This window comes from Solibacillus sp. FSL K6-1126 (assembly GCF_038003445.1).
Lineage (GTDB): Bacteria > Bacillota > Bacilli > Bacillales_A > Planococcaceae > Solibacillus > Solibacillus silvestris.
This window is the reverse complement of record NZ_JBBOPD010000001.1, coordinates 3,054,664-3,112,334: the sequence shown is the minus strand read 5'-3', so window position 1 is coordinate 3,112,334 and position 57,671 is coordinate 3,054,664. Positions and strand designations below refer to the sequence as shown.

The following is a 57,671-nucleotide window of genomic DNA, read 5'->3' as shown; positions in this document are numbered from 1 at the left end:
TGATATGAAGGGACTGACAACAAAACCTTTCTCAGGTAATGAGACAAAAAGAAGAAACAGAGGGCCGATTGTGGCGCTTAGTATATTAAGTATATCTTTAATCGTCTGCTGGTTAAGCTACTCCCAATGGAGCGCGACCATTTCTTCTTATACACAAGGATTAGGAATGAGCCTGTCTGAATACAGTTTACTCTGGACAATCAACGGCTTTATGATCGTTGCTGTTCAGCCGATTATCCGTCCGCTTGTTACACGTTGGGAAAACAAAATAAAGCATCAGCTGGTGCTTGGGCTGATATTGATGTCGCTATCTTATATCGTCGTTTATTTTGCCCAGGACTTTAAGATGTTTGCTGCAGCGATGGTCATTTTGACATTTGGGGAAGTGTTCTTCACACCGGTCATTCCGATGATTGCCAATAAACTGGCACCTCATGGACAAGAAGGTTTTTATCAAGGGCTCGTCAATAGTGCATCGACAATTGGGCGGATGATTGGGCCTGTGTTTGGCGGGTTAATGGTAGATTTATATGGCATGCAAATATTAATGCTTATATTATCGGTACTAATTATCGTTGCCATTATTCCATGTCTGCTCTTTGATCGTACGCTAGGAAAAGAACAAACATAAAACAGTTACTTGTGCTTTTGTGTTGAATTCGTTAAAATGAATGAAATAATAATATTGACTGTGATGAGGAATAGTAAATGGACACACTTTATAGAGAGCTGGCGGCAGGTGGAAGCCGGTAAGTGTCAAGTTGAACTCGCCTCGGAGTTTGCTTTAGTGAAGTAATAGTAGCTAATGGCCGTGTATTCGCGTTAAGAAATGAAGCTGAGTGCTGCGTCACTAATTTGGGTGGTACCGCGGGAGTAAAAAATATCTCTCGTCCCTTCTTATCATAAGATGGGACGGGATTTTTTTATTTTTTAAATATTCTGTTAAATCATTGATGATACGCCTAAAATACATAAACCACAGCAAGAATATATTTAAAGGAGGAATTATTGTGAGTTTTAATCATCAGCAAATTGAGAAAAAGTGGCAAACGTTTTGGGATGTCAATAAAACATTCAAAACTGAAAATGAAATGGATAAGCCAAAGTTTTATGCATTGGATATGTTCCCTTACCCATCAGGTGCGGGTCTGCACGTAGGACACCCTGAAGGTTATACAGCGACAGATATTTTGTCTCGTTTTAAACGTATGCAAGGCTACAATGTCCTTCATCCAATGGGTTGGGATGCATTCGGTTTACCTGCAGAGCAATATGCACTTGATACAGGGAATGACCCAGCTGAATTTACAGCTAAAAACATCGCGACATTCAAACGTCAAATTAACGAGCTAGGCTTCTCTTATGACTGGGATCGTGAAATTAACACAACTGACCCGTCTTATTATAAATGGACGCAATGGATTTTCACTAAGTTAGTGGAAATGGATTTAGCGTATGTAGATGAAGTGGCAGTAAACTGGTGTGAAGCATTAGGTACGGTTCTTGCTAACGAGGAAGTAATCGACGGAGTTTCTGAGCGTGGCGGTCACCCGGTAGTACGTCGTCCGATGCGACAATGGGTACTGCGTATTACAAAATATGCAGACCGTTTAGTCGATGATTTAGTTGATGTTGACTGGCCTGAATCAATTAAGGAAATGCAACGTAACTGGATCGGCCGTTCTGAAGGCGCACAAGTGAAATTCACTGTTGCTGGCACAGACAAAAACTTCGAAGTATTTACAACACGTCCGGATACATTATTTGGCGCGACATACTGTGTATTAGCACCAGAGCATAAATTAGTAGCTGACATTACTACTGCAGAGCAAAAAGAAGCAGTAGAGGCATACTTGGAAAAAGTATCATTAAAATCTGATTTAGAACGTACAGACTTAGCAAAAGAAAAAACAGGTGTATTCACAGGTGCTTATGCAGTGAACCCGATCAACGGCAAACAAGTGCCGATCTGGATTGCGGATTATGTATTGGCAACATACGGAACTGGTGCAATTATGGCTGTTCCTGCACATGATGAGCGTGACTATGAATTTGCAAAAGAGTTCAATTTAGAAATCATTCCAGTTCTTGAAGGCGGAGACATTGAGAATGAAGCATTCACTGGTGACGGTGCGCATATTAACTCGGACTTCTTAAACGGATTAAATAAAGCAGACGGTATTGCGAAGGCAATTGAATGGTTAGTGGAAAATGGTGTAGGGGAAAAGAAAATTACTTACCGTTTACGCGACTGGTTATTCAGCCGTCAACGCTACTGGGGAGAACCAATTCCAGTAATTCACTGGGAAGATGGCACAATGACTACGATTCCTGTAGAGGAACTGCCATTGGAATTACCGAAAACAACAAATATCCGTCCTTCAGGTACTGGTGAATCACCACTTGCAAATATTGAAGAATGGGTGAATGTAGTTGATCCAGTAACAGGCAAAAAAGGACGCCGTGAAACGAATACAATGCCACAATGGGCCGGTTCATCATGGTACTTCCTGCGCTATATCGATCCGAAAAATGATCAGGCGCTTGCAGATCCGGAACTATTAAAACATTGGCTACCAGTCGATATTTATATCGGTGGCGCAGAGCACGCGGTACTTCACTTACTATACGCACGCTTCTGGCATAAAGTGCTTTATGATTTAGGACTTGTTCATACGAAGGAACCGTTCCAAAAGTTATTTAACCAAGGGATGATTCTAGGTGAAGGCAATGAAAAAATGTCTAAATCTAAAGGCAATGTTGTAAACCCTGATGACATTATCGTTTCACATGGTGCTGATACATTACGTTTATACGAAATGTTCATGGGTCCACTGGAAGCTTCTGTAGCATGGAGCACGAACGGTCTTGACGGGGCACGTCGTTTCCTAGATCGTATTTGGCGTCTATTCGTCACAGATGAAGGAAAGCTTGCTGCAAAAGTTCAAGATTCTGCTGACACAACATTGGAAAAAGTGTATCACCAAACTGTGAAAAAAGTGACGGAAGACTACGAAGGCATTCGCTTCAACACAGCAATTTCACAAATGATGGTATTCATTAATGATTGCTACAAAGCGGAAGTTATTCCAACAGAATATGCAAAAGGCTTCGTGAAACTTTTATCGCCAATCGCACCGCATATTGCTGAAGAGCTTTGGTCAATTTTAGGACATGAAGATACAATTACGTATGCAACATGGCCAACATTCGATGAGTCAAAACTAGTAGACGATGAAATCGAAGTTGTTGTACAAGTTTTAGGTAAAGTACGTGCAAAAGTAACGGTTGCAAAAGATATTACTAAGGAAGATTTAGAAAAAGTTGCTTTAGCAGACAGCAAAGTACAAGAATTTATCGAAGGGAAAACAGTTGTGAAAGTAATTGTCATCCCAGGTAAATTAGTTAATATCGTTGTTAAATAATTAATCAAATAAAATTAATGCACGGTGTTTTCATTTGGAAAACCACCGTGTATTTTTATTTAGATTTCATATGAAAAGCAAAAATAACTATGTTGCGTAACCGATTTCTATGTAATACTAGAATAGTAAATGGTCACATTTAATGAATAGTAGAAAGAAGTGTAACAACATGGCACAAGCATCACATTCAGTACAAATCCCAGTTAGCCAGGAACAAGTATGGGCTTTCGTAAGTAAAATCGAAAAATGGGCTGTATTAGTTCCGGCGTACAAAGAACATAAAGAACTGGATGCCCAAACATCACATTGGACATTCGAAGGAAACTTTAAAGGTTTAAAGAAAAAAGTTGAAATCGAAATTAAAATTATCGAAATGAATGAGCCTTCTAACATCAGATTTGAAATAACTGGGCTATCGGATAATATTAAAGGCGGCGGCGAATTTACAGCTGAGCCGAAAGATGGCGGTACATATATGACAGGTGTGGTAGAAGTAACTGCTGGAGGTCTTTCTGGAGCAGTATTGAATCCGGCTATTAAAGTATTATTGCCGAAAGTTACGACTCGCTTAACAGAAAAAATCGCTCGCCATATCCAGGCATAAGACTATCAATAACTCACTGGAAAAAATTTTTCCCAGTGGGTTTTTTTATGTGAAATAAGGGGGTATAGCTTTAATGGACAGGCCCTCCCTAGATTTCCAGCAAATCCATGATAAATATCATATGGAAAGCATGACAAGTTCTTCTATAACAAACAGACACAATTTTTTATAATTGAATAATGAAAGAGGTGGCTTTATGACACAAATCATGATGGAACAAAGTGGATATAGTACAAAAGAAGAATTTTGGAACGGGCTGACACACGGGATTGCCGCATTGCTGACGATTCCCGCAACATTGCTGTTAGTGAACAAAGCCCAGCATCAAGGCACAACATTAGAGCTCGTAAGCTATATTATTTTTGGTATTTCAATGTTCTGCCTGTATTTCGCTTCAACGATGTATCATTCATGGCCAAAACATAAAACATTTCTGAAAAAGCTCGATCACAGCTCCATTTTTTTATTGATTGCAGGTACGTATACACCAATCGTATTAGTCGCAATTGGCGGCAAATTGGGATGGACAATTTTTGCGGTTCAATGGATTTTAGCGACAATCGGTATTGTACTGAAACAATTCTTTGTTTACCGTTTTAAATTACTATCGCTGTTCGTTTACATCGGGATGGGCTGGCTCATTATTTTTGTAGCCAAGCCGTTATTCGCACATATTGGCATCGCCGGTTTTGCCACATTATTAATGGGTGGACTGTCCTATACGGTCGGCACGTACTTTTACAAAAATGACCGCATTCCATACAACCATGCGATTTGGCACTTATTTGTTATGGGCGGCAGTGTCGCGATGTTCTTCGCAATTTACTTATATGTATAAACAAAAGAGTCAATCCTGTTATAGTGAGGATTGACTCTTTTCTAGATGCTCGCTGTAAATTTTTCGATTAAATCTTGCAAGTAATCGTCATATTGTTCTTCGTTGCGTTTTTTCATTTCTTCCAAAACCTGATTTAAAAATGTTTTGTTGTCCATGAACTGATCCGGCAACGTTTCATATAGTAGCTGATGATGGTAATTTTCCTGATCCAAATAAAGCTCAAAATAATAGCCGAGCTTTTCGTCTTCATTGAACATATGCATCATGCAATCTACTTCATAGCATTGCATAATAAAATCATGTTTAAAGCCAATTTGGACGGTAAATGCAATATGCCCGCCTTCACCATCTAATTTAAATGAATCCATATCAGAAATCATTTGGTTTTTTTGCATGAGCCAGTACAGTTCGTTTGCCTGACGGTTGGTCGTAAAGCTTGTAATCCCTTTCGGCGCATTTTCAATGAAGAAATGCTTTGCCAGTTTTGCTTGCACCGCCTCTTCAATTGATGAGGAAGAAGCAATTTTATCAAGCTGCTGACATACAATTAGCAATAGTGCCGGACTTTTTTGCAAATACTCAATAATCTTTTTTAATTGCATCGGGCAAACATTTGGTATATTGACCAAATCGACAGCCAAAGACATGCCAACACCTTGTTTATTTAAGCCAAGTATCAAATATAATGGAACACTTTTCGCATAGGAGTTATTTTTTTCAACATAGCAAAAAACACGAATGGAAAAGGTAAATTCATCTTTATTACGATTGCTTATTTTTGTGCAGGTTAAATGAGTTTGCATGAGCTCATCAGATGCTAAATAAAGCATAGTTTGGTTTTTTTGAGAATTATTATTCATCGTGCTGTATCCTCCTGAGTGTACATACCTCTTATGATACTAGGGAATGATGAGCAGTTCTAGTATTTTTACGATTAAAAACAGAAACGTTACTGTTGCCCCGCACTCATACCGGCAATTCGTCCTGTAACGAGAGCAGAAGTAATATTGTAACCCCCCGTATAACCGTGAATATCTAAAATCTCACCACAGAAATAAAGTCCCTGTTTTTTCTTGGAGGCCATTGTTTTTGGTTCAATTTCTTTTACCGAAACCCCGCCTCCTGTAACAAATGCCTTTTCAATTGGTTGGGTACCGTGAACGTCCATCGTAAACGCGACAAGTTCGCGTGCAAAATTGCGAATCTTCTCCTGAGATAATTCTATGCCTGTTAACTGTGCGTCAATACCTGCACGCTCCATTAAAAATAATAGCCAGCGTTCTGGAACGAGTGATTTCCATAAGTTTTTTACCGCTTTTTTCGGTTCTTCCTTGATTGTTTTATTTAACATTTGGAAGCATGTTTCTTCGTTGTACTGCGGTAATGATTGAATACGAACTTGTACTGGCGCGCTCCCTGTTTTCAACTGCTCTTTTACAATAAACTGACTGCAGCGTAAAATGGCAGGACCGCTTAAGCCAAAGTGTGTAAACAGCATATCCATCTGATGTGTTACAAGAACTTTTCCTTTTTTGTTTAAAACGGAAACAGCGGCATCACGTAATGCCAACCCTTGTAGCTCACGTGATTGGATAAAGGGTTCCTTTGATGTAACGGGAACTTCTGTCGGGTAAAGTGTAGTAACCGTGTGGCCAGCCCGTTCTGCCCATGGATAACCATCACCAGTAGAGCCGGTTTGAGGAACAGCTTTACCACCGACTGCGACAACAACAGCATTTGTACGGATTTCTTCGCCGCTTTCCAAACGTACACCATATATTTTTTGATCGTCCATCAACAATTTATTAACTGCCGTGTGCAAACGGACTTCTACTTTTAATCGCTTCATTTCATTGACAAGTGCATCAACAACATCTTGTGCGCGGTTGGATACTGGGAACATACGCCCGTGATCCTCTTCTTTTAATGCCACGCCAAGCCCTTCAAAAAATGCAATAATATCTTCATTATTATAAACGGTAAAGGGGCTATATAAAAAGCGCCCATTGCCGGGAATATGTTTAATGATTTCTTCCGCTGATAGTCGATTTGTTACATTACATCGTCCACCGCCAGAAATGGCCAGTTTCTTTCCTAGTTTTGAGCCTTTTTCAAGCAGGAGCACTTTTTTGTTTTGCTCGGCTGCGGCAATTGCTGCCATCAATCCTGATGGACCGCCTCCTATTACAATTACATCATACATAGATAATTTCTCACTTTCTTTTGCAATAATTTTTTCGTTCAACGGATTTTTCTCTTACTTATTATACACGAAGTGAAGAAACTATTTGAGTAAATGGACTTTCACATGTAAACTTGTAAAAGGAATTGTACGGGAACTTTTTAATGAGAACACCGTCACAAGAAGGAAGTTAAATAATGTAAATAAATAACTTGCCTTACGAAATCGTATTGTAAGTGAATTGTTATACTAAAAGAGAATTTCATATAGAACGGTAGGTTATTTCATGTCTTCATTAATGAAAGGAACAGCCATATTAACAATTGGATTGTTTCTATCAAAGCTTTTAGGGTTAGTTTATATTTTCCCGTTTTACGCCATTGTAGGTGAAGATAATATTGCTTTATATAATTACGCCTACATCCCCTATAATATTATGTTAAGTATTGCCATTGCGGGACTGCCGATTGCAGTATCAAAATTCGTATCGAAATATAATGCGCTCGGGGATTTTGATGCCGGTCGCAGATTAGTAAAAACAGGTGCATTACTGATGACGCTTACAGGAATTGTAGCGTTTATTTTAATGAATCTGCTTGCAACACCGCTAGCAAATATTGTGATTGATAGTGAAGAACAGACATTTACTGTGGAGCAAGTTGCGAATGTCATCAAGTGGGTAAGTTATGCACTGATTGTTGTGCCGTTTATGAGTTTAGTCCGTGGTTACTTGCAAGGATACGGACATTATTTGCCGACATCTGTTTCTCAGCTGGTCGAGCAAATAGTGCGTATCGTCTTTTTATTAGGCGGGGCATTCATCGTTGTCAAAGTTATGGACGGTGATGAGATTACAGCAATTAATTTCTCGGTATTTGCCGCATTTATTGGAGCACTTGGCGGACTTTTGACATTGTTTTATTTCTGGAAAAAGCTGCGCCCCGAGATTAAAGCAGTTCAGGTTGTCGCGCCGAAAGAACAGAGACTTCCTTATTCGGATATGTATAAAGAGATATTTAAATATTCGATCCCTGTCGTTTTCGTTGGGTTGGGAGGCTCATTATTCCAGCTTGTCGATCTGCTGACATTTAACCGTGCGATGATTGCCAGTGGGATATCAGGAGAAATTAGCGATGCATACTTTACAATGCTTAACTTGTTGACACAAAAAATTGTCATGATTCCAGTCGTTTTGGCGACAGGCTTTTCGATGGCCATCATTCCGACGGTCACGAAATTTTATACGGAAGGCAATTTACGGCAAGTACATAGTTCGATGGATAAAACCTATCAGGTGCTGCTGTTTATTACCGTACCGGCAGCGATCGGAATTTCAATTTTAGCGGAGGATTTATATCACTTCTTCTATTCCTACAGCGAAATGGGCACACAAGTATTAAGCCACTATGCACCAATTGCGATTTTCTTTGCATTATTTACAGTAACAGCCGCCATGTTACAAGGGGTCAATTACCAAAAATGGGTTATCTTCAGTTTACTTGTCGGCTTGCTTACGAAGACGATACTAAATACACCGCTTATTCATCTTATGTCGGTTGATGGTGCGATTTTAGCGACAGCACTTGGCTATGGAGCGACAATCGCAATCAATATTTTTGTTATTAAAAAAGTGACAAATTACAATGCGACAGTAGTTTTACGCCGTATTTTGTTAATTGTTATTTTGACAATTGTCATGGCGTTAGCAGTATGGATCACACATATTGTTTTAACAGCGATTGCTCCGGCTTCTACGAAAGTATTAGCGCTTCTATATGCAATCATTTGTGCAGGGGTTGGTGCCATTATTTATGGCGCGATTTCTTATCGACTAGGGTTAGCCCAATTATTATTAGGTGAAAAGTTTACAAAAATTGCACGTAAATTAAGATTAGTAAAATAAAAATGAGGACGTCGTAACGAAGGCGTCCCCTTTTTTCATGGAGGACTATATGCGTTTAGACAAATTACTGGCTAATATGGGCTACGGCTCGCGAAAAGAAGTGAAACTATTATTAAAGCAAAAAGCTGTAACAGTGGACGGTGTTACAGTGAAAGACTCAGCAATGCATGTCAATCCTGAAAAACAAAATGTTTCTGTATTTGGCGAGCGTGTGGAATATGTAGAGTTTATTTATTTAATGATGAATAAACCACCGGGTGTCATTTCAGCAACAGAAGACCGCTACGATCAAACGGTCATTGATTTACTGGATCCAGAGTATCAGCACTTTGAGCCATTCCCTGTGGGACGTTTAGATAAAGATACGGAAGGGCTGCTGCTCATTACAAATGACGGCAATTTAGCACATAATCTGCTTTCTCCTAAAAAGCATGTTCCGAAATGGTATTACGCCAAAATTGACGGAGTAGTAACGGAAGCCGATATCGAAGCCTTCGCACAAGGTGTAACATTGGAAGATGGTTATCATACAAAGCCTGGAGAATTAAAAATATTAGTGTCCGGCGAGCAATCGGAAATTGAGCTGATGATCCAAGAAGGGAAATTCCATCAAGTGAAGCGCATGTTTGAGGCGGTAGGCAAGAAGGTTACGTATTTAAAGCGTCTGTCAATGGGAACATTGAAGCTTGATGAAGAGTTGGCATTAGGTGAATACCGCGAGCTGACAGAACAGGAACTTGAGCTGTTAGCGACAAAATAATAAACAAAGGAAAAGCGAATGCCCCGACGAAAAGGCATTCGCTTCTTTTAGTTCTTGTGTCAAGAACTAAGTGAACGCTTGCTGACTCAGCAATGTTCATAATATTTCATGTGTAACTGATCGACACCTTACGTTATGTTGGGACAATTAGTCCTTTCTCACAAAATAAGAATCAGCCGCTTTCAAAATTCTAAGATGTCATTTTTACTTTTTTCTTCGTCGTTGTCCATTTACCCCGACTTGGACTCATTACCAAGTCATTGAAGGCTAACACATTCAAATCTCTTTGAATGGTGCGAGGAGTGATGTTAAACTCTTCGACTAAATCCTGTGTAGTCACTTCTCCTTTATTGAGGATAAACATATACACGTCTTTAATACGATTAAGCATTCTATCAGTAGTTGGCTTCATTTCTAAAAACCACTCCTTCGATCTTAAATTCTCATGGCATAAGACTAGCGGACGACAAAATATGTGCGGAGTGCACTTAGGCTTTAGTAGTTTGCCTTAGACATCCCCTTTTCTGAAAGTTTGGTCAGAATTGATGTTCTGACACATACATTATAGCGGAAAACCAAACAGATTTCCAGAAATGAGAGACGAAAAACACTATTTTTACAGAAAATTCATATATTTAATATTCCTAGAAATAGAGGATGCCGATTAAAGTCAAATGATTATTGTAATTTTAACAAGAAGGAGTACAATAACAATATTATAAAAATGAGGTGTAGTGATGGATTGGTTACAACTGGCTCAGGAAAGAAAAGAAGAGCTTATAAAAGAATTGCAGCAATTGATTCAAATAGAAAGTGTAAAAGATGAAAATAATTTTTCTGATATAATGCCTTTCGGTGCTGGTCCGAAAGCAGCATTGGAATTTATGCTTCAAAAAGGTGTGGAGCAAGGGATGACTACAAAAAACGTGGATCATATGGCCGGCCATATTGAAATGGGCCAAGGTGAAGAACTTGTCGGTGTGCTTTGCCATGTAGATGTTGTACCTGCCGGAGATGTCGCTAGTTGGACATATCCTCCGTTTGAAGGGCAAGTGGCAGACGGTAAATTATTTGGTCGTGGTGCGATTGATGACAAAGGTCCAACAATGGCGGCTTGGCTGGCGATGAAACTGATTCACGATGCGAAAATCCCTTTGAAAAAACGAGTACGAATGATAATTGGTACAGATGAAGAAAGCGGTTTCCAATGCGTGACGTGCTACTTCGAAAAAGAAGAAATGCCGACAATTGGTTTTGCACCTGATGCAGACTTTCCGCTAATCAACGCTGAGAAAGGTATTGCCCATTTAACGTTTTCCAGTAAAGAAAAACGATCAAGCGATGAGCAATTACTGTCATTCTATGCAGGTAACCGAACAAATATGGTGCCGGATGAAGCAACTGCTACTTTAAAATATGCCGAAAAGAGCACAAATGAGAATTTTCTGAAATATTTAAAAGAAAATGACGTTGAAGGTACTTTCACTAAAAACGATAATGGGATTATAATTGTTTTGAAAGGTAAATCAGCCCATGCAATGGAACCGGAAAAAGGACGAAATGCAGCGGTTTATTTAGCGAAGTTTTTACAAAATGTTGTGACGACAAATCAGAGTAAGTCGTTTGTCGATTTTATTGTCCGTGTTTTTGACAACGATCATTACGGAACAGCATTGGACTTCCAATTTGAAGATGCGATGTCAGGACCGACAACATTAAATCCGGGAATCGTAACTTTTGATGAGCGCGGTTCGTCAATTGAAGTAAGTATGCGCTATTCCGTGACATATCCGTTTGAAGAAAAAATAACGAAAGTACAGGCATTATTACAGCATGAAGCTTTTACGTTAGATGTAGTGAGCAATTCAATCCCGCATTATGTAAGCGAGGAAGATGAATTGATACAAACATTGCTCCAAGTTTATCGCAAATACAGCAATGATTTCTCGAAGCCTCTTTCAACAGGCGGAGGGACATATGCGCGCGTTATGAAAAAAGGGGTCGCATTCGGTATGCTGTTCCCTGGTGAACAGGATGTTGCCCATCAGGCAGATGAATTTGTTGATATTGAAAACTTGATAAAAGCGACTGCCATTTATGCAGAAGCAATTGTAAATTTAGCAACTAACTAATTAAAAGGTGGTATTTGAGATGAGCTTTAGTTTATGGAATGATCAAATTGTAAAAAATGAAGAAGTGCTGGTAGACAAGGAAGACCGCGGTTACCAATTCGGTGACGGTGTGTATGAAGTCGTGAAAGTATATAACGGGGAACTTTTCACAGCAACTGAACATATTGACCGTTTTTATGACAGTGCTGAAAAAATCCGTATTACGATTCCTTATACGAAAGATAAATTACACCAATTACTGCATCAACTGGTTGAGGCGAACAACATTGACACAGGTCATGTTTACTTCCAAATTACTCGTGGTGCCGGCCCTCGTAACCACATTTTCCCTGGTGATGATGTGAAACCGGTAATAACAGGGAATGCAAAAGAAAATCCACGCCCATTGGAAAACTTTGAAAAGGGTGTAAAGGCAACATTTGTGGAAGATATTCGCTGGCTGCGTTGTGATATTAAATCATTAAACTTGCTTGGCGCGGTTCTTGCAAAACAAGAAGCATATGAAAAAGGCTGCTATGAAGCGATTTTACACCGTGAAGAGATTGTTACAGAAGGTTCATCTTCAAACATTTACGGTATTAAAGATGGTGTGCTGTACACACACCCGGCCAATAACCTGATTTTAAACGGGATTACACGTCAAGTAATTATTAAATGTGCAGCGGAAATCGGACTTACTGTTAACCAACAGGCAATGACGAAAGAACAGCTGCTTGCAATGGAAGAAGTAATCGTTTCTTCAACGACATCAGAAGTAACACCAGTTATTGAAATTGACGGTACTGTGATCGGCAACGGCACACCGGGTGAATGGACACGTAAATTACAAGCACAATTCGAAACAAAAATTCCAAAAGGGATTAAAGCTTAATCTGGTACGATGTATTCTTTTAGAAAGCTAAAATTTAATTTTTAACAAGTTGATTGGAATGGAGGGGAGGCGACTCCAGCGGGAATAGCGCGAGCCTGAGACTACAGGCTCAGGCCGTGCCCGCGGAAAGCGTCCGACCCGGAATGGAAATCAACTCCGATGGTTTGGGAAAGAATTATAATTACACAATTTAATAAAATAGCGCCTTGCTTATCGGCAAGGCGCTATTTTTTTTTGGAGATAACCTGTAAAATGTAATGTAATAAAGAATAGGAATGAACTTAGGGAGTAGATAAAATGGCTCAGTTAATAAAACTTCAAGATTATATTTCACGATATGAAATTGACTTGGCACGCTATCCGACGCAGTTTATTCGCTTAAAACAAAATCAGTGGGAGCGGATAAAGTATCAATGGCAGACTGGAGAAACAATCGAGCGTTGGGAACATATAGAGGAAGAGGTGCAGGAAGAGAAGAAAAAGTCGCTTTTCCAAAAACTTTTCCCTTTTAAAAAAGATGTACCGGAAGTAGAACAAGAAGATATCGAAAAAGTGACCATTTCCAATGAGTGGGCAGCAGAGGGAGATTCGCATCAAGAAGAGGATACAACGCTAAATTTTGAACCGAATCTAGTCTACACACCAAAAACGTTGGAGGAACTAAAAAAAATGTTCATCGATCAGTTTTTTCATTTCCAAATGAAATGGGCGAGTTCGACATTACGTGAAAAATCTTATGTAGATCCAAAATTTATGCGCGATACATTATTGCGTTCCATGCTTCAAACATTACCGGACAATTACTTAGTATTCTATTATCCGATTTTACGAGTGAAAAAAGCGCCGATTGAGTTGGATATTATTATTATGACACCGACAGAATGTCTGTGCATTACGGTTTTGGAACAGGAAAGTCAGGCGGTCTATATCGCAAATAGCGAACGCTTCTGGTTAAAGAAGGACGGGAAAAATGAAAAAAAAGTGTTAAGCCCTTTAATTCAGTTAAACCGGATGGAAAAAGTTGTCGAACAGATTTTTCATCAGAACAATATTGAACTGCCGATCCGTAAAGTGTTGTTAACACGAAACGGCTATATTGATTATCCTGGAACAATGTATGGTATATCATTTGTGGATAAACGGAAATTTCCGGAATGGATGGCACAATTAAAGCATTCTGTTTCACCGATGAAGCATATGCAAATACGAGGTGCACAAGCCATTTTAAATACAGTTCAAACAACATCTTTTCATCGGGATATTTGGAATACGGAAAATAAGGAAGATTGATGAATGGAAGTACATTTTATAATTAATCCTTATGCAGGAAACGGGCAGGGGATTAAGCGTTGGCGTCAGTTTGAACAACAGTTGGCAATCCCGTATCAAAGCCATTTGACAAAATACGAAGGACATACACTGCTGCTGGCCAATGAACTTGCCGGACGAGCGACAAAGGAAAACCCGGTCTGTCTTATTGCTATTGGCGGGGATGGGACGATTCACGAAGTGCTGAATGGCGCAATACATTTTAAAAATGTTTATTTAGGGGCAGTTTCAGCAGGATCGGGTAATGATTTTGCCAGGGGATATCAAGCATTCAAAACGAGCAAACAGGTCGAGCAATTTATAAATACAGTAAATAGCTCCTCTCATGATTGTGGAGTAGTGAGACAAGGCGGAACAACTAAATACTTCATTAATAATTTTGGTGTTGGATTTGATGCATTAGTCGCGGGTATCGCTAACAGGTCCTCGCTGAAAAGGTCGCTTAATAAATGGAAACTGGGAAAGCTGAGCTATCCTTATTACGTCATTCATGCGCTTTTTACATATAAACCGTTTAAGCTCACCATTTCCTGTGAAGGGAAAATTAAGCAATATCAAAATGTATGGTTTGTAACGGCCAGCAACCAGCCTTATTTTGGCGGGGGGATGAAGTTGTCTCCTAATTCTATTACATCCGATGGCCAGTTCGAATTGACAGTCGTCTCCAATTTGTCGAAATGGAAATTATTATTCCTTTTTGGGACTGTATTTTTAGGAAAGCATACTTTGTTGAAGGAAGTCGAGCAGTTTGCAGCAATGGAAGCAAAGTTGCTTTTTGATGAACCAGTCATGGCACATGCAGACGGTGAAACACAAAAACTAGTAACCGGTCAAAACAAAATTCAAATAACCGTTCAGAAAAAAGCATGGAATTTAGCAAAATAAAAGCAAAAGATGCTATTTTCCGTTATAATATGAGGCAGCTACACAATAGAAAAGAGGATAAGTAAGTGAGATTAAAGCATAAACCATGGGCAGCGGAATATATTCAACAACATCCTGATGTAATTATTCCAAACCCGGAAGATTATAAAGGCAAGTGGACTGAAGCATTCGGCAACGACAACCCGATTCATATCGAAGTTGGTACGGGTAAAGGGCAATTCGTTTTAGGGATGGCACTGCAAAATCCGGAGATTAACTATATCGGTATTGAATTATTTGATAGTGTGATCGTTTGTGCCCTTGAAAAAATTGAAGCAGCGAACAAACCATCCAATTTACGTTTATTAAAAGTTGATGGTGCGAAGCTGGAAGAGTTTTTCGGAAAAGGGGATGTGGACCGTGTATATCTGAACTTCTCGGATCCATGGCCAAAAGTGCGCCATGCAAAACGTCGCCTAACACACGAAGGATTCCTTAAAATTTATGAGAACATTTTAGTTGATAACGGTGAAATCCATTTTAAAACGGATAACCGTGGTCTTTTTGAATATTCACTTGTAAGTATGAACGAATATGGTATGGCATTAAACTATGTATCGCTGGACTTACATGCCAATATGCCGGAAGATAATATTATGACAGAATACGAGGAGAAATTCTCGAAGCTCGGTCAGCCAATATATCGACTAGAATGCCAATACAAGACGAAATAATTAACGATTTAGGGGGATGGAGAAATGGATCGATTTGAATTTCACAACATGACACTGACATGGTTACATGGGGGTGTCACAGCACTGGATGGCGGGGCTATGTTTGGGGTAGTGCCAAAAGCACTGTGGTCTCGTAAATATCCGGTAAATGAACTGAACCAGATTGAATTAGCATGTGAACCAATCTTAATTCAATACGAGGGGAAAAATTATTTAATCGATTCGGGTGTAGGTGCCGGTAAATTAAATGAAAAGCAGCTTCGCAATTTCGGCGTTTCCGAAGAATCAACAATTGAAAAAAGCTTAGCTGAAGCTGGATTAAAGCCAAGCGATATTGATGCAATTTTAATGACACATCTTCACTTTGATCACGCTGGCGGTTTAACGAAGTGGGAAGGGGACAAGCTTGTTCCGGTTTTCCCGAATGCAGTTATTCACACGACACAAATTGAATGGGATGAGATGCGCAATCCGAATATTCGTTCAAAAAATACGTATTGGAAAGAAAACTGGGAGCCTGTACAGCATTTAGTTTCAACATATGAAGGGGAGCTGGAAGTAGCTCCAGGCTTAAAAATGATCCATACGGGTGGTCATAGTGAAGGTCATGCGATTGTTCGCTTGGAGCAAAATGGGGAAGTAGCGCTACATATGGCGGATATTATGCCGACACATGCCCACCAAAATCCGCTTTGGGTATTGGCGTATGATGATTACCCGATGACAAGCGTATTTGCGAAAGAAAAGTTGATGAAAGAAGCACTTGAAAATGGCTACCGCTTTATTTTCTATCATGATGCGTATTACCGCATGATTCAATGGGATACAACAGGCAAAGAAGTAAAAGACAGCCTCGAACGTTCGAAACCGGCATTGATTAAGTAAAAACGAAAGCACCTGCATAGTTTACGAAGCAGGTGCTTTTCTTATCGATTGTGTACTTTTAGCATACTTGTGTTCACAATGATTAAAGGTAAAGAAAATACTTTGATGTAAAGCAGAAAAAATGCGATGACAAAATCACGTCATCGCATCCTTAACATTATATTTGTTTAATATCTACAATGGCACCGGAACGGGCATCTGCTGCGAACTCGTAGTTCTCAAGCTCGCCGTTAATTGTACGAGAAATACCTCCACGATAGACCGGTGTTTCTGTAAAGCCATTACTGAAGTTTTCAGTTTTCATGTAAATCCAAGAACCATCAATTGGTGCATGCTTTTTAAATTCATCTTTAATGTTGGCTAAAATATGATCTGGATTCGCAAATGGTGCGACACGATTGCTCATTTCTTTAACAATGACAGCTGCTGCTATCCCTGTTACAACCCCTATTGTAAAGTCTTTTAAATTCATTTCAAAATACCTCCTCAAAATAGTGACTACCTATACTTTATCATATTCTGAAAATAGAGTAAAAATAATAGAAGGTTCGAAAGTCGAAATATTACTTGCAATTTGTGGTATAATGAAGGTAAATCTACATTTAGAGGTGTTGCAGAATGAATCAAGATACACTTGCTCTTTTTAAAACATTAACAGAATTGCCTGGTGCACCAGGGAATGAACGTGCAGTACGAAATTTTATGCGCTCGGAATTAGCGAAATATTCTGATGAAGTTATTCAGGATAATTTAGGCGGCGTATTCGGCGTGCGTAAAGCTAAAGATGAACAAGCGCCAAAAATTTTAGTCGCTGGCCATATGGATGAAGTCGCGTTTATGGTTACTTCCATTACTGAAAACGGCATGATCCGTTTCCAAACACTTGGCGGCTGGTGGAACCAGGTAATGCTGGCACAACGCGTTACAGTTTATACGAAAGATTGTGAAATTCCGGGTGTTATTGCATCAATTCCGCCACACTTACTGACTGATGCGGAACGTTCGAAACCGATGGATATAAAAAATATGCTGATCGATATCGGAGCGGATTCAAAAGAAGATGCCAAGAATTTAGGTGTACGACCAGGTCAATCCATTATTCCGGTATGTCCTTTCACACCGATGGCCAACCCGAAAAAAATTATGGCGAAAGCCTGGGATAACCGTTACGGCTGTGGATTAGCAATCGAACTTTTAAAAGAGATTCATGGTCAGGAAGTGAAGAGCCATATTTATTCCGGAGCAAATGTTATGGAAGAGGTCGGTTTACGCGGAGCAGCGGTTTCATCGAATATGATTAAGCCTGATCTGTTTTTTGCATTGGATGCTTCCCCGGCGAACGATACATCGGGTGATAAAAATGAATTCGGTCAACTAGGTAAAGGGACATTACTCCGAATCCTGGACCGTTCAATGGTTACACACCGAGGTATGCGTGAATTTGTGCTGGACACAGCAGAATCAAACAATATTCCTTACCAATATTTCGTTTCTCAAGGTGGCACAGATGCAGGACGTGTGCACACACAAAATGACGGAATTCCATCGGCAGTAATCGGGGTTTGCTCACGATATATTCACACTTCTGCTTCGATTATTCATGTAGATGACTATGCAGCGGCGAAAGAACTGCTAGTGAAATTAATCCAAAGTGCAGACCGTTCTACAATCGAATCTATTCGCGCAAACGTATAAAAAAAGTCAATATTATATTATAATACAAGGATGCGAACTTATCGCATTCTTGTTTTTTAGTTGCGGAAATAGGTTTAACGTGACTTACATAAAAATCGGTAAACCAGTTTTTATTGGTATAGACCGTTTAAAAAATGAACAGCTTGGAGATGAAATAATGAAAGTAGCAGTCGGATCGAAAAATAAAGCAAAATTAGGTGCCGTTGAAGCAATTGTTAAACAGTATTTCCCGGAAGCGGCAATAGAAAATATGGATGTACCTTCTGATGTGTCGATTCAGCCATTCTCAAATGAAGAAACAAGACAGGGTGCAATCAATCGTGCACGTCATACGATGATGCTGACAAATGCTGATATAACATTTGGACTTGAAGGCGGCGTCGATGAAATTGAAGGAACAATGTATTGCTGTAATTGGGGGGCGGCTGTTTTAAAGGATGGCACAGTCATAGCCAGCTCAGGAGCACAATTTGCCTTACCTGAAGAAATTGCACAGGAGCTTCGTATGGGAAAGGAACTTGGACCAGTGATGGACGTCTATACAAATAGCGAAAATATTCGTCATCATCAAGGGGCAGTGGGTATTTTTTCAAATAATCTGATTGACCGAAAAGAAATGTTTGAACACATTGTTAAGTTATTAGTTGGCCAAATACTGTTTAAAATGAATAAAGATCAAAAGGACCAGATATAGAGCACATTTGTTGCATTACGGCTTGAAAAATATTTATGATACGATTGAACGTTTGAAAGAGAGGGAAAACAATGAGTCGTAAATGGATACATGCGTTTTTGCTTACTTCACTTGTTGTTATATTATCAGCATGTAGTCAAACAGTCGAAGAACAGGCACAAGCAGGGATGGAAAATGCTGAAACAATATTTAGCAGCGAACCGAATAAAGCAAACAAAACGATTGGACATATAGAGTTATACTTACCAAATGGATATAGTATTGAAAAAGGAATCGATGAATTGAATTATACGATTCTGAACGGTAAAGATTCCTATATACTATTCGTCAATCAAAACGAACCGGAAGACAGTCAGTTACAGTATGATCTATTAAAGCAGGAAAATAAAAATGAAATCGTTGAAGAGAAAACATTCGATGCGGCTGGCCAATTCGGATTTTCTGCTGTCACAAAATTTCCTGAAGAAAAATATGAGCTGATTGTTAATTTAGGCGGCGTAAAGCTGTCGACTATTTCCGTGGATAAGAAGATTGACGATAAAATCCAGGAAATGATGGAAATTGTAAAAACAGTGAAAGTGATTGATTAGTTGAAGCATTGTACAAGCATTGAGTAAAGTAATCACATGGCTTTTTTGTTACAATAGAAGAAGTAAACGGAACGGTTCACATTTGTGAGCCGTTTTTGATTAGATAAAGGAGTGGTTGAATGGAATCGAAACAGTTAGTAGCTGAACTGAAGACTAAATTAGGTGAGGCAAACTTTACATTCACATTCGATGAAAAGCATGATAAATTACGTCTTGAACATAAAAAAATCGGACGAGGGATGGATATCTCTTTACCCGAAATTTTAACAAAGTACGAAACGAAAAAACAGCAGGCAATTGATGAAGTGATTTATACAATTGAGCAAACGTTTTTAGCGATGCAACGGGAAGAAGAAAAGGGCTTTGGCGGACTTGCTTCTGTTTATCCGATCATCCGCTCAACGTCCTTCCCTAAAAAGTCAAATGATGGACATGCATTTGTCATGACAGACCATACGGCGGAAACACGTATTTATTATGCACTCGATCTAGGCACAACTTATCGTTTAATTGATGAATCAATGTTGCCGAAATTAAACGTAACAGAAGAGCATATACGCGAAGCAGCCCGTTTTTCTGTAAAAAAATTGCCGACTTCTGTAAAACGGGATGAAGTTTCAGGCAATATTTATTACTTTTTAAATCAGAATGACGGTTATGATGCAAGCCGAATACTAAATGAAAGCTTTTTAAAGGAAATGGAAAGCCAAATTGAAGGCGAAATGACGGTATCTGTCCCACACCAGGATGTATTAATTATTGGTGATATTCGGAATGAAGTAGGGTATGATGTATTAGCGCAGATGACGATGCATTTCTTTACAGTTGGCGCGGTTCCAATTACGAGCTTGTCATTTGTATATGAAAACGGTCATTTAGAACCGATATTTATTTTAGCGAAAAACAAAGTAAAAAAGGAGCAAGAAGAAAAATGAAAGTAGCTTACAACAAAGCACATGTAGGAGATGTCCTACTAGTTCAATTAGCAATGGAGCCAATCGTAAAAACAGCGATGGATCGCGCTGGCGATGTAGCCATCCTAAAAGAAGAAACAACTGGTGAAGTGAAAGCATTCAACCTTTTTAATGCAAGCAAATACGTAGAACTGGATGTTGCAGGGAATGTAGAAGTAACACCGGAACTTGTAGATAAATTAGAAGCGGCTTTACAAGCAAATGGCGCAGAAATTTCTTTAGAAGTAGAATTTCTCCAAAATTTGTAGTCGGCTATGTTGAATCAAAAGAAAAGCATCCAAATGCAGATAAACTAAGTGTTTGTAAAGTGAACGTTGGGGATGAAACATTACAAATCGTATGTGGCGCACCGAATGTAGATGCAGGCCAAAAAGTAGTTGTCGCAAAAGTTGGTGCTGTGATGCCTTCTGGTTTGTTGATCAAAGAAGGAAACTTACGTGGTGAAGATTCATTCGGTATGCTTTGCTCTGCACGTGAACTGGCAATTCCAGGCGCACCGGAAGTAAAAGGTATTTTAGTACTGGATGATTCTGCAGAAGTAGGAAGCCCATTTGAGGTTTCAACTCGTTAATTAGTACGAAAAGTTAGTATGTTGAGCTGAGTCTCTCATACTAACTTTTTTTTATCCTTAAAAATATCAGCGACAAAGCGCATTTACCCGGCAAATATGATATGCTTTTGAGGTGTATATTATTTATATACTGTATTTAATATAAGAAATAAAGACCGTCTCAAATAGTGGAATTTGTACGGCAATGTTTTTAAGGAAAGAAGTGGTTAATTATGAGTTGGATTAAAAATAAATTTAATAAACTATTTAAAATGGATCCAGATGAAGAATATGATGATTATGAAGAGTATTCCCAACTGGATGATATAAACCAATCAAAACAAACTGAGGCGCAGCAAAATTATCAGGAAGAAAAAGAAGCACCGAAAAAAGCATTCCGATTCCCTTTAATAGAAGATGATTATGAGGAAACAGCGAATCAAGAAAATGAGCAGAGACAAACAACGCGATTTTATGATGATGACAAGGAAAAATTGACATTACCAAATTATTTGCAAAAGCATACAGTACAGGAAGTATATGATGTCGAAGTATCTGGTATACGAGATTTACTGGAACGCCGCCGTAAAGGGAAAGGTCAAACAAATGTTGTGCACACAAGAGATCCTGTTCGTCGCTTGCCAAATTTAAAGGAAGAACGGGAAGCAATACGCCATAATAAGCCTGTACGAGCGGAGAGATTGGAAAACAAAGAAATTCTAAAACCGATCGAAATTAGGAAACGTTTTATTCCTACCGATGTTCCGTCCCCTGTACACGGTTTTAAAAAGCCGTCATCGATTGAAACATTAATCGAAAAACAGCAGGAAGAAAAGCTTAAAAATAAGGAACAGCAACATTCATCAATAATTGAACCTGTGCAGAATGAAACGCCAGAACATTTGGTCGAACCAGTTGCTGTACCATCACCAGATGAAGATCAACAGACCGTAATAGAGCAGCAGGAACATGTAATACACGAGTCTTCTTCAGCAGTTGAGATTCCACAAACAGAACCAGTTGAATCAGAAACAGAACCTGAACTTGAGCATGAAGAAGTGGTTTTAGTCGAAAAGGACGAACCAGCTGAGGTAGACCAACAACCAATGGAAGAAACGATACTTGAGCAACAGAACGAAGCAGTGACTGACATAGGAAATGAACAGGAAGATACTGTAAAAGGTGACACACCTGTTGCAGAAACAATCAATGATGTACAAGTGAAGCATGTGACGATTGAAAACTCGACGATTCACATTGGTCAATTGAATGTAGAGCAAATGCCACCATCTGAGGAAGCGACTATCATTGAGCAGAATAAGGAAGAAACGGACATAGTACAGCCGATCAGCACAAGAAGCCGTGTTCCTTTTAATGTGGTAATGCTGAAGTCAGATAAGCAAAAATTAATGACGAAGCAATTTGTCGAGCAGCAACTAAGTCTACAAAGTAAAAAAAATAAAGAAGACGAAGTTAAGCGAGAAGAGAGTGTAAATACGTTTGAAGAGCCAAATGAAGCTTTTACTGAACGAGAAAATTTTGTGCAACATGAAAACGATGTTGAAGTGGAAACTTTTTATCAAGATACTCAAACAACTCAGAATGATGCACGGGAAGCACATGAAAATGGAGAAGTCATTACTTTTAACGAGCAAGTCGTAAAGCATGAACCAAACAGTCAGCTTGAAAAGGGAACGATGAAGAATTCTACTTCTACATCAATTGGATTGCTGGAACGTGAATCCGTTGTACCGGCACAAGAAGATGAACTTTTAGAAGTTGCTGCAACTACGGAAGCGATATTGGAAGAAGTTCCAGAAACATTGGATATTCAAGGAGTACCCGAAATTCAAGAAGTGACCGTACTTCCTTTAGTTAATGAAGAGGAAGATCAGATTGTTGAAGAAACGTCAGACATAAAAGAATCTACTTCACAAGAATTGGCAGTGGATGAAGCGGAAACTTTAATAGAAGCACCTCCAGTTAAAAGAATACCTTATGTAAAACCACCTCTTGAATATTTAGTACCACCGGAGGAAATGGTAGAAGACCGTGACTGGATGGATGAGCAAGGCGAAAATTTAGTGGAAGCACTATCGCATTTCCAGGTTCAGGCACAAATTGAATCGATCGTACAAGGACCTGCTGTTACGCAATTCGAAATTACGGTAGGGCACGGGACGAAAGTAAGTAAAGTCCGCAATTTAACGGATGATATTAAATTGGCATTGGCTGCAAAGGATATTCGTATTGATGCGCCAATTCCGGGGAAACGTTCAATCGGTATTGAAATTCCAAACCGGATTTCGCGTTCGGTCCGTCTTTCTGAAGTGACAGAATCAGCATCGTTTAAAGATTCTAATTCTCCATTAGAGGCGGCACTGGGCTTAGATTTAACAGGGAAGCCTGTCACAATCGACTTACGGAAAATGCCGCATGGTTTAATTGCCGGAGCGACAGGATCGGGTAAATCGGTATGTATTAACTCGATTTTAGTCAGCCTGCTTTATAAAGCAAATCCGAATGAATTAAAGCTAATGCTGATTGACCCGAAAATGGTGGAACTGGCTCCATTTAACCATATTCCGCATTTAGTCAGCCCTGTTATTACAGATGTTAAAGCGGCTACCGCAGCATTAAAGTGGGCAGTAGAAGAAATGGAAAGACGTTATGAGTTATTTATGCACAGCGGTGCACGTAAAATAGAAGCATATAATAAAATGTGTGATGCAAATGGTATGTATGCACAGAAGCTACCATACTTATTGATTGTCATCGATGAGTTGGCAGATTTAATGATGATGTCTCCACAAGATGTGGAAGATAGCATTGTGCGAATTACGCAAAAGGCCCGTGCTGCAGGAATTCATTTGATTGTTGCTACACAGCGCCCTTCTGTAGATGTTATTACAGGCCTGATAAAATCAAATATTCCAACGCGTATCGCCTTTTCTGTATCATCGCAAATCGACTCTCGTACAATATTGGATTCGCAGGGCGCAGAACGATTGCTTGGTCGCGGAGATATGCTATATTTAGGAAATGGAATGTCGGCTCCAACCCGTATTCAAGGTACATTTGTTACAGATGACGAAATCGAAGAAATTATCGAGTATGTACGTGAACAAGGAGAGCCACAATATATTTTTAAACAGGAAGAATTATTAAAACGCTCAGAAACAATAGAGGAACAAGATGAGTTGTTTGAAGAGGCATGCCGATTTGTGTTTGAACAAGGCTCAGCATCGACATCACTTTTACAACGCCGTTATCATATTGGCTATAATCGAGCAGCTAGATTAATCGATATGTTAGAGCGACATGGTTATGTTTCAGAACCAAAAGGAAGCAAACCGAGAGATGTATATATTACAGAAGAAGAGCTGTTTGAGCAATTTGGAGGCTAAAGAACTAGGTAATTGGACAAATGAAAAAATTTGAATTGTCGTTCAATTATCGTAACGTGTATTTAGTGCTATAATGTAGGCATACTTTGAAACAATAAAATTGATAATTCAATGGGGTCTTCGTATCCTAGGAGGGTTTTATAAATAATGACACGCTATCATTTTACCGGTATTAAAGGTTCAGGCATGAGTTCCCTGGCGCAAATCCTATTTGATGCAGGAGAACAAGTTCAAGGTTCCGACTATGAAACATATTATTTCACGGAGCAACCATTACGTGACCGAGGAATAGAAATTTTAAATTTTGATGAAAACAATATTAAAGAAGGTTTAACAGTTATTGCAGGGAATGCATTTAATGATGATCATCCAGAATTAGTGCGTGCACGGGAGCTAGGTGTTGAAGTCATTCGCTATCATAAGTTTTTAGGCGAGTACAGCAATCGCTATACTTCAATTGCCATTACAGGTGCACATGGTAAAACGTCTACGACTGGTTTAATGAGCCATGTTGTAGGCGGTTATATGCCGACATCTTATTTAATCGGTGATGGTACTGGTTCAGGTAAAGAAGATGCTTCCTATTTTGTTATGGAAGCATGTGAATACCGTCGCCACTTTTTAGCGTATCATCCGGATTATGCAATCATGACGAATATCGATTTTGATCACCCGGATTATTTCACGAGCATTGATGATGTATATGATGCTTTCCAACAGCTGGCTTTACAAGTGAATAAAGCAATTATTGCCTGCGGGGATGATGAACAGCTTCAGAAAATTCAAGCCAATGTACCAGTGGTTTATTATGGTTTTGATCCTGCAAATGATTTTTCTGCGCGTAATATTGTTAAAACATCGGAAGGAACGGAATTTGATGTTTATGTACGTAATGAGTTTTACAGTAAATTCTTTATTCCGTTATTCGGTGACCATACGATTTTAAACACGTTGGCGGTAATTTCACTGTGTCATTATGAAGGAGTTCCGGCAAAGCTGATCCAAGAACGCCTAAATACGTATGGCGGGGTAAAACGTCGCTTTACTGAAACGAAAGTTGGCAATGCGATCTTAGTGGATGATTATGCACACCACCCGACAGAAATTGCGGCAACTTTGCAATCAGCTCGACAAAAATATCCTGAGCGTGAAGTTGTAGCGGTATTCCAGCCACATACGTTTACTCGAACTAAAGCATTTTTACAAAACTTTGCGGATAGTTTGAGCGTTGCCGACGCAGCCTATTTATGTGATATTTTTGGTTCTGCACGCGAAAAGCAAGGAGAGCTTACGATTAATGATTTAGCTAACTTAATTGATGGCTGTACTGTTTTAACAATTGAAACAGTAGATCAACTTAAAAAACATGAAAATGCCGTGTTCCTGTTTATGGGAGCGGGAGATGTTCATAAATATCAAGATGCATTTGAAGCAATTTTGAATTAATTGAAAAACAGCTTAACCTGGAAGTAGAAGGATAAGCTGTTTTTCCATACATAAAATGAACTTTAATCAGTAGGGGTTTCTTCATCCCCTATTGATTGTTAGTTTCACCAATCTTGCATTTCCCTAGCCTTTTACCCTGATAAACACTAGAGGCGGAATTCTTACTTCACGTTAATGCGGGATAAATGTTGGAACTTCTATTCATTAAGGGTTTTATTCATCAAGAGATTGGGGAATATGAAAGCATGGACAAAATGGTCATTCGCCTTTAGTGAATAAATAAATAACAAATTAGAAGTATTCACGTATGAAAAGCTTGAATTTCATGAGGTTTTAGCGAAAAAAATGCTTTTCTAGGAAAAGGATTGTCGCAATTTTTGTCGAATGTATTAATTGGAACTAGATAGAGGAGGTTATTTTTGATGGAAGTATTACTTTATATTGCGGCATTAGTGGCTGCAATCGGATTTTTAGTCCTATGTGTAAGTATTGGTATGACATTGTTTTCTGTTAAGAATACTTTAAATTCGATTGCGGGAACAGTTGCTGGTATCGAAGGACAAATGGAAGGCATTACACGTGAGACGACGAGCCTGCTTACAAAAACAAACGCATTGGCAGATGATATTTCAGATAAATCGGAGAAGTTAAATTCAGTAATGCATGCTGTAAAAGGTGTTGGCGATTCTGTTAATAACTTGAATTCATCCGTTCAACGCATTACAACATCGATTTCAACAGAAGTGCATAAAAATGAAGATAAAATTGCGCAAGTCGTTCAATGGAGTAATGTAGCGATGGGGATTGCAGATCAATGGCGTCAGCGCAAGCCGATTAATGAAGAAGATGTAATTTATACAAGTACTAAAACAAATGAAACACCACCAAGTTTAGGTGGAAAGTCGAAATTTGGTTTCTTAAAACGTAAGTAATGGGAAAATGACACTCAATCACAAGGGGGATTTTTAAAATGGAAGAAAAACGCGTAAACTATGATTATAACCGATTAAATGATTCGATTTATGATGATGAAAAAATTCATGTAAAGGATTTTGTCATTGGTGCTTTAGTAGGCGGTATTGTCGGTGTAGCGACAGCCTTATTACTCACACCGAAGACAGGCAGTGAAATGCGTAACGATGTAGCAGTACAAGCTGTTACATTAAAGGATAAAGGCATTGAGCTTTCCGGCACGGCAAAGGAAAAGACTGCACAACTTTCATCGCAATTAAAAGAACAATCTTCTTCAATTGTTGAGAAAGTTAAAGCCAAAACAGCAAAACAACCACCTGCTTTCGATGATGGAACAGCTTCATCAGAAGGTGAAGAACCATTGCCATTAGATAAAATGGTAGATGAAGAAGTACTCGCTGCCGAATCTCCGGATCCAGATAGCGTAAATACAGATCCAGATATCGCAGCAAACTCAACTCGTCATTCAGATGTTCAATAAAAAAAGGCTCCCAAATATTTGGGGGCCTTTTTTTTATTATGGAAACGAAAACCCCCTGCTATGCGGGGGGTTCTAAAGAGCTTTTAGCTATGGACAAAAAAAATACTCCAGTCGTACAATAAAATCAGGTCTGGTCAACCGATTACGTACGAAAGGAGCTCCAATAATGGATAATAAAAGTTTAGCACATACAACATGGAATTGTAAGTATCACATCGTGTTTGCGCCAAAATACAGAAGAAGAATGATCTATGGAAAAATAAAAGCGGATATTGGTAAAATATTACGTCAACTGTGTGAAAGAAAAGGCGTAGAAATCATTGAAGCCACGGCGTGTCCTGATCATATACATATGTTAGTAAGTATTCCGCCGAAACTTAGTGTATCTGCGTTTGTTGGGTATCTCAAAGGGAAAAGTAGCCTAATGATATTCGATCGACATGCAAATTTGAAATATAAATATGGAAACAGGAAATTCTGGTGTCGAGGATATTATGTAGACACAGTAGGACGAAACAGAAAAGTAATTCAGGAATATATAAAAAATCAATTGCAGGAAGATCTCCTGGAGGATCAAATGACGATGAAAGAATTCATTGACCCATTCACAGGTGAAGAAATAAATCGAAGAAAAAAATAAGTACACCGCTTTAGCGGTAGTCGGAAACGTAGTGCGGTTGGCAGACCTTTCAGAGCGTCTTTAGACGTGGGCCAGTAACCCAGCGTTTCACGCGCAGAGAAAACCACCAGTTCAACTGGTGGTTTTTATTAACCAACAATCGGCTGATCAGTTAGATGGATTTCCAGTTGATCGCCACCAAATATTTCAGCATCAAATGAAGAAGGCTGCCCATTCTTTAAAATCGTAAATGACCCTTTAAATGACGCAGGAAGCTGCCAGCTGGAAAATCGAAAGACATCCTGATAAATCCATTTGCTTGACTCTTTTTCGATAATACTAATTGTAGCCCCATTCGGCACTGTTGCTTCACGCTGTACAACTTGACCGTTTACAGAAAACGCTCTCGCTGTTTTTACAAGTTCCACCTGTTCTTGCTGGAACGTAACAATCACCTTTTCTTCCAATAACAAATTCAAATGGGCGGCAATTTGCTCAGCAGTAGGTAAATGATGCTGTTTAAATGTAATGTTATCACTATTTTGAACAGGGTAATGCAGTTTCCCGGGCTTACCATTAATGTAAAGCTGAGATGAAAAATCAGGGAAGGATACAGGTTTCCCATCGATATGGACAAAATACGGTTGGAACTGCTTTGCATGTATAGAATAGTTTATTGATTTCAATACATCTTCCACCGTTTCGCTTGTTTCGACGACAATTACATCGCGGTCCTGTAAAAGCGAATCCATTTTTCCGATTTTCCCGTTTACGAATATTTTCGGTCCAATAGTATATTGCGTTTCTTGGATTGTCACAATCTTTACGGAAGCATGATCAATAATTTCCCCTATCGTAACAGATGCGCCTGACCCATCTTTTCCGGGAATCAGTTGTATTTGATCTCCATTTTTAATAAGGGATTTAATCGATGCATGTTCACCATTCAATATGATCTGTGCTGGCTGCCCATGCTCCCCAGGTACGAAAACATTTTGACCGTTCACTGTAATCGACAAACCATGTCCTGGCTTTCCATATAGTTGTTTTGCTCTGACGTTCGCAGCCAAAAAAGCATCCCCGACTGTCATTTCCTTCAACTCAAAGAGGCGTACAACTTGTTCGTTTACTTTAATAGACATGTAATGAATCGGTGATTTTTGGGCGGCAATCGCAATCCCGATCGGTGTCACAAGCTCAGGCGTTGCTGCAATATGTGGTGCGCGTGTTAAATTCTGAATGGCATTCACATCACGTACCGCCACACGGTTAGCCGGTAAATTTAATATTTTTCCGATTTCTTCTGTTAAGTGGGGGGTTAAACTTCCTCCACCTACTAGCATGACCGCTTTTGGAGGCGTGTTGTTGTTTAACCGTAAAATTTCTTCTCCGATGGACTTTGCCAAGTTTTCAATGGCAGGATATATTGCTTTGATCACTTCTTCACGTGGAAAATATTCGTCAAATCCTAAAATATCCTGAATAAGAACTTTATCACTCGTATGTAATTGTCGTTTGGCCATTTCAGCGACCGGAAAATCCAATAAATAATGGTCACTTAAACTTTCCGTAATTTCATCGCCAGCAGTCGGCACCATCCCATATGCTACAACCGTGCTTTTATCTGTAATGGCAATATCCGATGTTCCCGCACCAATATCAACAAGTGCTACATTCAAACGGCGCATTGAAGGAGGGATCAGCACATTTATTGCGGCAATCGGTTCTAAAGTGAGGGCTTCCATTTCCAAATTGGCCCGTTTTAATGCAGCAAGCAATGATTCCACAACAACACGTGGCAGGAAAGTGGCAATCACTTCTACGGATGCTTCCTCACCTTGCTGATCGAGAAGACTTCCAATTTCTTCACCATCCAGACGGAAATACAAAACAGAATAGCCGACACAGTAATAATGATTATTTTTTGTATCTTCCTTATGAAGCAATAATTGTTGCTGGGCCTGTTGTACTGCTTGCAGTTCCAGGCGGTTAATATCTTCTTCCGTAAAGATCGGTCGGTTTTTAATAGAAATGGAAACACTGGCCTGTTCGGTTTTTAATGCCCGTCCTGCTGCTGCAACACTTACTTTTTCCAAAGGTCCATGCGTCTCTTCCAATTCATTCTTAATTTCCTGTATAAGCTCAGCTACGTACAAAACATTATGTATTTGACCATCAACCATTGCCCGTTCTTTATGTTCTCTTACTAAAATATCGGCCACATGATAGGTATCTGCATGTTGCTCTAAAATAATGCCGACAACGGAGCGTGTTCCGATATCAAGTGCGAACAATTTGTTTGCCATATGAAAACGCTTCCTTTCAATTATTATCACAATATACTTTAGCGAGTTGAATCGCTAAATTAAAAAGACGTGACATTCTACAATAGTTTGATTATAATAAGTTTATTACTTAAAAATGTATCATACTTTTTATTTATCTGAAAGTGCCGGATACGCAAAGAAGAGGGGTAGAGGAATATGCATCAACAAGATTTAGAAAGCTTACGCAGCCAGATTGACAGCTTGAACTTAGAAATTTTACGTTTAATTAATGAACGTGCATCAGTAGTAGAAGAAATCGGTAAAATTAAAGAAAAGCAAGGTGTCAATCGCTATGATCCACTTCGTGAGCGTCACATGCTTGACTTAATTAAGGAAAATAATAACGGTCCTTTAAATCAAATGACGGTTGATTATATTTTTAAACAAATCTTCAAAACAGCCCTTAAACAATTAGAAGCAGAAAAGAAAAAGGAATTACTCGTTTCACGTAAAGAAAAGTCAGAAGATACTGTCATTAATGTAAATGGTGAATTAATTGGTACAGGAGCTCCTTCTTTCGTATTTGGACCGTGTGCGGTTGAGTCATATGAGCAAGTTGCTGCAGTTGCTGCAACAATTCAGGAAAAAGGCTTAAAATTAATTCGCGGTGGTGCATACAAACCACGTACATCTCCATATGATTTCCAAGGCTTAGGTCTGGAAGGTCTAAAGATTTTAAAGGATGTTTCTAAAGAGTACGGTTTAGGTGTCATCACAGAAATCGTAACACCTGCTGATTTAGACCATGCATTGGACTACATCGATGTTATTCAAATTGGTGCCCGCAATATGCAAAACTTTGAACTGTTAAAAGCGGCTGGAGCAACAAATAAACCAGTTTTATTAAAACGTGGTTTAGCAGCGACAATCGATGAGTTTATTCATGCAGCAGAATACATTATGTCAAAAGGTAATGAAAACATTATTTTATGTGAACGCGGTATTCGCACATATGAAAAAGCAACTCGTAACACATTGGATATTTCTGCAGTTCCGATTTTAAAACAAGAAACACATTTACCGGTAATGGTGGACGTGACGCACTCTACAGGACGTCGTGATTTATTATTGCCATGTTCAAAAGCGGCAATCGCTATTGGAGCAGATGGAGTAATGGCAGAAGTGCATCCAGATCCATCAGTTGCATTATCGGATCAGCAGCAGCAAATGGATATTCCAACTTTCAATGCTTACTACGAAGAACTTTTAAAATTCATGAAGCAATACGAAGTGTCAAAATAATCATTAATAAGCCCATGTTGAGTAATTTCAACATGGGCTTTCAATATGTCTGTACATTTTAATTTGACGGAAGTGGTAGAGTGATTTACAATTTTTAACAAGTGCTATCGTTTTGGTAGCATACTTTTTGAATATTTTAAGACAATTGACGAAAAAACCACGTATTCACTGGGTTTTAGATTGAAAATAGAAATGGAAATATTATATGATGAAGCTATACATAACAATTAGTTCTACTAGTCGTTTATAAAAACTTGTATCACTATGATAAAAAGGGGGAGAAACTTTTGACTGTCACAATTTATGATGTTGCACGTGAGGCGAATGTATCAATGGCAACCGTATCTCGCGTAGTAAATGGAAATCAAAATGTTAAGCCTGCAACAAGAAAAAAAGTGTTGGAAGTGATTGAGCGTCTCGAATATCGTCCAAATGCAGTAGCACGTGGCTTAGCAAGTAAAAAAACAACATCAGTAGGAGTCATCATCCCTGATATTTCGAATAATTTAAATGCTGAGCTGGCACGAGGCATTGAAGATATTGCGACAATGTACCGCTATAATATCATTTTAGCAAATTCAGATCAAAATGAAGAAAAAGAGTTGTCTCTGCTTGATACAATGCTAGGAAAACAGGTTGACGGTATTGTCATGATGAGTGAAGAGGTAACAGACAATATTCAACGCGCGGTGGAGGCATGTCCTGTACCGATAGTATTGGCAGGATCGATCAGTTCAACTGAAAAAGTAGCTTCTGTAAACATTGATTATTATAATGCGGCATTTGAAGCTGTAGAAACACTAATTGATAATGGACATACGAGAATTGCCTTTGTCTCTGGTCCGCTACAGTATACAGTGAATGGTCAGCATAAACTTGCAGCCTATAAAGATGCGCTTGAAAAAGCAAACATTGAAATAGATGATGCATTGATTGTTGCTGGAGATGGTTCCTATGATGATGGATTGGAAAGCTGGGAGAATTTAAGTGAACTACAGCAACCGCCTACAGCTATTTTTGTAGGGAATGATGAGCTTGCAATTGGACTAGTACATGGCATTCAAGATAGCGGAAAAAATGTGCCGGATGATGTTGAAATTATCAGCTTCGAAAATTCAAAACTAGCGCGCATGGTACGACCAAAACTTACAAGTGTTGTATTGCCTTTATACGATATTGGAGCTGTCGCAATGCGCTTATTAACGAAGTATATGAACAAAGAGGAAGTTGAACAGCAACATGTCATCTTACCTCATCGCATAGAAAAGCGTGGTTCGAGTAAATAACAAAAGCGCCTGGCAAAAGCTGACAGGCGCTTTGTTTTATTTATAGCCTTATAGTTACTTCAAAGCAAATGTTATGAACGGTTTTTTTCTGTACGAATAATATGTAGTGCTTTTTCAAGCATTCGTATATTTTTTTCCTCAATTTCTGCTTTGCGCGGAATAGGATCATATAGAGGATGAGGATCATTCCATGTCGGGATTAGCGGAACAGGTGATTCCGATTGCCATTTATCAAGCCATTGCTGTGGCAACGGTCCAGTCGGAGCAGGCTGATCGGTCATCTCCGTCCAAATATGTGACCATGCTCGTGGGACGACCCGCCAAATATCATAGCCTCCGCCACCAACTGCAATCCAGCGTCCGCCACAATATTCATGTGCTAATTTATGGGCAAGCTTCGGTATTTCTTTATAAATATTCATTGTGCCGTACAAATGTGTGAGCGGATCAAAATAATGTGCATCTGCACCATTTTGTGTCAAAACGACATCCGGTTTGAAAAATTCAAATACTTCCCGCATTGACTGCTCGTAAATTTCCAAAAAGCTCTCATCTTCCGTAAATGCATCAATCGGGAAGTTAAAAGAAGTCCCGTAACCTTCACCATTTCCGCGCTCTGTTATATTGCCTGTACCCGGAAATAAATAGCGGCCGGTCTCATGGATCGATAATGTACATACATTAGGGTCATCATAAAAGGACCATTGAACGCCGTCTCCATGATGGGCATCAGTATCTACATATAAAACACGCAGTCCGTACTTTTCCTGGATATATTTTATCGCTACACTGCTATCATTATAAATGCAAAAACCGGATGCTTTTCCGCGGAAACCGTGATGGAGACCACCGCCCAAGTTTAATGCATGCTGAGCTTTTCCCTGCAGTACCTGGTCGACCGCCTGTAATGTACCGCCAACTAAAAGTGCGCTTGCTTCGTGCATATTTTTAAAAATGGGGGTATCTTCTGTTCCAATACCATATGGTTCCCCTTGCTGGGCAGTTAACTCGCCATGGCCTGCCTTTTTTACGATCTCTATATACTGCAAATCATGAGCCAGCGCAATTTCTTCATCTGTTGCAATTCGAGCAGGGACGATATCCTCATCTTGAAGTGCACCAATATTTTTCAGTAAATCTATCGTTAAGTGTAATCGCTTATGGTTAAACGGGTGTGTGTCCGAAAATTTGTAAGTGAGTTGTTCTGGTGAATAAATAAATACAGCTTTTTTCATAATGTGACGCCAGGTAAGTTTGGCCACAATACATCGTATCCTTGCTTTCGCAAATCTTCAATAATATGCAGCGGATTGATTACTTGCAGACGGACACTTACAATTCGGGTTTTCACATTTTCACCATCAGGATATACGAGTACACTTAATACATTTGCCTTGTTTTCGTGAAATACTTTTGTAATTTCAAAAAGCATGCCAGGTTTGTCATTTACCCGAATATCAATTTTAGAGCCGGGCTTATGTGCGCCTGTTAATTCGATGTAAGTATATAGTAAATCAGTCGTCGTAACGATGCCGACCAGTTTGCCGGCAGTAACTATAGGTAAACAGCTGATTTTAGCATCATAAAAAGTCATGGCCACTTCTTCAACGAAGTCTAGCGGATGACCGACAATCGGATTTTTAACCATGATTTTCTCGATTGGGGCATCATAAATCGTAGAGTCGGGTTCTTCGCGCAATCGAGAAGGCAAAGCATTTTTCAAGTCATGGTCTGTAATGATTCCCACAACCACATTTTCTTTGTTTACAATTGGCACATGACGGATATTTTCCTCTCGCATAAGGCGCACAGCATCGCGCACCGTGTTTTCAGGCAGGAGTGTATGTATCTCTCTTTGCATGATTTCTTCGACAATCATAGTTCATTCCCCTTTGTGATAAGAATTAATACATGAAACGATTTCTAAAGCGAAGTCTGTCAAATCTCTCCAATGTCTCATTTCCGACACGTGCCCCCACACGCGCCATTAGACAATTGGCAGGATGAGAAGTTATTTCAGGATCATCTGTCGCATAATACTCAAAATTAACTGAGGTCATCATTCTCTCCATCATATTCCGATATTCCCAAACAGATAAACCTGTTCCTTTTAAATCCCAATGCCAGTAATATTCAGTTGTAATCACTAAATAATCTTCCATTGCATCATCCATAAATGACACTTCCAATAATTTTTTGCCTGCGCCGGATCCTCTAAAAGCAGGAATGACTTCAATGGCACCTAGCTCAATCATATCTGGAATACGGTCTTCTGACCAGCGTTCCAACGGGTCTGGATAGAGATACGTAACATAGCCGACAATTATATTATCCTGTCGAATGACAATAATGCGTCCTTCTTCCAGTTTAGCAATCCCAACAAGTGCTTCATGCTGCTGATGGGAAGGTCTAAAAGCTTTTAAATCTTCATGTAATGTGTAGGTAGCAAGTTTTTCGGAAGGAACGGGCCCTTCTACTAAAACATTACCATTCCTCGTTTTGAATTCAAGACGATAATAATTTTTCACATGAATCATAATCACACCACCTGCTTTTAATACATCTATTATACTCTATTTCATGCGAAAATACGCTTAAATTCGCGAGATGTCACTAAATTGATTGAAAGTTTTAAATATTTTGCCTATTATAGTATTTTTATTGTAAAATGATTGTAGTTTTTAATGAAAGGGGATTTTTCATGGGGATGAAAACGATGGAAAAGCTAGCAGTTATTCCAGGGGAACATAATTTGAAAAATTATGAGGAAACAGCTGCAAATCATGATTGGCAACATAGTGAAAAAGCATTTTCTTGGTTTGAAACGGGGAAAGTCAATATTGCGTATGAGGCAATAGATAAACATGCAACAACACACCGCAAAAACAAAGTGGCTCTTTATTATAATGATGGGAACCGAAAAGAGACATATTCTTTTTATGATATGAAACGTCATTCGAATAAAGCGGCGAATGTGTTGAAAGAAAGGGCGGAATTAAAAAAAGGCGACCGTGTTTTTATTTTTATGCCACGTACGCCGGAGCTTTATTTCAGCTTAATTGGTGCATTGAAAATTGGCGCGATAGTTGGTCCGTTATTCGAAGCGTTTATGGAAGGTGCCGTATATGACCGGTTAATGGATAGTGAGGCGAAAGTGATCATTACAACGCCTGCACTGTTGAGCAGAGTGCCGCTGGAAAAGCTGCCGCATTTAAAGACGGTATTTGTAGTCGGGGAAAATATTGAAGAAACGGATAAGATCTTAGATTTTAATAAATACTTTGCAGAGGCATCTCAGGATTTTGACATTGAATGGGTCGATAAGGAGGATGGCTCCATTTTGCATTATACATCCGGATCAACAGGTGCTCCAAAAGGGGTATTGCAAGTCCATTATGCAATGGTTCAGCAATACCAGACAGCACAGTGGGTATTGGATTTAAAGGAAGACGATATTTACTGGTGCACAGCCGATCCCGGATGGGTGACTGGAACAGCTTACGGCATTTTCGGTCCATGGCTAAATGGGGTGACAAATGTCGTTGTAGGGGGGCGCTTCAGTCCGCAAGCATGGTATGGGGCAATTGAGGAATATGGCGTCACGGTATGGTATAGTGCGCCAACTGCATTTCGTATGTTGATGGGGGCAGGTCCGAATATTATCGGTAAATATAATCTTTCTACGCTTCGTCATGTTTTATCGGTCGGTGAACCATTAAATCCGGAAGTTGTGAAGTGGGGATTGGAGATTTTGAACCATCGTATTCACGATACATGGTGGATGACGGAAACAGGTGGCCATATGATTTGCAACTACCCATCGATGGAGATTAAGCCAGGCTCAATGGGCAAACCTGTGCCGGGAATTTATGCAACGATTGTAGATGACCAAGGCAATGAAGTGCCGCCGTATACGATGGGGAATTTGGCGATCAAAAAAGGGTGGCCGGCAATGATGCGTCAAATATGGGGAAATCCTGATCGGTATGAATCTTATTTTTTAAAAGGCGAATGGTATGTTTCAGGAGATTCTGCATTTATGGATGAGGAAGGTTATTTCTGGTTCCAAGGTCGTGTAGACGATGTGATTATGACAGCGGGAGAGCGAGTTGGACCATTTGAAGTGGAAAGTAAACTGCTTGAACATCCGGATGTAGTGGAAGCAGGCGTAATTGGAAAACCTGATCCGGTCCGCGGCGAAATTATTAAGGCATTTATATCGTTACGTGAAGGGGTAGAGCCGAGTGAAGTGCTTGAAGCGAATATTAGAGACTTTGTAAAAACAGGGTTATCGGCTCATTCAGCACCACGTGAAATTGAATTCAGAGCTAAGTTGCCTAAAACCCGAAGCGGAAAGATTATGCGCCGTGTACTAAAGGCTTGGGAACTTGACTTGCCTGCAGGCGATTTATCAACAATGGAAGAGTAACTTTAAATGGCAGTACTTCTTAAATCGGGGCGCTTACATATGTAGGCGCCTTTTATATTATTGCGGTTATTATTATTGAACGATAATTTAGAATAATCTACAATTATATAAAAATACAGTTGACTAAATAAATATACATACTTATACTTATTTTTATCATTTAGAATTCGTATAAAATTTTCGGCCATACAAAAATGACGAGGTGACAACATGAAAGCAGGTATTATCGGTGCAACAGGGTACGGGGGATTGGAACTATTACGATTTTTGCATAATCATAAAGAAGTAGAAGAAATCGGGTTATTTACATCCTCAGAAGTAGGAACTCAATTTTCGGATAAATTTCCACACTTAACGGATATTTATGATCAACCATTACTTAAATTGGAAGATGATGCATTGGCGGAGTACGATGTCGTTTTCGCAAGTACGCCGTCTGGGGTATCGAGTACGATTTTCCCGTCTTTAGTTGAACGTGGACCAAAGTTAATTGATTTATCGGGGGATTTCAGACTTAAAAATTTAGCAAGTTATGAAACTTGGTATAAAAAAACTCCGGCGCCACAGGAAATAGTGGAGCGAAGTGTTTACGGCCTAACGGAGTGGAATGAACGAGCAATTGAAAAGGCTGATTTAATTGCCAACCCTGGCTGTTATCCAACGGCAGTTTTATTATCCATTCTGCCTCTTATAAAAAATCGATTAATTGATCCGAGCTTTTTGGTCATCGATGCAAAAAGCGGTATTTCGGGAGCTGGTAATAAACCTTCACAAGCAACACATTTCAGTGAAGCAAATGAAAGCTTCTCCATATATAAAATTAATGAACACCAGCATATTCCAGAAATCGAACAAGCAATTTCGATGTTTACCGATATTGAAACAACAATAACGTTTAATACTCATCTTGTACCGATGATACGTGGGATTTTAGCAACTTCCTATGCACAAGTGACGGACGGTGTAACACAAAAGCAGTTAGTGGACTGTTTGTCAGAAAAGTATAAAAATCACCCATTTGTCCGGGTGATTCAAGAGGCATCCGCTGTAGGAACAAACCGAGTAAAAGGTTCTAACTACTGTGACATATACGTGAAGCTTGATGAAAGAACAAACCGGGCAACGATTATCGGAGTCATCGATAATTTAGTTAAAGGAGCGGCCGGTCAGGCAATTCAGAACATGAACGTCCAATTCGGGCTTCCGCAGCAAACAGGCTTACAACTCGTTCCGTATTTTATTTAACTGATAAAGAAGAGATAGATAGAAATCAACCCCATATTATGACGAGGACTTTAAATTAAGGGAGGGTCACTAGATGACTTCAACAATAGAGATGAAAAAACTATCAAGTAAAAATATCGTGTCACCAAAAGGGTTTACTGCAGCAGGTGTTCATTGTGGGCTTAAACATAAGAAAAAAGATTTAGCAATTTTGGTAAGTGAAGTACCAGCAAGTGTTGCCGGCGTATTCACAACAAATGCAGTCCAGGCAGCACCGTTGAAAGTGACAAAAGAAGTTGTATATGAAACGAAAAAAATGCAGGCGGTAATCGTAAATTCAGGAAATGCCAATGCATGCACAGGCAAACAAGGATTATTGGATGCATATGAAATGCAACTGCTTGCAGCACAAAAGCTTGGCATCGCATCTAGTTTGGTAGGGGTAGCCTCTACAGGTGTCATCGGGGAAATTATGAAGATGGAACCAGTTAAAAAAGGTGTAGAGCTATTAAATCCGGATTCTAAGCTAGAAAGCGGTATTGATTTTTCTCAAGCAATATTAACGACCGATACAGTAATGAAAAACACAACGTATGCAACGATCATTGATGGCAAGGAAGTAATTGTTTCAGGAACAGCAAAGGGCTCTGGCATGATTGAACCAAATATGGCGACAATGCTTGGGTTTATTACAACAGATGCCAATATTGAATCAGAAGAGCTGCAAAAAGCGTTATCGAGTGTAACGGATTGCACGTTCAACTCGATTACAGTTGACGGTGATACGTCAACAAACGATACGGTTATTGTAATGGCAAATGGCTTAGCAGGAAATGACCCATTATCTTCGGCGCACCCCGACTGGGAAAACTTTTACACAGCACTACGTCTCGTATCAGAAGACTTGGCAAAGTCAATTGCACGTGATGGGGAAGGTGCGACTAAGCTCATCGAAGTAGAAGTGGATGGAGCGGTTTCAGATGAAGAAGCGCGTAAAATCGCAAAAACAGTTGTAGGTTCACCACTTGTGAAAACAGCCGTGTTTGGCTGTGACGCAAACTGGGGTCGTATTATTGCAGCAGTTGGCTATTCTGGAGCTGTAATCGATCCTGATAAAATTACAATTAAAATCGGTGGAGCTACAATGGTGGAAAACGGCGAACCGATTCAGTTTTCCGAAGAAGTACTCATCGAAATATTAAAACAGCATGAAGTGAAAATATTTGTGTCACTGGAAGTTGGAAAAGGACACGGATTTGCATGGGGGTGTGACCTGACTTATGACTACGTTCAAATCAACGCATCATACCGCTCGTAAAATGGTCATCAAGCTTGGTGGCAGTACATTAGAAGGTCTTAACGAGGCCTTCTTTCGCAATTTTAAAGCATTGCAGGAACAAGGGATCCAACTCATTATTACACATGGCGGAGGGCCAGCGATTAATCGTGAATTAGCCGCTGCAGGAATTGAGTCCCATACAGTAAACGGACTGCGTGTAACGAGTAAAGAAATGATCGGCATTGTGCAGTCAACATTAATCGGAAAAGTAAATCCTTCACTCGTTCATGAACTTCATTCAGCAAATATTTCTGCCATTGGACTAAATGGTTTTGATGACGGACTGCTCGAAAGTGAATTTTTAAATTACGAAACTTACGCATATGTAGGAGAAGTGAAGCATGTTAATATAAATATGTTAAATACTTTGACAGAAGCTGGTATTGTACCTGTCGTTGCCTGTATCGGTGCAACGAAGGACGGGCAGGCGCTGAACATTAATGGCGATACAGTTGCGAGTGAAATTGCATTGGCAGTCGGCGCGGATTGTCTCCTGCTTGTGACAGATGTTGCCGGTATTCGTATAAAGGATGAATATCAGACGGAAGTGACACCAAGGTTAATCGAACAATGGATTGACGACGGGCATATTTACGGCGGTATGATTCCGAAAGTACAGGGCGCTCTTAACTGTTTGAAGGCAGGCATTCCTTCTGTACAAATTGTAAATGAAACTTTAACCGGGACGACTATTTTAAGTGAGGAGCTAGTGAAATGAGTGCATTATTCCAAAATTACGCAAGAAGACCTTTCGCTATTGTCGAAGGAAAAGGAACAGAGGTATTTGATACGACTGGGAAACGATATTTAGATTTTACGAGCGGTATTGCCGTATGTAGTTTAGGGCATGCACATCCATCGATTGTAGAAACCATTCAAAAACAAAGTCAAAAGTTATGGCATATTAGTAACTTATTTGAAAGTCCAGGACAGGAAAAGCTTGCTGCATCATTAGTGGAAGATTTGCATTTATCGTATGCATTTTTCTGTAATAGCGGTGCAGAGGCGAACGAAGCGGCTATTAAACTAGTACGTAAGCATACAGGAAAACATAAAATCATCGTTTTTGAACAAAGCTTTCATGGACGTACATTTGGAGCGATGAGTGCAACAGGGCAAGATAAAGTACGTAACGGCTTCGGTCCATTAGTAAGCGAGTTTGTAACTTTGCCGTTTAATGATGTTACAGCATTAAAAGCAGCAGCTGATGCTGATACTGCTGCGATTATGCTGGAAATGATCCAAGGTGAAGGTGGCGTAAATCCCGTAACGGAGGAATTCGCGAAAGCCATTCATGAAATCCAGCAATCATCGGATATTTTAGTCATTGTTGATGAAGTACAAACGGGTATCGGACGTACAGGAACTCGTTTTGCATTTGAACAGACAGTCATCAAACCGGATATTGTTTCAATGGCAAAAGGTCTAGGTGGCGGATTCCCGATTGGGGGGATACTTGGGACAGATAAGCTCTTTAACACGTTTAGTGCAGGGACACATGGTACGACGTTCGGCGGAAATCCATTGGGCGTTGCCGTTGCGCAAACAGTTATCGATCAAATATTCAATGATGCCTTTTTGGATAATGTGAAACAAAAATCAGCGTACTTTGTAAATAAACTGGAAGAAGCATTTCCGGAAGAAAAATATTCGGTTCAAGGTAAAGGGTTAATGCTGGGGTTAAGTCTCGGTGGCGAAGATGTCGCACCTTATGTTGCCGCATTGGATGAAGCAGGTCTATTAACGGTTGCAGCCGGACCGAAAGTGATTCGTCTATTACCACCTTTAACAGTTAGCGAACAAGAAATTGATGAAGCGGTCAATTTATTAAAAGGTGTATTAAAAGAGGAACAGGTATCAATTTAATTACATTAAAAAATCTCACCAACAATTTTACTAGTTGGTGAGATTTTTTTGTTATTCTCCTGATGGTTCGACAGGATCAACGTCAACTTCAATTTCGTCAAGATCTTCGGGTTCTTCTGGTTCTTCAATTACCTCTCCGGGTACAACATTTTCCTCATCTTCCGTTTCCGGTGGAGCCGTTTCGACAACTTCTCCAACTTCGTTCGAATAGCCTGATTCCAATCCTGTAATATCAACTGCTACGACGATGTAGCGAACACCTGGTGAAACAGATACCCGGTACCCTTCATAAGATTTTAATGAGCGTACGAGCGATCTTCCTTGATCGGTAACGCTATAAACACGATAGCCGACGACATCATTTGATGAAGAGGCTGTCCACGAAAGTGAACCGTTTGCCAATGTAGCATAAACAGGTTGTGGTGGTGCACTGTCTGCCGAGAATGGTGCACCGGTTACAACACCTTTACCTGATGTGAATGACAATAATTTCGATGCGTCACCACCCAGTCTGCCTAACATACGGTCAACAAATGCCTGATTTAATCCGAATCCGCTCATTTGGACAAACTCAGTAGGTGTATTTGGTAATGCGGCATATGTGTTGCCGTTAATAACAACCGATGTAGAAGATACAAAGCTGTCATCCGGCTTAGACGGTAAAAATACATTTTTATTAAATAAATCTGACGTAACTAAACCGGCATTGGCACATGAAGTAGAAGGTGCCAGACCTGAAATGCCGCAAAATGATCGTGTTACAACGCCTTCAGGTTTTTTGAAAGTTTCTTTCGTACCGACTAATTCCGGGTCAATGTCATAAAGCGTATTCAGGTAATTAGCCCATAACCGGTTTACACGCTGACTTGGATGCTGGTAACGGTTATTAAATGCATAAAGTGTGCGTGGCTGGTCATAACCTAACCAAACGCCAACAGAAATATTCGGATTGTATCCGACTAGCCAAACATCTTTATGGTCCTGTGTAGTCCCTGTCTTTGCGGCAAAGTCAGATGAGAATTTCAATTGACTCTTCGCCAATGTTGCAGTACCACCTTGCTTCATAACACCTCGTAGCATATCAGTCATCATATAGGCAGTTTCCGGTGCAAATACATCAACTGGAGCAGCTTCATGTTCATAAACAATATTGCCATCCAGATCTTCAATGCGTTCAATCATGTAGGCATCGTTAAATTGTCCGTTATTTGCAAAGGTTGTATAGGCATTTGTATTTTCTTCGACAGTTGCCCCGTGAGTAATCCCGCCAATAGATGTAGAAAGATTGACATAATCTCCTTCAGTCAACTTTGAGAAGCCCATTTTTTCCAAATAGGTTGCTGGACGACGATCTAAAATTGAATCATACAAACGCAGTACTGCTAAGTTTTGTGATGATGCAACTGCTTGTCGTGCTGGAATAATTCCTAGTTCCTGTGTTGGAATATAGTTGACGGGTTCATAGTTGTCATAACTACGTTTAAATTTCACATCGACTACAGGGCTTCCTGCACCAATGACACCGTAATCAAGCGCTGGTGCATAGGCAAGTAACGGTTTCATCGTTGAACCGTTTGAACGGTAAGCTTGTGTCGCATGATTCAATTGTTCAATTTCATGGTCACGCCCACCAACAAAACTTAAAATACGGCCTGTTTTGTTTTCAATAACCATACTTCCTGTTTGTACGGGAACATCCACTTCGATTTCTTCGCCTGTTTCAGGATCTTTTCCTTTTTTCTTGTATGTTTGTCCGTATAAAGTGAATTCTTCCGTCACTTTTTTCATGGCATCATACATGTCTTTATTAATCGTTGAGTAAATACGGTAACCGCCTGAACGTATTGTACGGTCTGCCAGTATTGTATATTTTTCATTTAAGTTCTCTTCTTCTTTTAAACGGTCCGGGTCAATGCCGTCTTTTTCGGCAAGTATTTTAGCGAAAATTTCTTTTGAACGCAGCTCAAGCTCTGCTGTTAACCAAGGATATTTTTCTTCCGGACGGATTTCATATCCTTTGAAGTCTTTAGAAATATCATAGGCAATTGCTTCGTCATATTCTTTCTTCGTAATATAGCCTGCTTCCTGCATACGATAAAGAACCGTTTTCATACGGTCAATACCTGGCTGCATCCCTTCCGCACTTTTTTGCTCACCTTTATTTGTAAAAGGCGTATATGTGAAAGGTGCCTGTGGGATACCGGCAATATAAGCTGCCTGCGGTAGATTTAATTTAGATGCGGACACACCAAAAATACCCTGTGCAGCCGTTTCAATTCCGGCAATGTTACGACCTGAAGAATTTCGGCCATACGGGATGATATTTAAATAGGCTTCGAGTATTTCTTCTTTTGTCATAAAATGTTCCAAACGGTACGCAAGTAAAATTTCCTTCGCTTTACGTTCATAAGAAACTTCATTCGTTAATATTTGGTTTTTTATTAATTGCTGTGTTAGGGTAGAGCCACCTGTCTGTGTAGACGAGTTGGATACATCTTGCAGTAATCCACGTATTACCGCTTTCGGCACAATGCCGGTATGCTCACGGAAATATTCATCCTCTGTAGCAAGAACAGCATTAATTAAGGATGGGGATATATTAGCTAGCGATGTTTCACGTCGATCTAAATCAGTTCTGATCTTTCCTATGTAAATATCGTTCGCAAAATAAAGTTCACTTGTTTCTTCATAGCTGAAAATTTGTTCGCGCATCTCTTCTTTCGATCGCAAAGGTTCATCCTTTGTTAATGATGCGAAGTAACCTGCGCCTACACCTCCAACAAACAACAGTGTCGCAGCTATAAAAATAATAGCCAGTAAAGTTAAATTCCAGAATACACCGCCTCCAATTCTGACGAAGCGCATTCTTTCTGAAGAAGCAAGGATTTCGATTTTTTTATTTAATTTTTCGAGCCATTGTTTCACATCATCGACCTCCTAAAATCTTGTTTATTATAGCATATTTGATATATAAACGAATATAAATATTGACATCAACTATTTTCTAGGTAGAATAGAAAATATAAATTTCAGGCAACGAAGAGTTTGCAGTAATAAATGTGTTCCCTGCATAGAGAGCTAGCGGTTGGTGAAAGCTAGACATAACGCATTTATGAATTACGTACTTGGAGCCTGAACGGATCGTCACGTTATAGACGCTTAAAGTGGAAGAAAGAGATTTAAATTTCTTCAAGCCGGGTGGTACCGCGTTAAATAAAAATTTGACGTCCCTGCATGCATTTGCGTGTAGGGACTTTTTTATTTCCTTACAAGTAAATGACGCATCATGTAAAAGGAGAGAAAACAAATGACAAAAGAATTACTGCAAGACTTGGAATGGCGTGGATTGTTATACCAGCAAACAGACGCGGAAGGTATGGAAAAGTTATTAAACGAAGAAAAGGTTTCCCTATATGTAGGTGTTGACCCGACAGCGGATTCGATGCATATCGGACATATCGTGCCATTGCTAACGTTACGCCGTTTCCAAAAAGCAGGTCATACACCGATTTTATTAGTTGGTGGAGCTACAGGTACAGTTGGGGATCCATCTGGCCGTTCAGAAGAGCGTCAATTACAGACGATGGACCAGATCGATAAAAATGTGCAGGGACTTAAAAAGCAAATGGAGCGCTTATTCGACTTTTCATCGCATGCTGCAAATGGTGCTGTTCTTGTAAACAATAATGACTGGGTAGGTCCAATGACATTAATCGATTTCCTTCGTGATTACGGGAAACTGATCAATGTAAACTACATCTTAAATAAAGATACAGTAGCGTCACGCCTGGATTCAGGTATTTCATTTACTGAATTTGCTTACACATTAATCCAAGGTATTGACTTCAATCATTTATACGATCATCACAACGTTCGAATTCAAGTAGGTGGTTCGGATCAGTGGGGCAATATTACAACAGGCTTGGAAATGATTCGTAAAACGCATGATGAAAATGCGAAAGCGTTCGGTATTACAATTCCTCTTGTAACAAAAGCGGACGGTACAAAATTCGGTAAAACAGCGGGCGGCGCTGTATGGCTCGATGCTGCGAAAACATCTCCATACGAGTTTTACCAGTTCTGGATCAATACTGCGGATGCAGATGTTGTGAAATACTTAAAAATCTTCACATTCCTGTCACGTGAAGAAATTGAAGGCCTTGCAGTAAGTGTTGAAGAAGAACCGCATTTACGTAAAGCGCAAAAAGCATTGGCTGAAGAAATGACGCGTCTGATTCACGGTGAGGAAGGTCTGGAAGCCGCAGAGCGTATTACAAAAGCATTATTCTCCGGTGACTTAAAAGCATTGTCAGTAGAGGAAATGAAAGTAGCCTTCTCTGGTGTACCTTCTGTAGAAGTGGCGAAAGAAGACAAAAATATCGTGGAGTTAATCGTAGAAGCAGGAATTTCTTCATCAAAGCGTCAGGCACGTGAAGATGTTACGAACGGTGCAATTAGCGTGAACGGAGAAAAAATTACAGATCTGGAATATGTAATCGATGCGAAAGACCGTTTGGAAGACGCCTTTGCCATTATTCGTCGCGGCAAGAAAAAATACCATATGGTGAAATTTGCTTAATTAAATTAAACGTCTTGGGAAGTAGTTTTCCAGGACGTTTTTTTAAAAGGAATATTTCGTTTCATAAAGAACTATAGGAGGAGAGGTGTGGGAGTATGGAAAATAAATCTTATTTAGGGAAAATTGTCATTTCGATTTTTGTCTTACTGACGGTTTGCTTTTTCACTTTCATATTGTTATTTTTTGTAGCATTTAGCGGCAAGATTCATTATATACCGTTAGTAATTTCTGCTGCGGTCATTTTATATATTGGTTTTGTCCTTGTGATTTTTGATGTATTTTACAAAAACAGTAAGCGTATAAAAATCTTTTGGTCAATTGCCGGAATTGTTTTGGTCGTCACCTCGATACAACCAATTTATAAATGGTTCGATGGCAGGGTACCGACTGTTGACGCGGAAGTGAATATTTATCAATATGAGCCATTTACAGATCAGAATAAATTAGTGCAATTGGATAAGAAACCGAGTTTAAAAATAGAGGAACCTTTGCCGAAGATGGATGGTGCAACGGCTTTGTATCCATTGTATGCAGCCATTACAGAGCATCTTTATCCTGAAAGAGAATATAATCCTTACAAGAGTGAAGTGATGGTGAATCAGACGCACGAAGCCTATACGAACCTGATTTTTGGTAATACGGATATGATATTTGTAGCGGGCCCATCCGATTCACAAATTCACCAGGCAGAACAACAGGGGATTAAATTTCATTTGACGCCTATTGGAAAAGAAGCATTTGTCTTTTTCGTGAACAGTAAAAACAAAGTCGATCGTTTATCGCTCGAACAAATTAAGGGAATCTATGCAGGGGAAATTACAAACTGGTCTGAAGTTGGCGGACAAGACGATGCGATCCGTGCATTCCAAAGACCTGAGGACAGCGGATCACAAACAGCATTACAACGGCTTATGGGGGATAAACCGTTAATGGAAGCCCCAACGGAAGATGTAGCGACAGGAATGGGCGGAATTATCAATGAAGTGTCCCAATATAAAAATTATAAAAACGCAATCGGTTATACTTTCCGCTACTATTCAAATGAGATGGTAAAAAATAAAGAAATTAAACTTTTGGAAATCGATGGGGTTGCACCGACAAGAGAAACAATTCGCAACAATGCGTATCCAATTGCTTCCGAATTTTATATTGTGACAGCAGGCGAGCCAACAGGAAATGTTAAACAGGTGATTGATTGGGTGCTCTCGGATGAAGGGCAGGCATTAGTGGAAAAGGCGGGCTATGTATCTCTTAAATCTGCCGAATAGTAAAAGATTGGTATGCTACTAAAGAAGCAATAATTTTGTATCACCTTAAAAATATCAGTATAATAGATTGTATACATATTTTTAGGGGGATGTTATTTTGAGTGAGCAATTAACAGGTACAGTCGATGATCGACATGCGATATTAAGCATTGCTGTTAAACCCCGAGATACTATTCGTTATGTGTTAACAACTAAAAAGTTATCTTATTTCATTTTCGTTGGTATTATCGGAGTGTTTGCTAGTAATTTAGTCAGTTTTATCGGTAGTGAATTTACAGGACAATATACGCTGGGAGATATCGTTTATTCAACATTTCTTTTAAGTTTAGTACTATATTTTCTTTCAACAGTTTTATCGGCAGGCGTATTGACACTATCAGCAAAAGCATTCGGTGGTACAGGGAAGTTTAAAGAAATGTTCCGCATGATCAGTGTGACAATGATTCCTTATATTTGGATATTGCCGGTTCTTCTGTTCTGGATGCAATTCGCACCACAGTCATTTTTCTCTATTTCCTATATGGAGACATCACTAGGTGATTTGATTCTGCAATTTGTTTGTGGAACTCTGATTATTATTAGCAGTATTTGGACATATGTCATCACAGTTATTGGGATTTCGGAAGTGCACCGTATATCTAAGTGGAAAGCATTTTTTGCTTCGTTTATAGTAATTGCGGTACTAGGAGCAACTTACTTTTTGTTTTAAGCATATTTAGTATGGATTGTTACGAGTTGAATAGAAAGGATGCTGCCGCTCTATAGCGTACAGCATCTTTTTTTATTGTTAGCGGAATGTAATGTTTGTGTCTATATGTAAGGATGAAAAGTAAATGAAATTCAAAATAAAAAGGGTCACTGGGGGAAGTGACCCTAAGGGCGAGAAGCAGTAATAAGTAGTTGGATTTATTTCTGGCTAGCTAGAAGCCTTCTTTGGAATCGGAGTTATTAGTAAGCGAAAGTAGCACCGACAATAATTAAAAGAATGAATAGAACAACAATTAGAACGAATGTTAAGCTGTTACCGCCGCTGTTACCGCCACCACCACAGCCGTAACCACCGTAGTTATTATAGTTTTGATTTTGATATCCTTCATAACCGTAACCCATAATATTCACCCCCTTTCCTCGTTATCCTATTCAACGAAGAAGGGTTGATCGGGGCGATTGAACAATTTTGAAAAAAATTTTGCAGAAAATAAATCTAAATAAAAAAACCACCAAGCACCCGATAAACAGGGCTTGATGGTTTGATTCGAATATATCTGAAGCTCGAAAGATTAACGAGAGTAGAACTCTACGATGAATTGTTCGTTGATTTCAGAAGATAATTCAGAGCGCTCTGGTAAACGTACGAAAGTACCTACTTTAGAGTCTGCATCGAATGATAAATATTCTGGTACGAAGCTGTTTACTTCGATTGATTCAGCAACAACTGAAAGGTTAGCTGATTTCTCACGTAAAGAGATCGTTTGACCTGGTTTTACTGAGTAAGATGGGATGTCAACGCGGTTACCATCAACTAAGATGTGACCGTGGTTAACTAATTGACGAGCTGCACGACGAGTGCGAGCTAAACCTAAACGGTAAACTAGGTTGTCAAGGCGAGTTTCAAGTAAAATCATGAAGTTTTCACCGTGTACACCTTGTAATTTACCAGCACGTAGGTAAGTGTTTTTGAATTGACGTTCAGTCATACCATACATATGACGTAATTTTTGCTTTTCAGTTAATTGTAGACCGTACTCTGATTTTTTACCACGAGAGTTCGGGCCGTGTTGACCTGGTGCGTAAGGGCGTTTTGCGATTTCTTTACCTGTGCCGCTTAATGAAATACCAAGACGACGAGATAGTTTCCAAGATGGACCTGTATAACGAGACATAATTGTGTCTCCTCCTTAAAATTGGTTTTTGTTGTAAAAGAAAAAACCAGTTGTACCCGACATTAAACGGTATTCTATTTTCATGTATCTTCGCCCATGCAGCCGAAAGGGTTACACAATACACCATTCTGTCTACACAGAAGGAATAAAATACTACATTTAAGTTATACAACTACTGCATTCATTTTACACAAAGGCTATTGTATCTTTTTTTTTTCTATCCGTCAACAAAGGTGTTTTACATTTTGAAGATAATATGTAGTAAAGAAAAATAAAAATAATTTATCGTTTTGTGGGCATTTAAGCACAAAAGCGGGTAGTAGATAAGAACGGGAAAATACTTTAATATTCAAAAAACAATTCAAATTGGGGTGTTTACTAGAAAAATATAACAAATTTAAATAGTCAATAAGACATAAAATGTGTATACTTGATGTTAAGTGAAAAGAACCGACATCGCAATAGTAAAAGAAAAGGTGATTTAATGGTGGAAAATCAACAAAAGATTGATCAATTTAAATCGGATATTTTAAGCCTTTGTATGAATAAGAAATTACAACGAAGTAAATTTTATGATTACTTTTTCCTATTAGAAGAAAGCCTAACAAAACACTTTAATATGGAACATTGTTTTTTATTTCATGTAAGCGAAAATAAATTGAAACCGATCGACAACTTAGAATTACTGAATGTTGATGTAGCATTAGATTTAATACAACCCTATTTTAATGGTAACAAAGTTGTGAAGTTACCCGGGTTTTTAAAAGAACAGCCGTATTTTGAAAACCATACGGATGTTATGCCACTTATAATAAATGATAAAATAGAAGCTATTATTATATTTAAATATAATCCTGTCGGGGCACCTATACAAACAGTGCTGACTGAAGAAATAGTAGGGGCGATATCCGCTTCCTATAAATATTTAATTCAAAAATACGAAGTGTATTCAAATGAGCAAAAGTACCGTAAATTATATGGGATGACAGATCTTTTCCATTCAACGATGGACATTGATGTAATTTTGGAAAATGTGCTTATTACAATAGAAGAAAATTTTCCTGGACTTGAAGTAGAGCTGATCTTGTCAAATGACCAAGACCGTCAAACGAGAGTGAAAATAAAGCCCTTTGACTATTTATCGGAGCGGCCTGCAACAATCGAGTCTTTTGTATCGGGAGAATTGAAAGAAGATATAGCCGTTGAACAAAACCGTCGATTATTAAATGTGCCTATAAAAGGGAGACAAGCAATATACGGAATTTTACAGGTAAAAGCACCGATCAATTACTCATTCGCGAATTCGGAAAAAGAATTTATCCGTATGCTTGCGCAAGCTTCAGGAAATGCCTTGGAAAACGCAAAACTCTATCATCAATCACATCGTCTCATCACGGATTTACAGTTAATCAATGAAACTTCCCACCGTTTAAATATGAAATTGACGATCAGCGAGATGCTTTTATTTTTACAAAAGCAAATGTTGAAATCTTTTCAGCCTATGGAAATTGGTTTCATGTTTAAAGAAGATGAAAAGTATATCATGACCGAAGCGTGTACAGATCTTTTCGATTATGTAGCGTGCAATGTATATGTCCAACACGTGGAAAAACATTTTCAGACGACACAAGACCCATTGTTTATTGCTGATTTCAGTCGTCTTATTTCAGGAGACATTGAGTATAAGTCGATTATGGCCATTCCAATGATTGTTGAAGAAGATATTATCGGGTTTAGCATTGTATTGCATAAAGAGCCGTATTTCTTCTCCTTTGACAGCTTTAAGCTAATGCAATCGCTTATTCACCATTCGTCATTAGCCATTTCCAATTCTGTTTTACGTGAACAACTTCAGGAGATGGTGGATCGGGACCATTTAACAAAGCTTTATGCAAGAAGTTACTCTGATTCATACGTAGAAAATTCCATTCAAAAGGACGATTCAGGAATGTTCCTTTTAATTGATATCGATAACTTTAAAAAGGTGAATGACACATATGGGCATCAAGTCGGGGATGAAGTAATCGTGCAAATTGCTAGGCGACTGCAAAATGAAATAGGGAAAAAGGGCATTTGCTCGCGATGGGGCGGTGAAGAGCTTGCTATCTATATTCCGAATATTTCAGACAGTGAAGCGATTGGAATTTCGGATTCGATTGTACAAATGGTACCAAGTGTATCAAATCCATCAGTTACGGTTTCAGCGGGTATGATTACATGGCATAAGAGCAGTCGTCCTAATTTCAAAAATATGTTTGCGCAAGCTGATATGGCGTTATATCATGCAAAACGAAACGGAAAAAACCGCTTATGTGTATATGAAAAACCAATGGAACTGCAATATTAAAGGGAGTACCCGGAATAACTTTTCGGGCACTCCCTTTTTAGTAATTAAATATGTTTTAACAGTACATCCACGAATTTTTCCAAACCATCTTTATCTTCAGCAGTAAAACGTGCTTCAACCGGGCTGTCGATATCTAAAACACCTATAACGACACCATTTTTAATTAATGGAATAACGATTTCCGATTTTGATGCAGCGTCACAAGCAATATGGCCAGGGAAAGCGTGAACATCGTCTACAACCATTGTTTGCTCCTTAGCAACCGTTGTACCGCAAACACCGCGCCCGACAGGAATTCGTACACAAGCAGGCAAGCCTTGGAATGGTCCAAGCACTAATTCGCCTTCATTCATTAAATAGAATCCTACCCAGTTAATTTCTTTTAAAAAAGTATTTAATAAAGCTGAAGCGTTACTTAAGTTAGCGATTAAGTTATTTTCCCCTTCAAGCAATGCATCCAGCTGTTTAGATAGCTGTTCGTACTGGTCTGTTATTGAACCGTTATAAGTGATATTTCCAAACATAGAATCCTCCAATTAAAAAGTTATTTTTTTCAGTAATGTTTCATAATGCTGATGTAAATCCGCTACCGTATGGGCATCCGAGCCGAAAACAATTGGAATTTGTAAATTAATTGCCTGTTTCACAAATGGATAGGGCGGGTATGTCTCATTACAATACGGTTTACTTAGGCCAGCACTATTAAAATCAAGCTCATAATGGCTGTTCTGCATCATCTTTAATAGTTCATTTATGTCAGCTGCGTCATCGACCTGCTCATTGTGGGCAAGCTGAAATTTATGAATTAGTGTAGGATGTCCTATACGCTTAGGTTTGTATAAACCTAAATCCGCCAAAATCGACTTTTTCACGGTTTCGTAGTATAGCTTATACATAGGAAGAATGCCGCCAACCTTATTGGCAAATTGTAAATATACTTCTTGTGAAAAGTCAATACATACATATTCTTCTTGGAAATTCAAAAAGTGTACGGATAATATCGCATCATCCAATAATGGGCCGACTTCATCGAGAAATTGTTTTGTTTCATGTTCAAAGCCGACAATATAGTCGACCTCCAGCCCAATATTGATTTTAATTTGTGATTCGTACTGTTCTTTTGCGCACTGCAGTTGTTTAAAGTAATCCATCAAATAAGCAGGGTTCATTCCGCTATCCTTGTCAGGTGTTGGATCGACAAAGTTTTCAGGTAAAGGTGCATGCTCCGTAAATGTGATTTCTTTAAATCCGCTTGTTATCGCTTTTTCGACATATTTTTCTATCGAATCTGTAGAACCATGGGGACAAAAAGGTGTATGTATATGACCGTCTCGTTTCAATTGAATGACCTTCCTTCAAAAATATGGTATTTAAAAGTAAAAAAAGCTGGAAATAGTTAAACAAATATTAGAAAACATGTTATTATAAATAATACGTATATAGCTAAAATATTGATTTTATTTGGGATTAGGGGGCTTACAATGATAAAGTATATCATCATTGTTGTCGTCGTACTATTAGCATTATTAATGGCAGGCTTAGTAGTAAGACGCAAGCATAATGCAGAAATAGGACGATTAGATAAGGAAAAACTACAAATACAACATTACCCGATTTTTGAGGAGCTCGCAAAAGTAAAAGCCCTTAATATGAACGGTCAAACAGAAGAGCTTTTTGAAAACTGGCGTAATCGTTGGTTGGATGTTGTTGATAAGCAAATTCCGAAAATTGACGAATTATTGTTTGATGCAGAAGAATTTGTCGACCGATTTAAATTTAACAAAGCAACACATACAGAACGTGACATCGAGCAAGAGCTTGCAAAATGTGAGCAAGTACGTGTGCAGATTATTACAGAGCTGGATGAATTGATTGGCAGTGAAGAGAAAAACCGTATTGAAATCGAGCAGTTGAAAGAATATTACCGTTCTGCACGTAAGACGATTTTGGCACACCAGCATTCATTTGGTCCGGCTTTGGAAGCATTGGAAAAGAAGCTTGAGCAATTTATACCTAAGTTTGAAGAATTCGATGAGTTAACGAAAGACGGCAACTATTTGCAGGCACGTGAAATTGTTCTTCAGTTAAACAGTGAAGCACAGGAGATTTTCAGCTTACTAAATGATGTGCCGACATTGCTTACGGAAATTCAAACAAAAATTCCGACCGCAATTCATGAACTTCGTAATGGACAGCGTGAAATGGAAGAGCAAAAATATTATTTACGCCATTTAGAACTGACTGAATATTTGAATGGGCTTGAGAATGAACTGGAAATGTTAAAAGAGGCAATTGCTGAATTAAACTTACCGGCTGTATCACCACGAATTGAAACAATTAATGATGAAATCGACCATTTTTACAATTTGCTAGAAAAAGAAGTAATGGCAAGAAAGTATGTGGAACGCAACTGTTCCGGCATGTACAGTGTGATCAATGATGTAATGCGCCTTACAAAGGACATTAATGATGAAGTCGCGTATGTACAGCATAGCTACCGTTTGCAGGACAGAGAGGCGGAAATTCCTAAAGTGGGCTTAAAGCACTTGGAAGTTCTACAAAGACGCTATGAGTTGTTATCAACTCGTGTCCATGAAGAAAAGTCTGCCTACTCCAGCTTACAGGAAGAGCTAAAAGAAATTACTGATGAGATCGAGCAAATTGCTGAAGAACAGGAAAAGTTCTCTAACAAACTAAAAAATCTCCGTATCGATGAAAATAAAGCAAGAGCTGAATTGGAAACATTAAAGCGCTTATTGCAAGATACCGAACGCCTGCTTGGACGTGCCAATATTCCTGGAATACCGGAAGAAATGGATGCAAGATTAGAAGAGGCGGCAGAGCAGATTTTTGTTGTTGTACAAAGCTTACAGGAAGTGCCGTTGAATATTATCCAAGTAAATCAGCATTTACTAAATGCAAAGCAATCGATTGAAGAAACACATGAAAAAGCACAGGAAATGATAGAGAACGTATTAATTATTGAGCGTCTTATTCAGTTTGGAAACCGCTACAGAGCAACTAACCGACAAGTACATGAAAATTTACTTGAAGCTGAAGACGCATTCAAGAAATTCCGCTACATAAAAGCACTGGAAGATGCAGCAAAAGCGGTTGAAATTATCGATCCTAATGCGATTAAACGTATTGAGGAGCTCGTTCAGGAGCAGCTGCTTACAAAATAATAAGCATAACGGTTACATGTTGATCCATTTAGCGTTATAATAAATAAGCACATTTATGAGGTTGTGTTAATAGTCAATTTGACTATTAACACAACCTCTCTCTTTGGTAAGTGATGATTGCAGGCAACTCTGTAATGTTAATAGATTACGGAAAATTAGTTTTAATAAAGAAGGTTGAGTATAGATGATATATTTAGATAATAGTGCGACAACAAAACCGCACAAAGATGTCTTGGCTACATTTATGTTAGTAAATGAACAATATTACGCCAACCCTGCATCGATTCACCGTGCTGGAGTCGAGTCAAATGCTTTATTAACAAAAGCTCGTGAGCAATTGGCAAATATTCTTCATACAGACGAAAAGAATATTTTATTTACATCCGGAGGTACGGAATCGAATAATGCCGCGCTTTTTGGTCTTGCAAAATCTAGTAATTTTAGAGGCAAGCATATTATTACGACAGAAATAGAACATCCTTCGATATTGGAAGCGGTCAAGCGTTTGGAAGAGGAAGGTTATGAAATTGACTACTTGAAAGTAAACAAATATGGGGTCATTTCTTTAGAGGAATTACAGCAAAAGCTTCGCAAAGATACAATCATCGTGAGCATTATGCATGTAAACAATGAAATTGGAGCTGTTCAGCCAATTAAAGAAGCGGCACAAATCATTCATCGTACATGCCAGGCAATGTTTCATGTTGATGCGATTCAAAGTTTCGGAAAGCTGCCAGTCTTTTTTGATGGGGATAATGGTCCCGATGTCATTTCGATTTCAGGACATAAAATTCAAGGTTTAAAAGGGAGTGGCCTGTTGGCATTCCGTAAAAAACCTCAACTGAAAGCATTTATTGTTGGTGGTGGACAAGAGTTCGGATTAAGAAGTGGTACGGTTGCAGTACCGCAAGCTGTTTCATTGGCAAAAGCGGCCCGTTTAGCAGTAGAAGGAATGCCGGGGAATTTTAAGAACTTTAAAAAATGGTCTGCAGATCTCCATCATTTCTTTGAGCAATTTGGTCAGGAAGTATATGTCCTTTCGCCAAAAGATGGTGCACCGCATATTTTATCTTTCAGTGTTAGAGGACTTAAAGGTGAAATTTTAATAAATGCATTACAAAAACGTGATATTATCGTTTCAACATCAAGTGCATGTTCGTCAAAACAAACGAAAACAAGCCATGTTGTGGAAGCATTGAATATCGATAGTCGCTTTAAAAACGGTGTCCTTCGTTTAAGTTTAGGCGCAATTAATACTGACGAAGATATTGCTTCATTCAAAAAGCAATTTACAATCGTAATGAAAGAATTAAAAGGAGAAATAATGCAATGATTTTTAAGGAAATATTAGTTCGCTATGGTGAATTATCAACAAAAGGTCGAAACAAAAAAGATTTTATCAGCCGTTTACGCGATAATGTCCGTTATTCATTTAATGATATTGCACCACTGAAAATTCGTGCAGAGCGTGACCGTATGTTTATTGAAGTTGAAAATAAAGAGAAATTTGATGTACTGATGGATCGTTTACCACATGTTTTCGGTATTCAATCAATCAGCCCTGTCGCTTCTTGTGAAAAAGATTTGGATGTAATGAAAGCTTTAGCCTTTGAAATTTTAGAAGACTATCGTGAAAAAGGTGATTTAACGTTTAAAGTTGAAGTACATCGTACAGATAAAACATTCCCATTAAACACACATGAATTACAGCGTGAAATGGGAGCTACAATTTTACCGAATTTCCCTAACTTTAAAGTACAGGTGAAAAATCCGGATTTCGCATTGCGAATTGAAGTTCGTGAAGATGCAATCTATATGATGGCGCAAGTAATTCAAGGTGCTGGAGGAATGCCGATTGGATCAAATGGACGATCGCTGTTAATGCTTTCAGGCGGTATCGATAGTCCAGTTGCCGGTTACTTAATGATGAAACGTGGCGTTCGACTGGATGCGATTCATTTCTTCAGTCCTCCGTATACAAGCGATAATGCTTTACAGAAAGTTAAAGAACTTGCAAATGAACTAACAAAATTCGGTGCAAATATTCGCCTGCATGTTATTCCGTTTACAGAACTGCAAGTAGCAGTAAAAGATGCAGTCCCAGACAATATGTCAATGACATCAACACGTCGTATGATGATGAAAATAGCCGATAAAGTGCGTGAAGAAGTTGGCGCATTAGGTATTGTAACAGGTGAAAGCCTAGGACAAGTCGCTTCACAAACATTGGAAAGCCTAACTGCAATTAATGATGTGACAAATACACCAATTTTACGTCCGCTAATTTCAGCAGATAAAAATGACATTATCAAAATCGCAAAAGATATTGGCACATACGAAACATCAATCCAGCCATTTGAGGATTGCTGTACAATATTTACACCGTCTAGTCCAAAAACAAAACCGAAATTAGAAAAAGTTCAGCGTTTTGAAAGCTTTACGGAATTCGATGAATTAATTGATCGTGCCGTTAAAAACCGCGAAGTATATCAGTTCCCTCAGAAGGAAGTAAAAGAAGATAAATTCGCGGATTTACTATAATTTTTAGAAACTGATAATGATTTCCTAATGAAACTATAATTTACCTGTGTTTTTTATGTATTAATCTTTCCTCCCGGTGCATTCTAATGTCACAAGGAGGTGAGAGACAGATGGCAAACAACAACAGCTCAAACAAATTACGTGTACCTGGTGCACAACAAGCTTTAGACCAAATGAAATACGAAATCGCACAAGAATTT

General features: G+C 39.0%; 49 protein-coding genes, 1 pseudogene and 2 other annotated features (2 of these 52 only partly in view). Of the genes and pseudogenes, 37 read left to right on the top strand and 13 right to left on the bottom strand.

Annotation, left to right across the window (positions count from 1 at the left end; translation table 11 throughout):
• The 4 genes from MHH44_RS15380 to trhA all read left to right on the top strand — a co-directional run.
• Positions 1-631: the 3' portion of an MDR family MFS transporter gene (locus MHH44_RS15380; RefSeq protein WP_339262787.1), read on the top strand. Its footprint begins 539 nt before the window's first position; the window shows 631 of its 1,170 coding nt (coding positions 540-1,170); its start codon lies beyond the left edge, outside the window; the stop codon is at positions 629-631.
• Between the two features lie 51 nt (positions 632-682).
• Positions 683-898 (top strand) — a binding site (T-box leader).
• 112 nt (positions 899-1,010) lie between these two features.
• Positions 1,011-3,425, top strand: a complete 2,415-nt coding sequence (leuS, locus tag MHH44_RS15375) for a leucine--tRNA ligase (protein ID WP_008408180.1) — start codon at positions 1,011-1,013, stop codon at positions 3,423-3,425.
• A gap of 169 nt (positions 3,426-3,594) precedes the next feature.
• A complete protein-coding gene (locus tag MHH44_RS15370; RefSeq protein ID WP_339262785.1) occupies positions 3,595-4,029 on the top strand; it encodes a CoxG family protein in 435 nt (144 codons plus the stop codon).
• Between the two features lie 196 nt (positions 4,030-4,225).
• Positions 4,226-4,867, top strand: coding sequence for a PAQR family membrane homeostasis protein TrhA (trhA, locus tag MHH44_RS15365; protein ID WP_014823074.1), 642 nt, complete (start codon positions 4,226-4,228; stop codon positions 4,865-4,867).
• A gap of 41 nt (positions 4,868-4,908) precedes the next feature.
• Here trhA and MHH44_RS15360 read toward each other — a convergent pair whose 3' ends face one another.
• The gene (locus MHH44_RS15360) at positions 4,909-5,727 is read right to left on the bottom strand and encodes a cysteine methyltransferase (protein WP_340798987.1); all 819 of its coding nucleotides are present in this window, start codon (positions 5,725-5,727) and stop codon (positions 4,909-4,911) included.
• 89 nt (positions 5,728-5,816) lie between these two features.
• Positions 5,817-7,070: a BaiN/RdsA family NAD(P)/FAD-dependent oxidoreductase gene (locus tag MHH44_RS15355; protein ID WP_193433811.1), complete on the bottom strand. Its 1,254-nt coding sequence runs from the start codon at positions 7,068-7,070 to the stop codon at positions 5,817-5,819.
• Positions 7,071-7,335: 265 nt separating this feature from the next.
• On the opposite strand from MHH44_RS15355, the gene MHH44_RS15350 reads away from it, so the two are divergent.
• Together MHH44_RS15350 and MHH44_RS15345 are read left to right on the top strand one after the other, a co-directional pair.
• Entirely contained in the window at positions 7,336-8,952 is a 1,617-nt protein-coding gene (locus tag MHH44_RS15350) for a putative polysaccharide biosynthesis protein (protein ID WP_340798985.1), read from the top strand.
• Positions 8,953-9,001: 49 nt separating this feature from the next.
• Positions 9,002-9,712 (top strand): pseudouridine synthase, encoded by a 711-nt coding sequence (locus MHH44_RS15345; RefSeq protein WP_008408194.1) that lies wholly within the window; start codon positions 9,002-9,004, stop codon positions 9,710-9,712.
• Positions 9,713-9,902: 190 nt separating this feature from the next.
• Here the strand turns inward: MHH44_RS15345 and MHH44_RS15340 are convergent, their stop codons facing one another.
• Positions 9,903-10,124: a DeoR family transcriptional regulator gene (locus tag MHH44_RS15340; protein ID WP_008408196.1), complete on the bottom strand. Its 222-nt coding sequence runs from the start codon at positions 10,122-10,124 to the stop codon at positions 9,903-9,905.
• Positions 10,125-10,449: 325 nt separating this feature from the next.
• Between MHH44_RS15340 and pepV the strand changes: the two genes are divergently transcribed.
• From pepV to MHH44_RS15310, 6 genes are all read left to right on the top strand, one after another.
• Entirely contained in the window at positions 10,450-11,844 is a 1,395-nt protein-coding gene (pepV, locus tag MHH44_RS15335) for a dipeptidase PepV (protein WP_340798984.1), read from the top strand.
• 19 nt (positions 11,845-11,863) lie between these two features.
• Positions 11,864-12,715, top strand: coding sequence for a D-amino-acid transaminase (gene dat, locus MHH44_RS15330; RefSeq protein ID WP_340798982.1), 852 nt, complete (start codon positions 11,864-11,866; stop codon positions 12,713-12,715).
• Between the two features lie 297 nt (positions 12,716-13,012).
• Positions 13,013-14,005 carry a nuclease-related domain-containing protein gene (locus tag MHH44_RS15325; protein ID WP_340798981.1) on the top strand — a complete coding sequence of 331 codons (993 nt, stop codon included), beginning with the start codon at positions 13,013-13,015 and terminating at the stop codon, positions 14,003-14,005.
• A gap of 3 nt (positions 14,006-14,008) precedes the next feature.
• Complete coding sequence (locus MHH44_RS15320; protein WP_340798980.1) at positions 14,009-14,929, top strand: diacylglycerol/lipid kinase family protein; 921 nt, start codon at positions 14,009-14,011, stop codon at positions 14,927-14,929.
• A 65-nt stretch (positions 14,930-14,994) separates the two neighbouring features.
• Entirely contained in the window at positions 14,995-15,642 is a 648-nt protein-coding gene (gene trmB, locus MHH44_RS15315) for a tRNA (guanosine(46)-N7)-methyltransferase TrmB (RefSeq protein ID WP_340798979.1), read from the top strand.
• 24 nt (positions 15,643-15,666) lie between these two features.
• Positions 15,667-16,527: a YtnP family quorum-quenching lactonase gene (locus tag MHH44_RS15310; RefSeq protein WP_008408207.1), complete on the top strand. Its 861-nt coding sequence runs from the start codon at positions 15,667-15,669 to the stop codon at positions 16,525-16,527.
• 157 nt (positions 16,528-16,684) lie between these two features.
• Here the strand turns inward: MHH44_RS15310 and MHH44_RS15305 are convergent, their stop codons facing one another.
• Positions 16,685-16,999, bottom strand: a complete 315-nt coding sequence (locus tag MHH44_RS15305) for a hypothetical protein (protein WP_008408209.1) — start codon at positions 16,997-16,999, stop codon at positions 16,685-16,687.
• A 146-nt stretch (positions 17,000-17,145) separates the two neighbouring features.
• On the opposite strand from MHH44_RS15305, the gene MHH44_RS15300 reads away from it, so the two are divergent.
• The 10 genes and pseudogenes from MHH44_RS15300 (at position 17,146) to tnpA (ending at position 27,976) form a co-directional block, all read left to right on the top strand.
• Positions 17,146-18,222, top strand: a complete 1,077-nt coding sequence (locus tag MHH44_RS15300) for a M42 family metallopeptidase (protein ID WP_340798978.1) — start codon at positions 17,146-17,148, stop codon at positions 18,220-18,222.
• Positions 18,223-18,301: 79 nt separating this feature from the next.
• Complete coding sequence (locus tag MHH44_RS15295; RefSeq protein ID WP_065215487.1) at positions 18,302-18,916, top strand: DUF84 family protein; 615 nt, start codon at positions 18,302-18,304, stop codon at positions 18,914-18,916.
• A gap of 71 nt (positions 18,917-18,987) precedes the next feature.
• A complete protein-coding gene (locus MHH44_RS15290; RefSeq protein ID WP_008408212.1) occupies positions 18,988-19,506 on the top strand; it encodes a hypothetical protein in 519 nt (172 codons plus the stop codon).
• A gap of 119 nt (positions 19,507-19,625) precedes the next feature.
• Positions 19,626-20,441 (top strand): DUF1444 domain-containing protein, encoded by an 816-nt coding sequence (locus MHH44_RS15285; RefSeq protein ID WP_008408213.1) that lies wholly within the window; start codon positions 19,626-19,628, stop codon positions 20,439-20,441.
• A pseudogene (gene ytpR, locus MHH44_RS15280) lies at positions 20,438-21,051 on the top strand (YtpR family tRNA-binding protein). The gene MHH44_RS15285 and the pseudogene ytpR overlap by 4 nt, the downstream one beginning before the upstream one ends.
• A 212-nt stretch (positions 21,052-21,263) precedes the next feature.
• Positions 21,264-24,437: a DNA translocase FtsK gene (locus MHH44_RS15275; protein ID WP_340798977.1), complete on the top strand. Its 3,174-nt coding sequence runs from the start codon at positions 21,264-21,266 to the stop codon at positions 24,435-24,437.
• A gap of 147 nt (positions 24,438-24,584) precedes the next feature.
• Positions 24,585-25,883, top strand: coding sequence for a UDP-N-acetylmuramate--L-alanine ligase (murC, locus tag MHH44_RS15270; RefSeq protein ID WP_340798976.1), 1,299 nt, complete (start codon positions 24,585-24,587; stop codon positions 25,881-25,883).
• A 422-nt stretch (positions 25,884-26,305) separates the two neighbouring features.
• Positions 26,306-26,815 (top strand): DUF948 domain-containing protein, encoded by a 510-nt coding sequence (locus MHH44_RS15265; protein WP_008408228.1) that lies wholly within the window; start codon positions 26,306-26,308, stop codon positions 26,813-26,815.
• A gap of 38 nt (positions 26,816-26,853) precedes the next feature.
• Positions 26,854-27,336, top strand: a complete 483-nt coding sequence (locus MHH44_RS15260) for a YtxH domain-containing protein (protein WP_008408229.1) — start codon at positions 26,854-26,856, stop codon at positions 27,334-27,336.
• A 166-nt stretch (positions 27,337-27,502) separates the two neighbouring features.
• On the top strand, positions 27,503-27,976 hold the full coding sequence (tnpA, locus tag MHH44_RS15255) for an IS200/IS605 family transposase (RefSeq protein WP_340798070.1): 474 nt from the start codon (positions 27,503-27,505) through the stop codon (positions 27,974-27,976).
• Between the two features lie 128 nt (positions 27,977-28,104).
• Here tnpA and MHH44_RS15250 read toward each other — a convergent pair whose 3' ends face one another.
• Positions 28,105-30,261: a cell division FtsA domain-containing protein gene (locus tag MHH44_RS15250; RefSeq protein WP_340798975.1), complete on the bottom strand. Its 2,157-nt coding sequence runs from the start codon at positions 30,259-30,261 to the stop codon at positions 28,105-28,107.
• 177 nt (positions 30,262-30,438) lie between these two features.
• On the opposite strand from MHH44_RS15250, the gene MHH44_RS15245 reads away from it, so the two are divergent.
• Both MHH44_RS15245 and ccpA read left to right on the top strand, forming a co-directional pair.
• Positions 30,439-31,524, top strand: coding sequence for a bifunctional 3-deoxy-7-phosphoheptulonate synthase/chorismate mutase (locus tag MHH44_RS15245; RefSeq protein ID WP_008408231.1), 1,086 nt, complete (start codon positions 30,439-30,441; stop codon positions 31,522-31,524).
• A 287-nt stretch (positions 31,525-31,811) separates the two neighbouring features.
• The gene (gene ccpA, locus MHH44_RS15240) at positions 31,812-32,810 is read left to right on the top strand and encodes a catabolite control protein A (RefSeq protein WP_008408233.1); all 999 of its coding nucleotides are present in this window, start codon (positions 31,812-31,814) and stop codon (positions 32,808-32,810) included.
• A 71-nt stretch (positions 32,811-32,881) separates the two neighbouring features.
• Here ccpA and MHH44_RS15235 read toward each other — a convergent pair whose 3' ends face one another.
• From MHH44_RS15235 to MHH44_RS15225, 3 genes are read right to left on the bottom strand one after another with little or no spacing between them, the layout of a single operon-like run.
• Positions 32,882-34,045, bottom strand: a complete 1,164-nt coding sequence (locus MHH44_RS15235; RefSeq protein ID WP_008408234.1) for an acetoin utilization protein AcuC — start codon at positions 34,043-34,045, stop codon at positions 32,882-32,884.
• The gene (locus MHH44_RS15230) at positions 34,042-34,689 is read right to left on the bottom strand and encodes an acetoin utilization AcuB family protein (RefSeq protein WP_008408235.1); all 648 of its coding nucleotides are present in this window, start codon (positions 34,687-34,689) and stop codon (positions 34,042-34,044) included. The genes MHH44_RS15235 and MHH44_RS15230 overlap by 4 nt, the downstream gene beginning before the upstream one ends.
• Before the next feature lie 25 nt (positions 34,690-34,714).
• On the bottom strand, positions 34,715-35,347 hold the full coding sequence (locus tag MHH44_RS15225; protein ID WP_008408236.1) for a GNAT family N-acetyltransferase: 633 nt from the start codon (positions 35,345-35,347) through the stop codon (positions 34,715-34,717).
• A 164-nt stretch (positions 35,348-35,511) separates the two neighbouring features.
• On the opposite strand from MHH44_RS15225, the gene acsA reads away from it, so the two are divergent.
• From acsA to MHH44_RS15200, 5 genes are all read left to right on the top strand, one after another.
• Positions 35,512-37,239, top strand: coding sequence for an acetate--CoA ligase (gene acsA / locus MHH44_RS15220; protein WP_445683042.1), 1,728 nt, complete (start codon positions 35,512-35,514; stop codon positions 37,237-37,239).
• A 210-nt stretch (positions 37,240-37,449) separates the two neighbouring features.
• Complete coding sequence (argC, locus tag MHH44_RS15215; RefSeq protein ID WP_340798974.1) at positions 37,450-38,484, top strand: N-acetyl-gamma-glutamyl-phosphate reductase; 1,035 nt, start codon at positions 37,450-37,452, stop codon at positions 38,482-38,484.
• A gap of 73 nt (positions 38,485-38,557) precedes the next feature.
• A complete protein-coding gene (argJ, locus tag MHH44_RS15210) occupies positions 38,558-39,781 on the top strand; it encodes a bifunctional ornithine acetyltransferase/N-acetylglutamate synthase (RefSeq protein WP_340798973.1) in 1,224 nt (407 codons plus the stop codon).
• A complete protein-coding gene (argB, locus tag MHH44_RS15205) occupies positions 39,744-40,520 on the top strand; it encodes an acetylglutamate kinase (protein WP_339262753.1) in 777 nt (258 codons plus the stop codon). The genes argJ and argB overlap by 38 nt, the downstream gene beginning before the upstream one ends.
• Positions 40,517-41,668 (top strand): acetylornithine transaminase, encoded by a 1,152-nt coding sequence (locus MHH44_RS15200; RefSeq protein ID WP_065215496.1) that lies wholly within the window; start codon positions 40,517-40,519, stop codon positions 41,666-41,668. Before argB ends, MHH44_RS15200 begins: the two co-directional genes overlap by 4 nt.
• A 51-nt stretch (positions 41,669-41,719) precedes the next feature.
• On the opposite strand, the gene MHH44_RS15195 is transcribed toward MHH44_RS15200, so the two are convergent.
• Complete coding sequence (locus MHH44_RS15195; protein ID WP_008407808.1) at positions 41,720-44,593, bottom strand: transglycosylase domain-containing protein; 2,874 nt, start codon at positions 44,591-44,593, stop codon at positions 41,720-41,722.
• Positions 44,594-44,695: 102 nt separating this feature from the next.
• Positions 44,696-44,903 (top strand) — a binding site (T-box leader).
• A gap of 72 nt (positions 44,904-44,975) precedes the next feature.
• Between MHH44_RS15195 and tyrS the strand changes: the two genes are divergently transcribed.
• From tyrS to MHH44_RS15180, 3 genes are all read left to right on the top strand, one after another.
• Entirely contained in the window at positions 44,976-46,247 is a 1,272-nt protein-coding gene (gene tyrS / locus MHH44_RS15190; protein WP_340798972.1) for a tyrosine--tRNA ligase, read from the top strand.
• Positions 46,248-46,342: 95 nt separating this feature from the next.
• Positions 46,343-47,515, top strand: coding sequence for a substrate-binding domain-containing protein (locus tag MHH44_RS15185; protein ID WP_340798971.1), 1,173 nt, complete (start codon positions 46,343-46,345; stop codon positions 47,513-47,515).
• 97 nt (positions 47,516-47,612) lie between these two features.
• Positions 47,613-48,224 carry a Yip1 family protein gene (locus MHH44_RS15180; RefSeq protein WP_008407803.1) on the top strand — a complete coding sequence of 204 codons (612 nt, stop codon included), beginning with the start codon at positions 47,613-47,615 and terminating at the stop codon, positions 48,222-48,224.
• A 239-nt stretch (positions 48,225-48,463) separates the two neighbouring features.
• Here MHH44_RS15180 and MHH44_RS15175 read toward each other — a convergent pair whose 3' ends face one another.
• Positions 48,464-48,625 carry a YjcZ family sporulation protein gene (locus MHH44_RS15175; RefSeq protein WP_008407802.1) on the bottom strand — a complete coding sequence of 54 codons (162 nt, stop codon included), beginning with the start codon at positions 48,623-48,625 and terminating at the stop codon, positions 48,464-48,466.
• Between the two features lie 170 nt (positions 48,626-48,795).
• Complete coding sequence (gene rpsD, locus MHH44_RS15170) at positions 48,796-49,398, bottom strand: 30S ribosomal protein S4 (protein WP_008407801.1); 603 nt, start codon at positions 49,396-49,398, stop codon at positions 48,796-48,798.
• A 484-nt stretch (positions 49,399-49,882) separates the two neighbouring features.
• Between rpsD and MHH44_RS15165 the strand changes: the two genes are divergently transcribed.
• Positions 49,883-51,745, top strand: coding sequence for a sensor domain-containing diguanylate cyclase (locus MHH44_RS15165; RefSeq protein WP_340798970.1), 1,863 nt, complete (start codon positions 49,883-49,885; stop codon positions 51,743-51,745).
• 44 nt (positions 51,746-51,789) lie between these two features.
• On the opposite strand, the gene MHH44_RS15160 is transcribed toward MHH44_RS15165, so the two are convergent.
• Positions 51,790-52,269: a GAF domain-containing protein gene (locus MHH44_RS15160; protein ID WP_008407799.1), complete on the bottom strand. Its 480-nt coding sequence runs from the start codon at positions 52,267-52,269 to the stop codon at positions 51,790-51,792.
• Between the two features lie 12 nt (positions 52,270-52,281).
• Positions 52,282-53,085 carry a histidinol-phosphatase HisJ gene (gene hisJ / locus MHH44_RS15155; RefSeq protein ID WP_008407798.1) on the bottom strand — a complete coding sequence of 268 codons (804 nt, stop codon included), beginning with the start codon at positions 53,083-53,085 and terminating at the stop codon, positions 52,282-52,284.
• Positions 53,086-53,226: 141 nt separating this feature from the next.
• Between hisJ and ezrA the strand changes: the two genes are divergently transcribed.
• The 4 genes from ezrA to MHH44_RS15135 all read left to right on the top strand — a co-directional run.
• Positions 53,227-54,930: a septation ring formation regulator EzrA gene (gene ezrA / locus MHH44_RS15150; RefSeq protein WP_340798969.1), complete on the top strand. Its 1,704-nt coding sequence runs from the start codon at positions 53,227-53,229 to the stop codon at positions 54,928-54,930.
• A gap of 184 nt (positions 54,931-55,114) precedes the next feature.
• The gene (locus tag MHH44_RS15145; RefSeq protein ID WP_340798968.1) at positions 55,115-56,263 is read left to right on the top strand and encodes a cysteine desulfurase family protein; all 1,149 of its coding nucleotides are present in this window, start codon (positions 55,115-55,117) and stop codon (positions 56,261-56,263) included.
• The gene (thiI, locus tag MHH44_RS15140) at positions 56,260-57,471 is read left to right on the top strand and encodes a tRNA uracil 4-sulfurtransferase ThiI (protein WP_340798967.1); all 1,212 of its coding nucleotides are present in this window, start codon (positions 56,260-56,262) and stop codon (positions 57,469-57,471) included. Before MHH44_RS15145 ends, thiI begins: the two co-directional genes overlap by 4 nt.
• Before the next feature lie 110 nt (positions 57,472-57,581).
• Positions 57,582-57,671 carry the 5' end (the start) of an alpha/beta-type small acid-soluble spore protein gene (locus MHH44_RS15135; protein WP_008407794.1) on the top strand. Its footprint extends 117 nt past the window's final position, so 90 of the gene's 207 nt are visible here — the first part of the coding sequence; the start codon lies at positions 57,582-57,584; its stop codon lies beyond the right edge, outside the window.

Excerpts from the sequence above, each read along its gene's own strand:
- MHH44_RS15355 (WP_193433811.1), bottom strand. The coding sequence starts at position 7,070 with ATGTATGATGTAATTGTAATAGGAGGCGGTCCATCAGGATTGATGGCA.
- MHH44_RS15275 (WP_340798977.1), top strand. The coding sequence starts at position 21,264 with ATGAGTTGGATTAAAAATAAATTTAATAAACTATTTAAAATGGATCCA.
- MHH44_RS15165 (WP_340798970.1), top strand. The coding sequence starts at position 49,883 with ATGGTGGAAAATCAACAAAAGATTGATCAATTTAAATCGGATATTTTA.
- MHH44_RS15370 (WP_339262785.1), top strand. The coding sequence starts at position 3,595 with ATGGCACAAGCATCACATTCAGTACAAATCCCAGTTAGCCAGGAACAA.
- MHH44_RS15325 (WP_340798981.1), top strand. The coding sequence starts at position 13,013 with ATGGCTCAGTTAATAAAACTTCAAGATTATATTTCACGATATGAAATT.
- MHH44_RS15305 (WP_008408209.1), bottom strand. The coding sequence starts at position 16,999 with ATGAATTTAAAAGACTTTACAATAGGGGTTGTAACAGGGATAGCAGCA.
- MHH44_RS15250 (WP_340798975.1), bottom strand. The coding sequence starts at position 30,261 with ATGGCAAACAAATTGTTCGCACTTGATATCGGAACACGCTCCGTTGTC.
- thiI (WP_340798967.1), top strand. The coding sequence starts at position 56,260 with ATGATTTTTAAGGAAATATTAGTTCGCTATGGTGAATTATCAACAAAA.
- argJ (WP_340798973.1), top strand. The coding sequence starts at position 38,558 with ATGACTTCAACAATAGAGATGAAAAAACTATCAAGTAAAAATATCGTG.
- MHH44_RS15350 (WP_340798985.1), top strand. The coding sequence starts at position 7,336 with ATGTCTTCATTAATGAAAGGAACAGCCATATTAACAATTGGATTGTTT.
- MHH44_RS15310 (WP_008408207.1), top strand. The coding sequence starts at position 15,667 with ATGGATCGATTTGAATTTCACAACATGACACTGACATGGTTACATGGG.
- argB (WP_339262753.1), top strand. The coding sequence starts at position 39,744 with ATGACTACGTTCAAATCAACGCATCATACCGCTCGTAAAATGGTCATC.
- MHH44_RS15160 (WP_008407799.1), bottom strand. The coding sequence starts at position 52,269 with ATGTTTGGAAATATCACTTATAACGGTTCAATAACAGACCAGTACGAA.
- rpsD (WP_008407801.1), bottom strand. The coding sequence starts at position 49,398 with ATGTCTCGTTATACAGGTCCATCTTGGAAACTATCTCGTCGTCTTGGT.
- MHH44_RS15340 (WP_008408196.1), bottom strand. The coding sequence starts at position 10,124 with ATGAAGCCAACTACTGATAGAATGCTTAATCGTATTAAAGACGTGTAT.
- MHH44_RS15225 (WP_008408236.1), bottom strand. The coding sequence starts at position 35,347 with ATGATTCATGTGAAAAATTATTATCGTCTTGAATTCAAAACGAGGAAT.
- MHH44_RS15360 (WP_340798987.1), bottom strand. The coding sequence starts at position 5,727 with ATGAATAATAATTCTCAAAAAAACCAAACTATGCTTTATTTAGCATCT.
- MHH44_RS15265 (WP_008408228.1), top strand. The coding sequence starts at position 26,306 with ATGGAAGTATTACTTTATATTGCGGCATTAGTGGCTGCAATCGGATTT.
- dat (WP_340798982.1), top strand. The coding sequence starts at position 11,864 with ATGAGCTTTAGTTTATGGAATGATCAAATTGTAAAAAATGAAGAAGTG.
- tyrS (WP_340798972.1), top strand. The coding sequence starts at position 44,976 with ATGACAAAAGAATTACTGCAAGACTTGGAATGGCGTGGATTGTTATAC.
- MHH44_RS15230 (WP_008408235.1), bottom strand. The coding sequence starts at position 34,689 with ATGATTGTCGAAGAAATCATGCAAAGAGAGATACATACACTCCTGCCT.
- MHH44_RS15185 (WP_340798971.1), top strand. The coding sequence starts at position 46,343 with ATGGAAAATAAATCTTATTTAGGGAAAATTGTCATTTCGATTTTTGTC.
- tnpA (WP_340798070.1), top strand. The coding sequence starts at position 27,503 with ATGGATAATAAAAGTTTAGCACATACAACATGGAATTGTAAGTATCAC.
- MHH44_RS15200 (WP_065215496.1), top strand. The coding sequence starts at position 40,517 with ATGAGTGCATTATTCCAAAATTACGCAAGAAGACCTTTCGCTATTGTC.
- murC (WP_340798976.1), top strand. The coding sequence starts at position 24,585 with ATGACACGCTATCATTTTACCGGTATTAAAGGTTCAGGCATGAGTTCC.
- MHH44_RS15235 (WP_008408234.1), bottom strand. The coding sequence starts at position 34,045 with ATGAAAAAAGCTGTATTTATTTATTCACCAGAACAACTCACTTACAAA.
- MHH44_RS15345 (WP_008408194.1), top strand. The coding sequence starts at position 9,002 with ATGCGTTTAGACAAATTACTGGCTAATATGGGCTACGGCTCGCGAAAA.
- MHH44_RS15260 (WP_008408229.1), top strand. The coding sequence starts at position 26,854 with ATGGAAGAAAAACGCGTAAACTATGATTATAACCGATTAAATGATTCG.
- trhA (WP_014823074.1), top strand. The coding sequence starts at position 4,226 with ATGACACAAATCATGATGGAACAAAGTGGATATAGTACAAAAGAAGAA.
- acsA (WP_445683042.1), top strand. The coding sequence starts at position 35,512 with ATGGGGATGAAAACGATGGAAAAGCTAGCAGTTATTCCAGGGGAACAT.
- argC (WP_340798974.1), top strand. The coding sequence starts at position 37,450 with ATGAAAGCAGGTATTATCGGTGCAACAGGGTACGGGGGATTGGAACTA.
- MHH44_RS15320 (WP_340798980.1), top strand. The coding sequence starts at position 14,009 with ATGGAAGTACATTTTATAATTAATCCTTATGCAGGAAACGGGCAGGGG.
- MHH44_RS15300 (WP_340798978.1), top strand. The coding sequence starts at position 17,146 with ATGAATCAAGATACACTTGCTCTTTTTAAAACATTAACAGAATTGCCT.
- pepV (WP_340798984.1), top strand. The coding sequence starts at position 10,450 with ATGGATTGGTTACAACTGGCTCAGGAAAGAAAAGAAGAGCTTATAAAA.
- MHH44_RS15285 (WP_008408213.1), top strand. The coding sequence starts at position 19,626 with ATGGAATCGAAACAGTTAGTAGCTGAACTGAAGACTAAATTAGGTGAG.
- MHH44_RS15245 (WP_008408231.1), top strand. The coding sequence starts at position 30,439 with ATGCATCAACAAGATTTAGAAAGCTTACGCAGCCAGATTGACAGCTTG.
- ezrA (WP_340798969.1), top strand. The coding sequence starts at position 53,227 with ATGATAAAGTATATCATCATTGTTGTCGTCGTACTATTAGCATTATTA.
- MHH44_RS15145 (WP_340798968.1), top strand. The coding sequence starts at position 55,115 with ATGATATATTTAGATAATAGTGCGACAACAAAACCGCACAAAGATGTC.
- MHH44_RS15175 (WP_008407802.1), bottom strand. The coding sequence starts at position 48,625 with ATGGGTTACGGTTATGAAGGATATCAAAATCAAAACTATAATAACTAC.
- MHH44_RS15290 (WP_008408212.1), top strand. The coding sequence starts at position 18,988 with ATGAGTCGTAAATGGATACATGCGTTTTTGCTTACTTCACTTGTTGTT.